This window comes from Mycobacterium toneyamaense (genome assembly GCF_055384815.1).
Window position 1 is genome coordinate 2035885 of sequence record NZ_AP040333.1, and the last position, 56629, is coordinate 2092513.

The window sequence follows — 56629 nt, forward strand, 5'->3', positions numbered from 1 at the left end:
TGGCAACAACTTCGACACCGTCGCGCCAGGGCTGGGGTCGCTCGGACAGCCAGTCGGCGAACGCCTTCTTGGAGCGGCCTTCGACCATGTCGAGCAGCCGGGCAGGGCCGGTCTGGTCGTGGACCGGGGTGAGGTCGATGATCACGGTGACGTACTTGTCGCCGCGACGGGTGTGCCGCCACACGTGCTCATCGACGCCGATCACCCGCACGCCGTTGAAGCGGGCCGGATCGGCGATCAGCACTCGCTGCCCTTCGGCCAGGACGGCGTTGTTGGCGGTGTTCCACGACACCGCCAGCGCTTCGGCGACGCGAGCCACGGTCAGGTGTTGGCAGACAATCGCTTTCAAGGCCCACTGCAACGCACGCCGGGACAGCTTGGCGCGTGGTTCGGCGGCGTTGCCGAGGTCTTGGCGCCACACATGGGCACAGCCGGCGCAGCGGTAGCGGCGGAGGGTGACCAGCAAGGTGGTGGGCCGCCACCCGAATGGTTCGTGGGCAAGCTCGCGTGTCACGCTGTCGCGGCTGACGCCTCGCTCGCCGCAGCGGCGGCACCACGAGTCGTCGTCGCTGACCCGGCATGCCAATACCGCACGATCGGGGTGCAGTTGCTGGCCGGTCACCTCCAACCCGAGGTCGTCGAGGCGGCAGAAAGTAGTCAGGTCAGCGCGGGCGAAGCCCGCCCGACCGGTAGCGTCAGGCACGTCGAGGTCTTTCGGATGAGGCGTGTAGGAACCTTCATCTTCGAGAGACCTCGACCCCTATCCCGGCAACGACGCGCCGATGACCTCTACACCCTCAACTGCGAAGAGCCTGTTTAAGGCGCGCTTGATCGAGAAGTACGACATCGCGGTCGGCAACGCAGCGAATGGATTGGATTTCCCTACGCTTAACACCGACTTGAAGGTGACTTCACTCAAGCAGCCACAATCCTCATCGCCGTTCAAGGCTGCTACCCAAAAGATTTACGGGCTGGGCTATAACCTGCTTGTAATCGTGTATGTCAAGAACGACGACGCCGCCGAGCGGGCTGCATACCTCGATATCCGGCAGAGGAATTGTCAATACCTGTGGATCGGCTTGTTTCAGGCGACCTCCGTTCCAGTTGATTCGGTCGGTGCCGAGTCCGCCGACGGGGTGATGTCGGTGGGTCGCTCGAGCAGTTTGCCTTTGTGGAAGATCGCGCCGGCCCGGACCAGAGCGACCAGGTGCGGTGCGTTGACGGCTCGCCAGCGGGCTTGCGCGGCGTCGATCAGCTTGTAAGCCATGGCCATTCCGGCGACGCGTGAACCCGGCCCCTTGGTCACCTTGGTCCTCAAACGTACCGTGGCAAACGTTGATTCGATCGGGTTGGTAGTGCGCAGATGGACCCAGTGCTCGGCCGGGTACTTATAGAACTCCAGCAGCACATCGGCGTCATCGACGATCTTGGCGACCGCCTTGGGGTACTTGGCGCCGTAGTCCACCTCGAACGCCTTGATCGCCACCTGCGCGTGGTCGATATCCTCGGCGTTGTAGATCTCCCGCATCGCCGCGATCGCCCCCGGATGAGCCGACTTTGGCAGGCAGGCAAGAACATTGGCCTGCTTGTGAAACCAGCACCGCTGCTCGCCGGTGGCCGGGAACACCTCACGCACGGCCTTCCAGAACCCCAGGGCCCCATCGCCGACGGCCAGCACCGGTGCGGTCATCCCGCGACGTCGGCACGACCGCAACAGATCAGCCCACGACTCGGCCGACTCCCGGTACCCGTCGGTGAGCGCGACCAGCTCCTTGCGGCCGTCAGCGCGCACACCGATCATCACCAGCAAACAGAGCTTCTCCTGCTCCAGGCGCACCTTGAGATGGATGCCGTCGACCCACAGGTAGACGTAGTCGGTGCCCGACAGATCACGGGCCTCGAAGGCCTTGGCCTCGTCCTGCCACTGCGTGGTGAGTCGGGTGATCGTCGTGGCCGACAAGCCGGCACCCGAGCCCAGGAACTGCTCCAACGCCGGACCGAAATCACTGGTCGACAAGCCATGCAGATACAGCAACGGCAACACCTCGGTCATCTGCGGCGACTTGCGCACCCACGCCGGCAGGATCGCCGAGGAAAACCGTTGCCGCTCACCAGTGTCCGGGTCAACACGTTTGTCATTGACCCGCGGCGCGGTCACACTCACCGCGCCCGCCGCGGTGAGCACCTCGCGCTCGCGGTGATAGCCATTGCGCACCACCAGCCGGTGCCCGTTCTCATCAAGCTCACCGGCATGAGCCTCGATGTAGGCGGCGACCTCAGCCCGCAACGCTGCGGCCAGCATCTGGCGGGCACCGTCGCGGACAATCTCATCGAGCAACGACCGCGACGAGCCAGCATCCTCGTTGGATGAATCCGCATCGTGAACTACCGTGAGCATGGGCGTACCTTCCCGAACCAGCGCGCCAACGCCGGCTCTTGATCAGACCTTCGACATTCAGATCATCCTCGGGAAGGTGCGCCCTTTCCTACGCCGCCTCGCCGAGGCTCATCCACAGGTTCTGATCATTGCTCTATCCGGCACGTCATCTACATCGACCAGACACGTACCGGGGATGCGACCCTGACTCGCCGCATTCGTGAGCTTGCCGCCGCAGCGCCCAAGACGCCAGCGGGGCGTGAAGTGCTCATCGAGGACCTCGACGCGCTGCTGGAGGACAAGAATGTCCCTCTCGATGAAGTTAGCCGTCGGCAGTTAGCTGAGCGAATTGCCGACGATCTACCGGAGCTAGGCGTGCTTACAATCTCCAATGCCCTGCAATGGCGACTCCAGTATGGGCGAGCCATCGTCGCAGCGAGTGATCAAACCTACGTACCAGAGGTGGTCGACCTTCGTGCCTAACAATGAGTTCGGTGACTTTCAGACCCCACCACAGTTGGCGCAGTTGTGCCTCAAACGTCTCGATATACCCCAGGTCGCGGTTCGGGTGTTGGAGCCGACCTGTGGTCTTGGCTCCTTCCTACACGCGGCATCGCAGGTTGCGCCAGACTCCGAACGCCAAGGGATCGAGATTCAGCGTGAGCATGCCGCAGTTGCTGAAGCCTATGGCCACGTGGTGGTGGACAACATCTTCCACATGCGGCTTGCAGACGATGTCGTTTGGCAGACGGATGGCCCGCTCTTCATTATCGGGAATCCTCCGTGGGTCACATCGTCGGAACTAAATCGGATGGATTCGACGAATCTGCCGACGAAGGAGAATTTCAAAGGTGCGCGGGGATTGGACGCCTTGCTCGGTTCATCGAACTTCGATGTATGCGAGTACATCATCCTCAAGCTGCTCGATGAGTTCCGCAAGGAGCCTTTCACTTTGGGCATGTTGTGCAAGACCCAGGTTGCGCGAAATGTCATCGAGTATGCAGCGTCTGCCGGTTACCCATTGAGTGGGTCTGCGATCTACCGCATCAATGCGATGGAATGGTTCAACGCGGCGGTCGACGCCTGCTGGTTCGTCGTGCATTCGGACCCGGGGTCTGCACACGATTACACGGCGGAGATTCACGACAGTCTTACGGCCACCAGTGTCACGCCGATTCGGTTCGGTGTGGTGGACGGACGCCTAGTGTCCGATGTCGACCGCTACCAGGCCCTGCGTGAGGCAGACGGCAAGAGTCCGTTTGAGTGGCGCTCTGGGCTCAAGCACGACGCGGCTGCTGTGTTCGAGTTGACTGCTAATCCCGCGCCGATGACGAGGGATGGCAGGGCCCTTGATGTCGAGGGCGAGTACTTGTTCCCGTTCCTCAAGAGCACCGATGTGTTCCGAGGGCGGCACACTGCTCTAGCTCGGTGGGTAGTCGTTCCGCAAATGACATTCGGCGAGAACACTGCGCATCTCAAGCACACTGCGCCGAAGCTGTGGGCATACCTTGATTCTCACGGCGATTTGCTTGATAACCGCAAGTCCTCGATCTATCGCAACCGCCCGCGATTTAGCGTCTTTGGTCACGGCGACTACACCTTCGCGCCCTACAAAGTTGTTGTCTCCGGTTTGCACAAAGAGCCGGTATTTCGGCTTGTAGGCCCGATGGACGGCAAGCCTGTGGTGCTTGATGACACTTGCTACTTTTTGCCTTTCCTGGACGGACGTGAAGCTGCTGTCGTTTGGGCTTTACTTAACAGTGAACCGTGCCGAGAGCTGATCGAGTCTCTCGTCTTCTGGGACTCGAAGCGTCCACTAACGAAGAAGCTGCTGGCGCGTATCGACCTCAACCTCCTGCCGGTCGACCGCGAGTCGATCCTCAGCACCGCTCGTGTGGAGGCTGCGCAGCTTGGCATCGATATGAACGAGCTACCGACGGAATCTGCTCTCAAGATACTTAGCGGGGAACCAGCCGCTACGACGTTGTTCTGACTTGTTGGACAGAGGCTCGCCCGGGTGAAAACCGGGGTGCTCACGGCGGTTAGCACCCGGCTCCTGTGGCCAGGTGTCCGTTGACGTGTTGACGTAGGCCAACAGATGGCCCACGCCAGCTCATGTTTCCACATGTCGCGCCGTGTTGACGCATTAATCAAAGGTGCTGGTAATCAACGTTATTCGCGGCTTCAATTCCCGGCAGCTACTGGATCCTCCAATCGTCAGGCTGCCGGTTGGCGGTGTTCCCACTACGCAGGCGCTACGCACAGCACCACTCTGCGTCCACTGGTGGCAGCTTGAGGCGGGCCGAAAAACATGCTCTGAACTGCGTAGTCAATCTGGCGTCCACAACTTGCCACCACTAGCACCAAATTGCGTTGAACTGGGAATATGGCGAAAGACAATTTCCGGCTTACAGGCCAGCTCGTCCGCCCCGCTACTTCTTCACCTTGCGCATCGCGCGGGCCAGCGCCTTGAGCGACGCGTCCAATTGCAGCCGGGCGTACTCGGCGACCTCGGCCTCCTGCTGGTACAGGATGCCGTAGGTGAAGGTGTCCTCGCCCGCGGCATGGGCGGCCTCGGCCTGCTGGACCAGATGTCCGCGGCTGACGTAGCTGTCCTGGTGGTCGCCCAGGAGCGTCTGGATGTCCTTGGCGCAGTCGGCCACCTTCGACTCGCCCATGGCGGCAGCGGTGTAGCGAAGCCGCTTGGCGCCCTTGCGGATTCGGTGCAGCGCTTCCTCGCTGTCCTCGGCGCCCTCGGCTTCCGCCGATTCGGCCCGCCGCACCGACTTGCGGACGCGGCGGTAGGCGCCGCCGACGGTCACCGGCTTGGCGTCCTCGTCGGCGGTGGCCGGCTGGGTGTTGTCGACGACGATCGCGTCGAGCGCGTCGAGCAGCCGGAAGTACCGCTCCGACCGCATGGCCGTCAGCGACCGGCGCAGCCCGGACTGGTAGCGCCGCTGCGAGCCCTCGACGAGGCGCTCGCGCACCTGCCCACGAACCAGCTCCGGCGCCAGCCCCTTCAACGCGTCGTCGTACCGCATGGCGAGCACCTCGGCGTCGCGCGCCGTGCCCAGTACGGCGGCCAGCAGTTTCAGCTCGTCGAGCACCCACTCACGCTCGCCGAGATTCCCGGTCTCCTGCAGCAGGCTGCGGATCTTGCGGATCGTGACCCGCATCTGGTGCACCGAATCGAAGGCGTCGGCGCGGACGGCGCGATCCCAGTCGATCAACTCGGCGATGTGTGCCGCGATGGCGCGGTGCACCTTGTCCGTCGGCTCGGGCGCCGCCTGGGGCGCGTCCCCGCCCCGCGCCGCGGCGAGGACCTTGGCCAGCTTGGACCCGTGCCCGGCCGGCTGCGCGCCCGCGTCGAAGAGGCGGTTGGCCAGCCGGTCGAGCACCTCGGGACCCGAGTCGGCGGCCTCCGAATCCGCGCCGACCAGCTCCAGCTCCCACTCGCGCCAGTTCTGCAGCGACTCGCCCGCCGTGGCGGTGACCCGGTCGTCGCAGAACTCGGCCAGCTCGGTGTCGTCCGGCGTGTAGAGCATCGAGACGGTGCGCTCGGTCTCGATGCGGGCGACGGGCTGCAGTGAGCGGTCGCGCACGATGGCCAGCACGATGTCGCGCAGTTCGTCAGGCACGCTCTCGCGCGCCGCGGTGATCGGCAGCCGCACCTCGGTGCGGGCGTCGGCGCCGGCGGGCAGCTTCAGGTGCCAGCCCGCATCGGTGCCGCCGGTGCGCCGGCGCAGGGTGATCTTGTGCGCCGCCAGGTCATGATCCGGAGTGTCGAAGTACACCGCGTCGAGGTGCGCGACGGGCAGTTGCTCGACCCGGCCGACGGCGGACAATCCGTCGAACGACGGGGACACCGTGCTGTCGACCACCGCGAACTTGCGTTCAATCTCGGTGTGGCGGGACGGTTTACGCTTGCCAGCGGCCATGTTCACCTTCATTTGCGACCCGGGACGGGCAGTACCAACGCTGCCATTAGGGTGCCATATCGCGGCGCGGCACCCGCTGCCGATAACGTCTTGAAGCGTGACCGAATTCGAGACACTGAAGTTCGCCCAGTCCGGTGCCGTCGTGAATATCGTGCTCGACCGGCCCGAGGCGGCCAACGGCATGAACGACGCGCTGACCCGCGACCTCGCGAAGGCTGCCGCGCTGTGCGACACGGCCGGCGTGAAGGTCGTCACCCTCACCGGCGCCGGCCGGTTCTTCTGCGCCGGCGGCGACCTCAAGGCGATGGCTGCCGCCGAGGACCCGGGTGCGTTCGTCAAGGGCATCGCCGACGACCTGCACCGCGCCATGTCGACGTTCGCCCGTATGGACGCCGTGCTGATCACCGCCGTCAACGGCGTCGCCGCCGGGGCGGGCTTCCCGCTGGGCGTATCCGGTGATCTGGTGCTCGCCGCCGAGTCGGCGTCGTTCACCATGGCGTACACCAAGGCCGGCCTGAGCCCCGACGGCGGATCGTCGTATGTGCTGCCGCGGTTGATCGGCCTGCGCCGGACGCAGGAACTCATGATCACCAACCGCGTGCTGAAGGCTGCGGAGGCCGCCGACTGGGGCCTGGTCACGCGCGTCGTGCCGGACGCCGAACTGCCTGCCGCGCTCGACGCGCTGGCCGCCGAGGTCGCGACGCAGCCCGGCGGTTCGAACGCCGCCGTCAAGCAGCTGCTGCTGACCACCTACGGCGCCGACTACGAGACCCAGCTGGAACGCGAGGGCCGGCTGATCGCCAAGTGTGCGTCGTCGGCCGACGGCAAAGAGGGCGTCGGCGCGTTCGTCGGCAAGCGCAAGCCGGAATTCGCGTAGGGATATCTCGCGACAAGACGCAAAACTGCCCTTCTTCTCGAGAAGAAGGGCAGTTTTGCGTCTTGTCGCGGCTGACTCAGTAGGAGTGTTCCTCGGCCGGGAACACGCTGGACGCCACCTCGGCGGCGTATTGCCGTGCAGCACGGCCCAATTCGGCCCCGACGTCGCCGAAACGCTTGACGAACTTGGCGGTCTTGCCCGCCGTCATGCCCGCCATGTCCTGCCACACCAGAACCTGCGCGTCGCAGTTGGCGCCGGCGCCGATGCCGACGGTCGGGATGGTCAGCTTGCCGGTGATCTGGGTGGCCAGCTCTGCCGGCACCATCTCGAGTACGACGGCGATGGCACCGGCCTCGGCGACGGCGATGGCGTCGTGGATGGTCTGGTCGCCGGCCTCACCGCGGCCCTGGACCCGGAAGCCGCCGAGCCCGTTGACGCTCTGCGGGGTGAAACCGATGTGGGCCACGACGGGGATGCCGGCCTGGGTCAGTGCGGCGATCTGCTCGACCATCCGCTCACCGCCCTCCAGCTTGACCGCGTGGGCGCCGGTCTCCTTCATGAAGCGGGTCGCCGTCGCGAGAGCCTGCTGCGGGCTCGCCTCGTAGCTGCCGAACGGCAGATCAGCGACCACCAGCGCGTGCGGGGCACCCTTGACGACCGCGCGGGCCAGGGGGATCAGCTCGTCGATGGTGATGGGCAGCGTGGTGTCGTAGCCGTAGACCACGTTGGCCGCCGAATCGCCGACCAGCAGGACGGGAATCTCGGCGTCGTCGAAAATGCGGGCTGAGGAGTAGTCGTAGGCCGTGAGCATCGCCCACTTGTGGCCTTCGGCCTTCCATTTCGCCAGGTGGTGGGTACGAATCTTGGTGCGCGGGGTCGTACAGACAGACTCCGGGGCAGCGCCGTAAACCTGATCAGACATCGTCGTCCTCAAATGTGTTGGTCGGTACGAACCTCGAGGCCCATATCGGGTCCCCGGGACGTTTGACGCCGTCAAGTCTGCCACCATCGCACCCCCAAGGTGAACGACACATGAAGTGGAATGCCTCACATTGGGTAATCCGGGCCGCCTACGATCACGCCCATGCCCGGATACCAACGGCTCAGCGGACTCGACGCCAGCTTCCTCTATCTGGAGACCGCCGTGCAGCCCCTGCACGTGTGCGCGATGCTGGAACTCGACGCCGCCACCATTCCGGGTGGCTACACGTTCGACAAGATGCGCCAGATGCTCAGCGAGCGCATCGCGGCCATGCCGCAGTTCCGCGAGAAGCTGGCCGACTCGCCGCTGAACCTCGACCACCCCGTGTGGGTCGAGGACCCGGATTTCGACATCGACCGGCACGTCCACCGGATCGGGCTGCCGGCCCCGGGCGGCCGTGTCGAACTGTCGGAGATCTGCGGCCACATCGCCGCGCTGCAACTGGACCGCAGCCGCCCGCTGTGGGAGATGTGGGTGATCGAGAACATCGCCGGCACCGACGCCCACGACGGCGGCCGGCTGGCGGTGATGACCAAGATGCACCACGCCGGCATCGACGGCGTCACCGGCGCCAACCTGATGTCGCAGCTGTGCACCCTCGAGCCGGACGCACCGGCGCCCGAGCCGGTCGCGGCCGCCGGCACCGCCTCCGAACTCGAGATCGCGGTTGGCGGCGCGGTCAAGTACTTCACTCGGCCGCTGAAGCTGGCCAACGTGCTGCCCTCGACGGCTACGACCGTCATCGACACCGTCCGCCGCGCCGCCAAGGGACTCACCATGGCGGCGCCGTTCGCCGCACCCAAGACGGCCTTCAACGTCAACGTCACCGCGCACCGCAACGTCGCCTTCGCGCAGCTGGACCTCGCGGACATCAAGACCGTCAAGAACCACTTCCACGTCAAGGTCAACGACGTGGTGCTGGCGCTGGTGTCGGGCGCGCTGCGGCGCTACCTGGCCGAGCGCGACGCGCTGCCGGAATCGACCCTCGTGGCCATGTGCCCGGTGTCCGTGCGCGACAAATCCGACCGCCCGGGCCGCAATCAGGTATCCGGCATGTTCGCCAAACTCGAAACCACCATCGAAGACCCGGCCGAGCGCCTGTGGGCCATTGCCGACTCGAGCACCGTTGCCAAACAACACAGTTCGGCCATCAGCGCGACGTTGCTGCAGGACTGGTCGCAGTTCGCCGCGCCGTCGGTGTTCGGCGCCGCGATGCGGGTGTTCGCATCGACGGGCCTGGCCGAGGCCAAGCCCGTGCACAACCTCGTCGTCTCGAACGTGCCCGGTCCGCAGGATCCGCTGTACATGCTCGGCGCCGAGGTCAAGGCGATGTACCCGCTGGGCCCGCTGTTCCACGGCTCCGGGCTCAACATCACCGTGATGTCGCTCAACGGCACGCTCGACGTCGGCCTGATCTCCTGCCCGGAACTGGTTCCGGACCTGTGGGACATGGCCGACGAGTTCGCCGCCGCGTTGGATGAACTGGTTGCCGCCGCCACCGTCTGACGGCGCGCGGCAACGCCCTCATCAGGTCAGACCAGCGCACATGGCACCATGGTCGACCATGAACCTCAGACGGGGGAGTCTCGCCGCAGCAATGGTGCTCGTGCTGGCGACAGGCTGCAGCCAGGTGATCGACGGACGCGCCACCCGCGCGGTGCCGAAGCCGGGCGCGCCCCTGCAGTGGTCGCCGTGCCAGACCACATCCCCGGACTCGCAGTCGCGCATCCCAAAGGGCGCCGAGTGCGCGATGCTGTCGGTGCCCGTCGACTACAGCAAGCCCGACGGCGACGTCGCCCAGCTGGCGCTGCTGCGGATCAAGGCGACCGGCGACAAGATCGGTTCGCTGGTGATCAACCCCGGCGGTCCGGGGGAGTCCGGCGTCAGCGCCGCGGTGTCGTTGCTCAACAACATTCCCGACTCGGTACGGCAGCGCTTCGACCTTGTCGGCTTCGATCCCCGCGGCGTCGGGTCCTCCAAGCCCGCGGTGTGGTGCAACTCCGACGCCGACAACGACCGACAGCGCGCCGACCCACAGGTCGACTACTCGCCGGCCGGTGTCGCGCACATCGAGGCCCAGACCAAGGAGTTCGTGCAGCGCTGTGTCGACAAGATGGGCAAGGAGTTCCTCGAGAACGTCGGAACGGCCAACGTCGCCAAGGATTTGGATGCCATCCGGGCCGCCCTCGGCGACGACAAGCTGACCTACCTGGGTTACTCGTACGGCACCCGGATCGGCGCGCAGTACGCCGAGGACTACCCGGACAAGGTGCGCTCGATGATCCTCGACGGCGCCGTCGACCCCAACGCCGATCCGATCGAAGCCGACATCAACCAGGCCGCCGCGTTCCAGACCGCGTTCAACAACTACGCCGCCGACTGCGCCACCAGCCCGGACTGCCCGCTGGGGACCGACCCGGCCAAGGTCAACGACGTCTACCACAGCCTGGTCGACCCGCTGGTCCAAAAGCCTGCTCCCACAAAGGATCCGCGTGGTCTGAGCTACAGCGACGCGTTGGTCGGCACCATCCTGCCGCTGTACTCGCCGGCGATGTGGAAGGACCTCACCGCCGGCCTCACCGAGCTGGCGGGCGGCCACGGCGACATCATGCTGCGGCTCGCCGACGCCTACATGGGTCGCGACCCCGACGGCCACTACGACAACTCGACCGATGCCCGGGTGGCGGTCAACTGTGTCGACGAACCGCCGATCACCGACCGCGCCAAGGTGATTGCCGAGGACAAGCGCACCCGCGAGGTGGCGCCGTTCATGAGCTACGGCCAGTTCACCGGCGACGCACCGCTCGGCACCTGCGCGTTCTGGCCGGTGCCGCCGACGTCGAAGCCGCACGAGATTTCGGTCAAGGGCCTGGCGCCGACGCTGGTGGTGTCGACGGTGCACGACCCGGCCACGCCGTATCAGGCCGGCGTGGACCTGGCCAAGGAACTCGGTGGAAGTCTGCTGACGTTCGACGGCACGCAGCACACCGTGGTGTTCCAGGGCAACAGCTGCGTCGACGACCACGCTGCCGGCTATCTGGTCAACGGGACCGTGCCCGAGGCCGGCGCGAAATGCTGAGTCGCGAATAGCGGCATCGCGAAAAACGCGGTGCCGCCGGGAGATAACCGTTCGGTCACCGTCTGATTGCCGGGTTGTCTCCCTCCGGAACCAGGCTTCGGCTCGGCTGTGCGCCGTGCGACCATGTGTGCCATGTGGCGGGCGGGCAGTCGAGGACGACGGTGTGCGGTAGGGGTCGTCGGATTGCTGGTGGCCATCAGCGCCGCACCGGGATCGGTCGCGCACGCGGCTCCCGAATCTCTGCAGTCCTACTACGAACAGGCACCGGCCTGGGGTGGCTGCGAACCCTTCATCGGTGACACCACGGACCTGCCGACGGCGCGGTGCGCCAACATCAGCGTCCCCGTCGACTACGCGGATCCGCAAGGGCCGCAAGCGAAGCTGGCCGTCATCCGGGTACCGGCATCGGGCCAGCGGCTCGGCGTGCTGCTGGTCAACCCGGGTGGTCCGGGCGCGTCGGCCGTCAACACCGTCGCGGGTATGGGCGCCGTGCTGTCCGACACCGAGATCGGCCGCAGCTTCGATCTCGTCGGCTTCGATCCGCGTGGCGTGGGGCATTCGACGCCGCAGTTGCGGTGCCGCAGCGACGCCGAATTCGACGCGAACCGCCGCGACCCGATGGTCGACTACAGCCCGGCCGGTGTGGCGCACATCGAAGCCGTCAGCCGCCGCACGGCGCAGGACTGCCTGCAACAGATGGGCAGCAGCTTCCTGGCCAACGTCGGAACCGCCTCGGCGGCAAGGGATATGGACGTGGTGCGGGCCGCGCTCGGGGAGTCGCAGATCAACTATCTGGGTTTCTCCTACGGCACCGAACTCGGTGCGGCCTACGCCGAACGGTTCCCCGACCGGGTGCGCGCCATGGTGCTCGACGGCGCCGTCGACCCCAATGCCGATCCGGTCACCGAGAACCTGCTCCAATTGGCCGGATTCCAAACGGCTTTCAACGACTATGCGGCGGACTGCGCGCAGTCGGTCGGCTGCCCGCTGGGGACCGACCCGACGCAGTTCGTGGCGCGGTACCAGCAGTTGGTCAATCCGCTCGCCCTGCGTCCGGGCCTGACGTCCGATCCGCGGGGCCTGAGCTACTCGGACGCGATCACCGGCACCATCAATGCGCTCTATACGAAGAAGTACTGGAAGTTCCTGACCAGCGGGCTGATCGGACTGCAGCGCGGCGGCGACGCCGGCGATCTGCTGCTGCTGGCCGACGATTACCAGCACCGTGATCAGAACGGTCGCTACGCGCCCCTGCAGGACGCGTTCACCGCGATCCGGTGCGTCGACGCGCCGTTCCCGACCGATCCCGCGACCTGGGCGGCCGCCGACCAGCGCGCGCGCCAGCTGGCGCCGTTCATGAGCTACGGCCAGTACACCGGCTACGCACCGCGCGACGTCTGCGCCATGTGGCCGGTGCCCGCGACCTCCCGTCCGCACGCACCGGCGTCGCCCGGCCCGGGCAAGGTCGTCGTCGTCTCCACCACGCACGACCCGGCCACGCCGTACCAGGCCGGGGTGAATCTGGCGCGCGAACTCGGCGCCTCACTGATCAGCTACGAGGGCACCCAGCACACCGTCGTGTTCAACGGCGACCGGTGTGTCGACACGGCTGTGGTGGCGTTCCTGCTCCAGTCCGTGCTGCCTGCGGCGGGATTGCGGTGCTGACCTGAGCGTCTCACCAGCGAAACATGCCGAACAGAGTCCACTTGGTAACACGGATTTAACAGCTACTGCCTACGCTGCGGACATGGATCGCCAGAAGGAATTCGTGCTGCGCACGCTGGAAGAACGCGACATTCGCTTTGTCCGGTTGTGGTTCACCGACGTGCTCGGATACCTCAAGTCCGTGGCGATCGCGCCGGCCGAGCTGGAAGGCGCCTTCGAAGAGGGCATCGGCTTCGACGGATCCGCCATCGAGGGCTTCGCCCGCGTCTCCGAGGCCGACATGGTGGCCCGGCCGGATCCGTCCACGTTCCAGGTGCTGCCGTGGACCACCAAGAGCACCGGCAAGCACTACTCGGCCCGCATGTTCTGCGACATCACCATGCCCGACGGCTCGCCGTCGTGGGCCGACTCGCGGCACGTGCTGCGCCGCCAGCTGGCCAAGGCCAGCGATCTGGGCTTCTCCTGCTACGTGCACCCGGAGATCGAGTTCTTCCTGCTGGAGCCCGGCCCCAACGACGGCTCGGTGCCGGTGCCGGCCGACAACAACGGCTACTTCGACCAGGCCGTGCACGACTCGGCACCGAACTTCCGCCGGCACGCCATCGAGGCCCTCGAGTCGATGGGTATCTCGGTGGAGTTCAGCCACCACGAAGGCGCGCCCGGTCAGCAGGAGATCGACCTGCGTTACGCCGACGCGCTGTCGATGGCCGACAACGTCATGACGTTCCGGTACCTGGTCAAGGAAGTCGCGATCAACGAAGGCGTGCGGGCCACGTTCATGCCCAAGCCCTTCAGCCAGTACCCGGGCTCGGCGATGCACACCCACATGAGCCTGTTCGAGGGCGAGACCAACGCCTTCCACAGCGCCGACGATCCGCTGCAGCTGTCGGACGTCGCCAAGTCCTTCATCGCCGGCATCCTGACGCACGCCAGCGAGATCAGCGCCGTCACCAACCAGTGGGTGAACTCCTACAAGCGGCTGGTGCACGGCGGCGAGGCGCCGACCGCCGCGTCGTGGGGGGCGGCCAACCGCTCCGCCCTGGTCCGGGTCCCGATGTACACGCCACGCAAGGCGTCGTCACGCCGTATCGAGGTCCGCAGCCCCGACTCGGCATGCAACCCGTACCTGGCGTTCGCGGTGCTGCTGGCCGCCGGCCTGCGCGGCATCGAGAAGGGCTACGAGCTGGGGCCGCAGGCCGAGGACAACGTCTGGAACCTGACGCCCGAGGAACGGCTCGCGATGGGTTACAAGGAGCTGCCGTCGAGCCTGGGTGTGGCGCTCGGCGAGATGGAGAAGTCCGAACTCGTCGCCGAGGCGTTGGGGGAGCACGTCTTCGACTACTTCCTGCGCAACAAGCGCACCGAGTGGGAGAACTACCGCAGCCACGTGACACCGTTCGAGCTCAAGGAATACTTGTCGCTGTAATGGCCTAGTGGTGCGCTAACGTCGGGTGGTGCCCACCCCCGCGACGCAGCGCCCCAAGCAGCCCAGCGTCGGCCGGCTCGGGCTGGTTGCGCCCACGGCGCGGGCGGATCTGGACCGGCTCGGCTGGAACACCGACGCGCATGTTGCGCTCTTGTGGTCGCTGTCGCGCGCCCCTGACGCCGACAGCGCGTTGCGCGCCATGGTGCGGATCGCGGACGCCCTCGAAGGCGACTGGGCCGAACTCAGCGCACTGCTGGTGACCGACACGGCCCTGCGCGGTCGGCTGTTCGCCGTGCTGGGCTCGTCGCTGGCCCTGGGCGATCACCTGGTGGCGCACCCGCTGTCCTGGCGACTGCTGCGCGGCGACATCGCGCTGCCGTCCCGCGCCGAGATGCTCGACGACTTCGAGCGGTTGGCGGCCGAAGTCGCCGGTACCCCAACGGCTTCCGCGGTATTGCAGACCTACTACCGCGACCGCATCCTGGTGCTGGCCGCGCTGGACGTCGCGCCGACGGTCGAGAACGAGCCGGTGCTGCCGTACGTCACCGTCGGGGAGCACCTGTCCGATCTGGCCGATGCGGCACTCGGGGCGGCACTTGTCGTCGCGACCCGGACGGTGTGCGGCGACGAACCCGGTCCCCGGCTCGCGGTCATCGCGATGGGTAAATGCGGTGCGCGCGAACTGAATTACGTCAGCGACGTCGACGTCATCTTCGTGGCCGAAGCGGCGGACTCGGTGACCACGCGGGTGGCCGGCGAGATGATGCGGTTCGCCGGCGAGACCTTCTTCGAGGTCGACGCCGCGCTGCGGCCCGAGGGCAAGGCCGGGCAACTGGTCCGCACCCTGGAGTCGCATGTCGCGTACTACCAGCGCTGGGCCAAAACCTGGGAATTCCAGGCACTTTTGAAGGCCCGCGCGGCCGTCGGCGATGCCGAGCTGGGCGAGCAGTACATCGACGCGCTGATGCCGATGGTCTGGACCGCTTGTGACCGTGAGGATTTCGTGCCCGACGTGCAGGCCATGCGCCGCCGCGTCGAGGAACTGGTGCCGGCCGGGGTACGCACGCGGGAACTGAAACTGGGCAAAGGCGGCCTCCGGGACGTAGAGTTCGCGGTCCAGCTGTTGCAGCTCGTGCACGGCCGCAATGACGATTCGCTGCATGTCGCCTCCACGGTCGACGCATTGGCCGCGCTCGGCTCCGGCGGTTACATCGGCCGCGATGACACCGCGAATCTCACGGCGTCCTATGAGTTTCTGCGGCTGCTGGAGCACCGGCTGCAACTGCAGCGACTCAAGCGGACCCACCTGCTGCCCGAGGACGGCGACGACGAGGCGTGGCGCTGGCTGGCGCGGGCGGCGCACATCCGGCCCGACGGCCAGCACGACGCGCTCGGGGTCCTGCGCGAGGACCTGAAGCGGCAGAACATGCGGGTGTCCCGCCTGCACGCCAAGCTCTTCTATCAGCCACTGCTCGAAGTGGGGAACCAGTTCGGTCCGAGCCTGACCACCGCCGCGGCCGAAAGGCAGTTGGCCGCACTGGGTTACGAAGGCCCGCAGAGCGCGCTGACGCACCTGGCCGCGCTGACCAGTGCCAGCGGCCGCCGCGGCACGGTGCAGCAGGTGCTGCTGCCGACGCTGCTGGACTGGCTGTCGGACACCCCGGATCCGGACGCCGGCCTGCTCGCGTACCGGCGGATCAGCGAGGAACTGGGGGACCAGCGGTGGTTCCTGTCCACACTGCGTGACGAGGGCGCCGTCGCCAAGCGGCTGATGCGGGTGCTCGGCACCTCGGCCTATGTGCCGGAGCTGCTGATGCGGGCGCCCGAAGTCCTGCAGCAGTACGCCGACGGTCCGCAGGGGCCGAAACTACTTGAGGTGGAACCAGATGCGGTGTTCCGCGCGCTGGTCGCCTCGGCCGGCCGGCACGCCGACCCGGTGCGGGCCATCGCCGCGGCGCGCACCCTGCGTCGCCGGGAACTGGCCCGGGTGGCGTCGGCGGATCTGCTGGGACTGCTCGAGGTGGTCGATGTCTGCAAGGCGCTGACGTCGGTGTGGGTCGCGGTGCTGCAGGCCGCGCTCGATGCGGTGATCCGGGCGCGCTCCCGAGCCGACGGCCCGCTGGCGCGCATCGCCGTCATCGGCATGGGCCGGCTCGGCGGCGGGGAGCTGGGCTACGGATCGGACGCGGACGTGATGTTCGTCTGCGAACCGGTTGCGGGCGTGGAGGATTCGACTGCCGTGCGCTGGGCGATCGGCGTCGCCGAACAGGTACGGACGCTGTTGGGGCAGCCCAGCAGCGACCCGCCGCTGGAGGTCGACGCCGGGCTGCGGCCGGAGGGCCGAAACGGCTCACTGGTGCGGACGCTGGCGTCGTACGAGTCGTACTACGCGCAGTGGGCCCAGCCGTGGGAGATTCAGGCCCTCCTGCGGGCGCACCGGGTGGCCGGCGACCTGGAACTGGGCGAGCGCTTCCTGCTGATGGCGGACAAGACCCGCTACCCGCCCGGTGGTGTCTCGGCGGATGCGGTACGGGAAATCCGGCGGATCAAGGCGCGGGTCGACGCCGAGCGGTTGCCCCGCGGCGCCGACCCCAACACCCACACCAAGTTGGGCCGCGGTGGCCTGGCCGACGTGGAATGGACCGTGCAGCTGCTCCAATTGCGTTACGCGCACCAGGTTCCCACGCTGCACAACACCTCGACGCTGCAGGCGCTGGACGCCATCGAGGCGGCCCAGCTGATCGAGGGTGACGAGACGGACACCCTGCGGCAGGCCTGGCTGACCGCGACCCGCGCGCGCAACGCCCTGGTGCTGGTCCGCGGCAAGCCGACCGACCAACTGCCCGGACCGGGCCGTCAGCTCAACGCGGTCGCCGTGGCAGCCGGATGGCCGAGCGGCGACGGCGGCGCCTTCCTCGACAACTATCTGCGCGTGACTCGTCGTGCCAAAACCGTGGTGCGCAAGGTGTTCGGGGAGTAGGCGGCGTGAGTGATTTTCCGTTCGACGTGATCAGCGATGCCGAATACGAGCGTCAGCTGGCGGTGTACCGGCCGTTCACCGACGCGGTGCGCCGGCTGATCGACGCCGGCATCCGGACCGGTGTCGACGACGCCACCATCGCCGAGGCGCAGGCCGCGATCGAAGCGGTCACCGAGCGACTGGCCGAGGTGCAAGACAGCAGCACCTCGACGCTGCGCAATGCCGACACCGGACGGCCGCTGGCGTACACGAATCCGGGTGTGGGCGTGCGCAACGCGATCGCCCCGCCGATGGAGATTCACCATGAGGGCGGGGCGGGGGACGGCGGCCGGTGCTGGGCCGAGTTCGAACTCGGCCTGCCCTACGAGGGACCGCCCGGCCTGGTGCACGGCGGTATCTGCGCGCTGGTGCTCGACCATATCCTCGGGGAAGCCGCCAGTGACGGGCTGACCAAACCACATTTCACGGGAACCATCACGCTGCGATACGTGCGGGGGACCAAGCAGGGGCCCGTCCGGGCCGAGGCCTGGATAGACCGAGTCGACGGCATCAAGACGTTCGCCCGCGGCACGCTGTCCGATGCCGAGGGTGTCAGCGTGGAGGCCGACGGCATCTTCATCAAGCCCTCCTGGGCGCGCGAGTGAAGTTCTACGTCTCCCTGGCGTTCCTGGACATCAGTGAACTGACCGAGATCGCCCGGGCCGCAGACGAACTCGGCTACGACGGCATCGCGATCCCGGACCATGTGGTGAACCTGGAGACGCTGAGCACGCCGTACCCGTACACGCCCGACGGACAGCGGCGCTGGCAGCCGTTCACGCACTGGCCGGATCCGTGGGTGCTGGTCGGCGCCCTCGCGCAGGTGACCAGCCGCGTGAAATTCGTGACGACGGTGTACATCCCGGGGATGCGCGACCCGTTCTCGGTCGCGAAGTCGGTCGGGACCGCGGCCTGCCTGTCCGGCGGCCGCGTGGAGTTCGGCGTCGGTGTGGGCTGGTGTGCCGACGAATTCGCCTTGATGGGGCAGACTTTCGAGCGCCGCGGCAAGCGCACCGACGAGATGCTGGAGCTGATCCGGCAGCTGTGGCAGCCCGGCTGGACATCGTTCGACGGCGAGTTCTACCAGGTGCCGCGGCTCGAGATGGAGCCGACGCCGCCTCCGGTGCCCGTCTACGTCGGCGGGCTCAGTGAGATCGCACTGCGCCGCGCCGCGTGCCACGACGGCTGGATCGGCGACTTGATCACCACCGACCAGGCCATCGCCGCGGCGACGCGGGTGCGCGAACTGCGGGTCGAAAACGGTTTACCGCTCGAGGGTTACGAGATCCTGACACCGCTCGCCGACGCCTATCTGCCGGAGCATTTCGAGCGCGCCGCGCGGGCCGGCATCACCGGCAACATCACGATGCCGTGGATGTTCTACAGCGGTCCGACGGCCACGCTGGCCGAGAAGATCGACGGACTCAAGCGGTTTCGCGTGGACCGAGGTCTGTAACTAGCGTTTGCGCAGCGCGTCCAGCGCGATGGCGCCACCGCCGGTGAACACCAGCAGGAACAGCGCGAAGCAGTAGAGGACCGCCGGCTCGCCGCCATTGGCGATGGGCAGCAGGCCCTTCGGCTGGTGCGCCATGAAGTAGGCGAAAGCCATTTCGCCGGAACCGATGAAGGCGGCGATGCGGGTGGCCAGACCGGTGAAGACCAGGATGCCGACGATCAGCTCGATGGCGCCGGCATACCAGCCCGGGAAACTGCCGAAATCCGGTGCGGCCATACCGGGATTGGTGTCGACGGGCCACTTGAAGAGCGTGGTGGCGCCGTGGATCGTGAACAGGAAGCCGATGACCATCCGGAACACGGAGAGCACGATGGGAGCTACAGCGTCGAGCCGGGATTCGATGTCAGTCTGAGCCATGGCGACATCATATGAGGTTCCTGTGACGCGCCAGGTGCTGCGAGATTGCGGAATGGGAGCAAATTCTCGCGATTTGCCTCACAGCGCCGCGGCGACGGGTGATGAGCCACCGGGCTGCCCCTCCCTGGAGGGAGAGACGACCCGGCTACCGGTCATCCGATAGCGGCCCGGCCGTAGTTGTCCGCGTAGGCATTCGCGACTCCGGGCAGGATCTCGACGATGGCGAAATACCGGTCCCACAGCGGTGTTTCGCGCAGCTCTTCGACCGCCAGCTCGTACTCGTGCGGGTCGGCGGCCGTCAGCATCCAGACATCGGTGACCCGGGCGGTGTAGAACTCCGTGTCGTACCACGTGAAGTTGACCGACTTGTGGCGGTCGAGGATCGGCTGCAGATGCAGGGTGAGTTCGTCGAACCGTTTGGCGACCGGGAAACCGAGCCACTCGGGATTCGTCTTGACCAACATGAAAACCGTGAACATGGGTGAACCTCGTTCTCTCGCTTGTGAATAGGGCTGGAGAGAAACGAAAAGGCCAACGAATCTCTCCGTTGACCTGTGAGGTTGTCAGCACCGCGAGCAGCGACGCTCGCGATGGTTAGGCTACCGTACTTGTTCGTGGTGGGCAAGCGGGCACCCCCGACGTCGTCACCCCGATACAGAACTGCCCCTCTCCCGGAGGAGAGGGGCAGTTCGTGTGCTCGCGACTCAGCAGTCGTAGTAGAGCGAGAACTCGTACGGGTGAGGGCGAATCTGCACCGGCAGGATCTCGTTCTCGCGCTTGTACGAGATCCAGGTCTCGATCAGGTCCTCGGTGAACACGCCACCCTCGGTGAGGTAGTCGTGGTCTTCCTCGAGCTTGTCGATGACGCTGGCCAGCGAGGTCGGGGCCTGCGGGATGTTGGCGGCCTCGTCCGGCGGCAGCTCGTAGAGGTCCTTGTCGACCGGGGCCAGCGGCTCGATCTTCTTCTTGATGCCGTCGATACCGGCCATGAGCATCGCCGAGAAGGCCAGGTACGGGTTGCCCGAGCTGTCCGGGCAACGGAACTCGAGGCGCTTGGCCTTCGGGTTGTTGCCGGTGATCGGGATACGCACACACGCCGAGCGGTTGCGCTGGCTGTACACCAGGTTGATCGGGGCCTCGTAGCCCGGCACCAGACGCTTGTAGGAGTTCACCGTCGGGTTGGTGAACGCCAGCAGCGACGGGGCGTGGTGCAGGATGCCGCCGATGTAGTGGCGTGCCATGTCGGACAGGCCCGCGTAGCCGGACTCGTCGTGGAACAGCGGCTTGCCGTCCTTCCACAGCGACTGGTGGGCGTGCATGCCCGAGCCGTTGTCGCCGAACAGCGGCTTCGGCATGAAGGTGACGGTCTTGCCGTTCGCCCACGCGGTGTTCTTGATGATGTACTTGAACAGCAGCACGTCATCGGCCGCGGCGAGCAGCGTGTCGAACTTGTAGTTGATCTCGGCCTGGCCGGCGGTGCCCACCTCGTGGTGGCCGCGCTCCAGGGTGAACCCGGCGTTGATCAGGTTGGTCGACATCTCGTCACGCAGGTCGACGTAGTGGTCGTACGGCGCGACGGGGAAGTAGCCACCCTTGGGGCGGACCTTGTAGCCGCGGTTGGGGGAGCCGTCGGCCTCGTAGGGCTCGCCGCTGTTCCACCAGCCCGACTCGGAGTCGACTTCGTAGAACGTGCCGTTGATCTTCGAGTCGAAGGCGACGGAGTCGAAGATGTAGAACTCGGCCTCGGCACCGAAGTAGGCGGTGTCGGCGATGCCGGTGCTCTTCAGGTAGTTCTCGGCCTTGCGTGCGACGTTGCGCGGGTCACGGGAGTAGGCCTCACGCGTGAACGGGTCGTGCACGAAGAAGTTCAGGTTCAGCGTCTTGGCGGCGCGGAACGGGTCGATGCGCGCGGTATTGGCGTCCGGCAGCAGCATCATGTCGGACTCGTGGATGGACTGGAAGCCGCGCACGGACGAACCGTCGAACGCGAGGCCGTCTTCGAAAACGCTCTCGTCGAAAGCCGAAGCCGGGATCGAGAAGTGCTGGACAACACCAGGCAGATCGCAGAAACGGATGTCGACGTACTCGACGTTCTCGTCCTTGATCAGCTTGAAAATGTCGTCAGACGTCTTTTCTGCCACGTAAGTGATCTCCTTTACTGGTGTTACCCGCGGTTGAACCTAGGGACACGATGTTGCACGCCAATCAACCGTATGTTTCGCGGACGTTACGCGATCGGTGGTTCCTGGAACCGTGGACCACCCGCCGCGCGGTTCGGTTGCATGAGCGCGCACGCCTATCCTGACACCATGGCAGGTGCTGATGAATTCCGGCTCGGTTCGTGGCTGTCCGGGCCCGAATCGCAGCGCCCCGTTGATGACTCCACATACCCGGGTAAAGCCCTCGGCCTGCCGGAAACCGGCCCGGGTTCCCTCGCCCGATTCGGGCGCCGCTTCGCCGCGTTGTTGGTGGACTGGCTGATCTGCTACGGCCTCGGCACCCTGAGTGTGGTGTTCGGCGGATTGAGCGAATACGAATACCAGTACGTCTGGCACGGCACACCCGCGGTGATCGCCTGGGTCGTCGTCGGCACGGTGTCGGTGCGGCTCTTCACCTTCACGCCGGGCCAGTTCGCACTGGGGCTGCGGGTCGTGTCCGTCGGCCGGAGCCAGTACGTCGGCCTCGGCCGCGCCTTCGTCCGCATGCTGCTCGTGCTGCTGGCCGTGCCCGCGCTGTTCACCGATGCCGACGGCCGCGGGCTACAGGACCGGCTGACCAACACCGCCGTCCTGCGCCGCTGACCAAAGCGATTTGTGCACGATTTTCCGCGGTCAGCGCGGTGTTCTGTTTCGGGACATCGCTGACACATGGATGTCTCGGGACATCGCTGACACCTGAGTGAGGTTGTGGACCCATCGTGGTTCATGGCCCAGAAGGTGACGGCGATGGATATTCGTGCCGCGACGGCGTTGGCCGGGCAGGTCGAGAATGTGGCGGCGTTCTGCCGGGATCAGCAGATCAGTCGGCAGACGTTCTACAAGTGGCGAAAACGGTTCGGGCAGCTGGGGCTGGCCGGACTCGAACAGCGGTCACGTCGGCCGATGTCGTGTCCCGGACAGACCGCGGCCGCGGTCGAGGAGCTGGTGCTGCGCCGCCGCAAAGAACTGTTGGAGGCCGGCCGGGATCACGGCGCGCACTCGATCCACTGGACCCTGCAGCGTGAGGGCCATGCTGATGTGCCTGCACCGGCCACGATCTGGCGGATCCTGACTCGCCATGGTGCGATCACCCCGCAGCCGCGTAAACGCCCCAAGTCAGCGACCAAACGGTTTGTCTTCGATCGCCCGAACGACTGCTGGCAATCAGACTGGACCGAATGGGCACTGACCGACGGCACCGCGGTGGCCATTGCGGGCAGCCTTGATGATCATTCTCGCTACCTGGTCGGGTTGGCCGCCGCGGCCGGGCCCGGCACCGGTGAGTTGGTGTGGTCGGTGGTGCTGGCCGGTATCGGTGAGTGTGGGATTCCGTCAATGTCGTTGTCGGACAACGGACTGATGTACACCGGGCGGCGGCTCGGGTTTGAAACGACGTTCGAGGCCAACCTACGCGCCCTGGGAGTCAAAACGATCAACTCCACTCCCTATCACCCGCAGACCTGCGGCAAGATCGAGCGGTTCTGGCAGACCCTCAAAAAGTGGCTCCACGCGCACCCCACCCCGGACACGGTCGCTGATCTCGACGATCTGCTCGAGGCGTTCCGACACTTCTACAACCACCAACGACCACACCGAGCACTCGGCGGAGCCACTCCCGCAGAGGCTTTCGCCGCCACCGAACGCGCCCGCCCCGCCGACCGGCCCTTGCCGGCCCCGGTGTTCGTCACCACCGGCACCGTCAACGACACCACCGGTCGGGTGTTCGTGCCGCCCTACGTCATCAACGTCGGCCGGTACTGGGCTGGGCACCACTGCGACTGCATCCGCGACGGCGACCACATCGCCATCTTCAGCGGCACCACCTTGATCCGCGCACTCACCGCCGACCCAACCCGCCGCTACCAGCCCGGCGACAAAACCACGCGAACCTACCGCACCCGCGCACCCAAACCCGCACACTGACTGTCAGCGATGTCCCGAGACATAAGTGTCAGCGATGTCCCGAGACACCACTCCGCGGTCAGCGCGGAAAATCGTGCACAAATCGCAGGGGGCGGGCTACTTGCGACGCGCGGTGCGCTGCATGCCCTTCATCTTGGCGCCCGCGGGCAGCGGGCCCTTGGGCAGGCCGCCGGGGCCCAGCTTGGTACCGAGGGCGGCCAGACGGGACTCGAGCGCGTCCATCTGCTTGGTGGTGATGTTGGCGGGCAGCTTGGTCAGGTGCCGTTCCAGCTTGGCCAGCGGCACCTGGTCCTCTTCGTTGCCGACCACGATGGTGTAGATCGGCACCTCGCCGACCAGTCGTGCGGTGCGCTTCTTCTCCTGCGCCAGAAGCGGTTTCAGGCGCTGCGGCGAACCCTCGCCGACGAAGATCACACCCGGCCGGCCGACCACGCGGTGCACGGCATCGAAGCTGCCGGTGGCGGCGACGCCCTGCGTGACGCGCCACTGGCCGCGCATGTTGTCCAGTGCCCAGGCCGCCGCGCCGGTCTGGCCGTCAGCCTTGCTGTAGACCGACTTCTGCGCGCGTCGGCCGAAGATGATGAACGCGACCAGCGCGCCGAGCAGCACACCCAGGATGGGCAGCGTGATCCAGCTGAAGATGCCGCCGGAGTACGCGGCCATCGCGACGGCGAGGCCCACGATCAGGACGAACGCGCCGATCATGTACGGCAGCAGCCGCTTGTCCTCTTTGCGCTGAATCTGGAACGCCTGCCAGAGCTGGGCGCGGCGCTGCTTCGAAGCGGCCTTGCGCGCCGCCTTCGCCTCGGCCTTCGCGGCCTTCACAGCGGCAGGATTGGTGGTCTTCGCCATGCCACCAGGATAGATTCAGGAAACCGGTGGCCGTAACCGGGCAGCCTGGGCGTACAGCTTGCCGGCCCGGTAGGACGACCGGACCAGCGGTCCGGCCAGGACACCGGCGAACCCGAGACCCTCGGCGAACTGCTGGTGCTCGACGAATTCCTCCGGTCGCACCCACCGCTCGACGGGGTGGTGCCGCGGCGACGGACGCAGGTACTGCGTGATGGTGACGATGTCGCAGCCCGCGTCGTACAGGTCCTGCAGGGCCACCCGGATTTCCTCGGGCGTCTCACCCATGCCGAGGATCAGGTTGCTCTTGGTCACCAGGCCGTAGTCGCGGGCGGCGGTGATGACGCCGAGGCTGCGCTCGTAGCGGAACGCCGGGCGGATGCGCTTGAAGATGCGCGGCACGGTTTCGACGTTGTGCGCGAACACTTCTGGGCGCGAGTCGAAGACCTCTTCGAGCAGTGCGGGCACACCGTTGAAGTCGGGCGCCAGCAGCTCGACACCGGTGTTCGGGTTGAGCGCGTGGATCTGGCGGACGGTCTCGGCGTACAGCCAGGCGCCGCCGTCGGGCAGGTCGTCGCGGGCCACGCCGGTGATGGTGGAGTACCGCAGGCCCATGGTGTGCACGCTCTCGGCCACCCGGCGCGGCTCGTCCCGGTCCAGTTCGGCGGGCTTGCCGGTGTCGATCTGGCAGAAGTCGCAGCGGCGGGTGCACTGCTCGCCGCCGATCAGGAAGGTGGCCTCGCGGTCCTCCCAGCATTCATAGATGTTGGGGCAGCCGGCCTCTTCGCAGACGGTGTGCAGGCCCTCCCGCTTGACCAGGCTCTTGAGGTCCTTGTACTCGGGGCCCATCTTGAGCTTGGTCTTGATCCACGGCGGCTTGCGCTCGATGGGCGTCTCCGCGTTGCGGACCTCCAGGCGGAGCAGCTTGCGGTTACCGGGATCGACGCTCATGGTGTCGATGTTAGTGCCGCGGCGCCGAGCGCCTTGACGGACGGAGCGCCGAGTACGTCGCACACTGCCTCGGCCACCCGGTCGATGACGTCCTCGGGCGCGATCTCGCGGCCCAACTCCTTCGTCAGCGACGTGACGCCCGCATCGGCGATGCCGCACGGGACGATGCCGCCGAACGCGCTCAGGTCGCAGTTGCAGTTCAGCGAGAAGCCGTGCAGCGTCGTGCCGCGGGCGACGCGGATGCCGATGGCGGCGATCTTGCGTTCGGGCCGCAGGTCGTCGGCCGGCAGCCAGACACCGGACCGGCCGTCCACCCGGATGGTCTGCAGGCCCAGTTCGCCGCACACCGTCATCAGCGCATCCTCGAGCAGCCGAACGAATCTCACGACGTCGAGCGGCTGGGCCAGGCCGATGATCGGGTAGCCCACCAGTTGCCCGGGGCCGTGCCAGGTGATCTTGCCGCCGCGGTCGGTGTCGATGACGGGGGTGCCGTCGATCGGCCGCTCGTGCGGTTCGGTGCGGCGGCCGGCGGTGTAGACGGGCGGATGCTCGAGCAGTAGCAGCGTGTCGTTGCCGCGCTCGTCGGAGCGGGCGGCGGCGAGCTCGCGCTGCAGCTCCCAGGCGTCGTTGTAGTCGATGGTGCCGAGGCGGCGCACGTCGATCGGGCCGCAGGCAGATCGGATCGTCACTGAACTGACGCTACGCCTGCCGGAGTCAGGCCGCGTTGGGGGCGGTGACGTACGACAGCGCCTCGCCGATGGTCCGCTGGTGGAACTCGAAGCCGGCGTCCTCGAGCGCGGCCGGGATGGCCCGCTGGCCGCCGAGCAGTCCCTCCTCGGCGAACTCGCCGAGTGCGGCCCGCAGCGCGAAACCGGGCATCAGCAGCGGGGTGGGGCGGTGCAGCGCGCGTCCCAGCGCCTCGGTGAACTCGCCGTTGGTCACCGGCGCCGGGCCCGTCAGATTCAGCGGGCCGGACAGGTCGTCGTGATTGAGCGCGAACAGCAGGGCCCGCACCTCGTCCTCCAGCGTGATCCACGGCATGTACTGGCGCCCGCTGCCCAGCCGGGCACCCAGGCCGAGTCCGAAGACCGGGCGGAGCCGGGCCAGCATGCCGCCGGCCGGTGCGAGCACGAGGCCGGTGCGCGCGAGCACGACGCGGACGCCGGCGTCGGCGGCCGGCCGGGTTGCGGCCTCCCAGTCCAGACAGAGCCGGGCCAGGAAGCCGGTGCCGGCGGGGGATCGCTCATCGGCGATGCGGTCGCGCGTATCGCCATAGAAACCAACGGCACTGGCGTTGATGAGCACGGGCACCCCGGCGTCGACGACGGCATCGGTCAGCACCTCGGTCGGGACGATCCGGCTGTCACGCAGGCTCTGCTTGAACGCTCCCGACCAGCGGCGCGCCCCGATGCTCACGCCGCACAGGTTGACCACGGCATCGACGTCACGCAGCGTGCGCCAGTCGAAGTCGCCGGCGTCGGGGTTCCAGTACACCTCGTCGGCGTTGGCCGGCTGCCGGCGCACGATGCGCACCACCCGGTGGTCGGTGGCGCGCAGCGCCGACACCAGTGCGGAACCGATGAGTCCCGACGAGCCCGCGATGGCAATGACCGCGTGCGCCATGGGATTACAGCCCCAGGTCGGCCTCGAACGCACCCTCTTCGAGACGACGTTTGATGGTGGTCACGAACCGTCCGGCGTCGGCGCCGTCGATCAGGCGGTGGTCGTAGGTCAGCGGCAGGTAGCAGACCGACCGGACACCGATCGACTCGTTGCCGCTCTCGTCGACGACAACCCGCGGCCGCTTGACGATGGCACCGGTGCCGAGCATGGCCGCCTGCGGCGGAACCAGGATCGGGGTGTCGAACAGGGCGCCCTGGCTGCCGATGTTGGTGATCGTGAAGGTGCCACCGGCCAGCTCGTCGGGCCGCAGGTTGCCCGAGCGGGCGCGGTCGGCGATGTCGACGATCGCCCGCGCGAGGCCACCGAGGGACAGGTCACCGGCGTTGTGCACGACCGGCGACAGCAGGCCCTGCTCGGTGTCCACCGCGAAGCCGAGGTGCTCGGCGTCGTAGTAGGTGATCTCCTTGGTTTCCTCGTTGTAGCTGGCGTTGACGTTCGGGTGGATCTTCAACGCGTCGATCACCGCGCGGGCGATGAACGGCAGGTAGGTCAGGTTCACACCCTCGCGCTCGGCGAACGAGTTCTTGGCGCGCGCCCGCAGCGAGACGATGCGGGTCATGTCGACCTCGTGGGTCTGCGTCAGCTGCGCCGTGGTCTGCAGCGACTCGCGCGTCTTCTTGGCCGTGATCTGCCGGATCCGGGTGGCCTTCTGCGTGGTGCCACGCAGGTGGGCCAGGGCCGGAGCCGGTGCGGTGGCCGGGGCCTTCGCCGCCGGAGCTGCGGGGGCCGGGGCGGACGAAGCGGCGGCAGGTGCGGCCGGGGCCTTGGCGGCCTCCGCCGCGGCGAGCACGTCCTGCTTGCGGATGCGACCACCGACACCGGTGCCCTGCACCGATGCGAGGTCAACGTTGTTCTCGGCAGCCAACTTTCGCACCAGCGGGGTGACGTACGGGCTGGCGTCGTCCGACGACGACGCGGCCGGGGCCGCAGCAGCCGGAGCCGCGGGCGCCGGAGCGGCCGGGGCGGGAGCGGGTGCGGGGGCCGGCGGCGGGGTCGGTGCGGCCGGAGCCGGGGGAGCCGGCGGTGGCGTCGGCGCGGCGGCAGGCTCGGGGGCGGGTGCCGGTGCCGGGGCCTCGGGGGCCGGGGCGGCGGCCGGGGCCGAACCGGCGGCACCGATCTTGGCGAGCTCGCCACCGATGGACACGACGTCGTCCTCGTCGGCGGTGATGGACAGGAGCACGCCGGCGATCGGCGATGGGATTTCGGTGTCGACCTTGTCGGTGGACACCTCGACCAGGGGCTCGTCGACCTCGACGGAGTCGCCGACCTTCTTGAGCCAGCGGGTCACGGTGCCCTCGGTGACGGACTCGCCGAGCGTCGGCATCACGATCGAGGTGGCGTCGGTCGCGTCGGAGGCGGCCGGGGCGGGGGCCGATGCGGGTGCCGGCGCGGGAGTTTCGGCGGCCGGAGCCGGGGCTTCGGCGGCGGGCTCGGGAGCCGGGGTGGGCTCCGGCTCGGGTGCCGCGGCGGGCTCGGGGGCGGACGGAGCCGGGGACTCGCCGGCCTCACCGATGACGGCGAGCTCGCCGCCGATCTCGACCACGTCGTCTTCCTGCGCGACGATCTTGGTCAGGACACCGGCTGCCGGCGACGGGATTTCGGTGTCGACCTTGTCGGTGGACACCTCGAGCAGGGGCTCGTCGACCGCGACGGTGTCGCCCTCCTGCTTGAGCCATCGAGTGACGGTCCCCTCGGTAACGCTCTCACCGAGTGCGGGCATCTGGACGGAGATGGCCATTACGTTGACTCCTCGAAAAGTCGCTCGTCACTTCGAATGTCTACAGGGCCCATCCTGTCATGCTCGCGCAGTCGAGGAGGGGCGGGTCGGGACTTTGTCCCGCTGTGTTGACACCCTCGCTGAGCAGGCTACTGTCGCAATCGAACCAGTACCGGCGGTACGGGATACTTTGAGGTCAGGCGGGTGTGGCGATGCAGTTTGTGGACAGTGCCGACGGGACGCGGATCGCGACCTACGACGAGGGCAACCCCGAGGGCCCGGTGATGGTGCTGGTGCACGGCTGGCCCGACTCGCACGACATGTGGGACGCCACGGTGCCGCACCTCGCCGAGACCTACCGGGTGATCCGCTACGACAACCGCGGCTCGCGCAATTCCGGTGTGCCCAAGAAGGTTTCGTCGTACACCATGGCGCACTACGCCGACGACTTCGCGGCCGTCATCGCCGCCTTGGCGCCCGGTCGGAAGGTCCACGTCCTGGCCCACGACTGGGGCTCGGTCGGTATCTGGGAGTACCTGTCGCGACCGGAGTCGGTGGACCGCGTCGCGTCGTTCACCTCGACCTCGGGGCCGAGCGCCGACCACACCCGGCGCTTCATCATGGAGGGTCTCAAGCGGCCGTATCGGCCGGCGCGGTTCCGGCAATCGGTGTCGCAGTTCCTGCGGCTGACATACCAAGGTTTCTTCTCGATCCCGCTCGTGGCGCGAGTGCTGGTGCGCGCCAGCGTGCCGACCATCATTCCGCTCCTGCTGAAGTGGCTGGATGGCATGTCCGACAACCAGATTCGGCATTCGGACACCTTCGCGACCGACGCCGCGAACAGCCTCAAGGTGTACCCGGCCAACTACTGGCGCACCCTGTTCTCGGGCCGGCGCGACCACTACGTCACGGTGCCCGTGCAGGTGATCGTCAACCGCGGCGACCAGTTCGTGCGCCCGTACCTCTACGACGAGACGCCCCAATGGGTCTCGCAGTTGTGGCGCCGGGACATCGAGTCGGGACACTGGTCGCCGATGTCACATCCGGAGCTGCTCGCCACCGCCGCCCGCGAACTCGCCGAGCATGTCGCCGGCGCCGCGCCCACGCCAGAGCTGCAACTGGCTCAGGTCGGCAGCAAAGCCGGCTAGGGCGGCCTATCGGGGCGGCTCGCCGTTGACGTTGACGTTGTGCGTGACTTCGCCCTCGTGGTTCACGTTCACGTTGACCGTGGGATTGCAGGCCGGGTTCTGGAACGCGACGCTGTCGCACGGCATGCCGTTGTTGTAGAACAGGCCGCCGCCGTTGTTGTCGCCGTTGTTGTATCTGGGGTCGCACTGATCGTCGCCGCCCAGCCGGTCGATCACATTCCGGAAGGGACACAACTGGTCGGCGATGATGTCCTCGTCTTCGGGATCGGCAAGCGCCTGTGTGGCGCCGCTCATCCCGGCTAATTCCATGCCGATAACAGTGGCTGTGACGGCAGCCAGCTGAATGTACTTATTCATGCAGGAACGGTACGCCTCGGACAAGCTCGGCGGTAGAAAAATTCGGTAACTGCCGTCGTCTCAGCTACCGCCGAGCCGTCCTTGTGTGCGTGATCAGCCGTTGGCGGCGATGTCCTCCAGCACGGCGAACATCGTGCGGGTCGGGACGCCGGTGCCACCCTTGCCGGTGTAGCCCCACGGGCCGCCGGTGTTGTATGCCGGGCCGGCGACGTCGAGGTGTGCCCACTGCACGCCGTCGGCGACGAACTCGCGCAGATACACCCCGGCCACCAGCATGCCGGCGTTGCGCGCGCCGCTGACGTTCGCCAGGTCGGCGACCGTCGACTTCAGGTCGTCCTTGAGCTCTTCCGGCAGCGGCATGGCCCACGCGTTCTCGCCGACCTGCTGCGACAGCTTCGCGACCCGGTCGCGGAACTCGTCACTGCCCATCACGCCCGGGGTACGCGTACCGAGCGCGACCAGCTGCGCGCCGGTCAGCGTCGACGTCTCGATCAGGTAGTCGGGGTTGTCCTCGCAGGCGCGGACGATGGCGTCGGCCAGGATGAGCCGGCCCTCGGCATCGGTGTTGAGCACCTCGATGGTGGTGCCGCCGTACTGCGTCAGGACATCGCCGGGCCGCTGCGCCGTCGACGACGGCATGTTCTCGGCCATGGGGACGGTCGCGGTGACGTCGACCGCCAGCTTCTGACGCGCTGCCAGCACGACGGTCGCGATGACGGCCGCGGCACCGCCCATGTCGGAGGTCATGTGGTGCATGTTGGCGGCCGGCTTGATCGAGATGCCGCCGGTGTCGAAGGTGATGCCCTTGCCCACCAGCGCCACCTTCTTGGCGTTCTTCTTGCCGGAACGGTAGGTCAGCCGCACCAGGCGCGGCCCGCGGGACGAACCCTTGCCGACACCCACGATGCCGCCGTAGCCGGCGTCCTCCAGTTCCTTCTTGCCCAGCACCTCGACCTCGAGGCCCGCCGACTTACCCAAAGCCTTTGCGCGCTTGGCGAATTCGCCCGGGTACAGGTGGCTCGGCGGGGTGTTGACGAAGTCGCGGGCCGTCGCCACGGCAGTCGCGACGTCGACGCCGCGGGCCGCTGCGGTCTCGGCGTCGTCCGCAGTGGACAGCACCGTCAGCGCCGTGAGGCCCGTCTCCTTCGGGGCGGTCTTCGCGCTGCGGAATTCGGAGAAGCGGTAGGCGCCGAGGATCAGGCCTTCGACGGCCGCGGCCACGTCCACTTCGGACAGGGTGGTCACGACGGTCTCGGTGCCGTTGAGGGAGCGGGCCGCCACGCCGGCGGCGCGGCGGATGACGTCGGCCGGCCACTCGTCGCGGTCCTTGCCGAGGCCGACGGCCAGCACGCTGGCCACCGGCAGCGACGGCACGAGCACGCGCGTCACCTGCTCGGTCGAGCCCTTCGCGCCCAGGGTCTTCAATGCCACCTCGATCTCGCCGGTGGCTTCGGCGTCCAGGAACGGGTTGGCCAGAACCGTGGCCTCGTCGTTCTCGCCGGTGATGACCGGCACGATCAGCACCGCGGCGTCCAGATCGGACGGCAGGGCGGATGCGACGGTGACGGCGGGGGACTGGTAACCGGGTGCGCTGCTCACCGGTCCCACCCTAGTCATCAGGCCTGCCGGGCCGCCCGCTCAGCCTCCGGGCACAGCTCGAATGCGGTCACCGGGTCGTTGAAGCCCTTGAGCACCAAGGGCTCCCGCGGCGCCACCGGCCATTTGCCCGGCATGTCGTACCACGGCGCGGCCACCAGGATCTGCCCCGGCTCGGCTGCGGCCACCAGGCGGGCCGCCAGATTCACTGGATTGCCGAAGTAATCACCACCGGTGGCCACCACCGAGCCGAAACTCAGACCGGCCCGCACGCTGATGTGGGCCATCTTCGGCCGTGGATGGTGCACCAGGTCCATGGCGACCCGCGCCAGCGACTCGGGTGTGGCGCTGACCCACATCACCGCATCGCCGATGAACTTGACCACCCGGCCGCCGTCGGCGTGCACCACGTCGTTGGTGATGGCGTTGAACTCGTTGAGCAGACTCGTCAGGTCGGCGGGCGTGAGCCGTTGCGTGAGCTGCGTGAAATTGGACAGGTCGGCAAACCCGACACCGCAGTCCACTGTCAATGGCTCGTGGCGGGCGACGGCATCGAAATACGTTCGGGCAGCGAACAAATGGTGGCGGTGAAAAGAGTCGATCATGCCGCCGATGCGCGGAATGAAGGCGGCCGCCGATCGGTAGGCCTGCGCCGTCACGAGTTCGTCGTGGCTGTGGGCCAGGTCGAGCTCCGGCAGACCGGCGCGGCTCATCGACGCCAGCGCCTCGGCCACCCGCGCCACACTGGCGCCGATCACCCGGAGGAAGCCCGTCGCGGCGTCGTCGCCGATCGCCGTCCGCAGGTCGGCCCAGGTGCGCAGCGCCTCGATGTCGTTGTCGGTGAGCGTCGGTGTGTTCGGGTCGGCGACCGTCAGGCCCAGCACCGCCCAGGCCTGCTCAACGTCGGCCAGCGGTAATCCGAGCGCCTCGGCGGCGGCGGTCAGGCTGTGGCTGGGCTGCCCCGACCACTGCACGACGTCGCCGGCCAAGCCGAACAACCGCCCCTGGCGCTCGGCCGCGACCATCTGCTCCGCAGTGAAGCCCAGGCCGTCCAGATACTCGATGAGCGGCGCGCGCCGGCGGGCATCGGCGATGCCCGCGGCTTCCAGGGCGTCGAAATCGACCACGAAACGAGTCTGCCAGCTACCGGGGGACCGGCGGGGCGATCCGCGATCATCGGCTCTGGTAGCCGGAGGGCCGGTGTCATCTAGTCGGGGAGCCGTTCGAGGGCGCGCTTGGCCAGTTTGCGGACCTGCGCGCTGGGGTCGTCGACATAGCGCTCGACACGAGCGCGGACGCCGGTTGCTTTCATCGCTATGAGGGCCTTGATCGCCGACTGCACGTACCTGCCGTCCAGCCAGTTCAATGCAATCTCCTGCGCCTCAGCGGTTTTCACGCGGCCGAGGTATTCGATGAGGGAGCCGCGCGTGAACCTGGGCGGCAGCTCTTCCATGATTGCCGCGATAGCAGGCAAATCTGCTGCAGTCGCGATGCGCGCAAGTGTTGGTTCGGCATCGTCTTGGACTCTTCCGGTCGGCGGCGGCCGGCGCCGGAGTTGATCTACCACCGCATCGATTGCGTCCCGGTTACCCCGGGCGGCCGGGTCGTCCAGCGCGCGGATGAGCCCGATTCGGAGAAGTTCGCGATGTTCGGTTTCGGGCCCGGGGACGCGAACTTCGAGGTGATTGAGCCAGTCGACGAAGATCGGGATACCTTGCGGGACGGTTCGGGCGCGGTCGGCCAGGTCGTTTAGCGTGTAGCACCGGACCCCGACAGCGGCGAGTTCTTTGCAGATGCGGCGGTCGAAGCCTTTGTGTCCGTCGCTATACCTGGCCGGCCGGTTGTCTAACCAGTCGTCGCCTTCTGGCATGCCCTGATACGTGATTGGTGGCCAGGTGCCGTCGGGGTTCTTCTTCGGTTTGGGTCGCCGTTTCGGTACCGTCCGGCGTTTCCTCGCCTCCGGCGATAAGCGTGGGAGGTCGGCACTCGTGGCTTCGATGGCCCCGATCGCCTGCCGCAAATGCGCGATCGTGTCGCTGTGGTCGACCACGACACGAGTCTGCCAGTCACGCGGGTCGTGGGCACGATCCACAACGCCTCGGATCACAGCCACATACCGACTGCGATCCGAGGCGCAAGCACTAGGCTGACTGGCCGTGAGCGAACTGTTGCAGGGCCCGCTGGAAGACCGTCACCGCGAACTCGGGGCGAGTTTCGCCGAATTCGGGGGCTGGTTGATGCCGGTGTCGTACGCCGGCACCGTGGCCGAGCACAACGCCACCCGCGAGACCGTCGGGCTCTTCGACGTCAGCCACCTCGGCAAGGCGCTCGTGCGTGGCCCCGGCGCCGCCGAGTTCGTCAACTCCGCCTTCACCAACGACCTGCGCCGCATCGGCCCCGGCAAGGCGCAATACACGTTGTGCTGCAACGAGTCCGGCGGGGTGATCGACGATCTGATCGCTTACTACGTCTCCGACGACGAGATCTTCCTGGTGCCCAACGCGGCCAACACCGCCGCCGTGGTCGCCGAGCTGCAGCGCGTCGCCCCGCCCGAACTGACCATCACCGACGAGCACCGCTCCTACGCCGTGCTCGCGGTGCAGGGGCCGAAGTCCACCGAGGTGCTCACCGCGCTCGGGCTGCCGACCGACATGGACTACATGGGCTACGCCGACGCCGAGTACAACGGCGTCCCGGTTCGGGTGTGCCGCACCGGCTACACCGGTGAGCACGGCTACGAACTGCTGCCCGAGTGGGACCGCGCGGGCGTGGTCTTCGACGCGCTCGTCGCCGCGGTCAAGGATGCCGGCGGTGAACTCGCCGGGCTGGGCTCGCGCGACACCCTGCGCACCGAGATGGGCTACCCGCTGCACGGACATGAACTGTCGCTGGACATTTCGCCGCTGCAGGCCCGCTGCGGCTGGGCCATCGGCTGGAAGAAGGACGCCTTCTGGGGCCGCGACGCGCTGCTCGCGGAGAAGGAAGCCGGGCCGAAGCGGACGCTGCGCGGCCTGAAGGCTGTCGGACGTGGCGTGCTGCGGGCCGGTTTGACAGTGTTGGACGCCGGGGCGAGCGAAGCGACGGGGGAGGTACCTGCCAAGCCGGTGGGCATCACCACGTCGGGCACCTTCTCGCCGAGCCTCAAGGTCGGCATCGCGCTGGCACTGCTCGACACCGCGGCCGACATCGCCGACGGCGCGCGGGTGACCGTCGACGTCCGCGGCCGGGCGCTCGAATGCGAGGTCGTGGCGCCGCCGTTCGTGGCGGCCAAGACGCGTTAGCCGCGGCGAAAACGCGCTAGCCACGGGCGATACAATCGGCATATGACCGATGGCCCCCTCGAATTCACCGTTTCGCGCGCGAGCAACCCGGCGAGCGATGAGGTAAGGGCTCAGGTTCTGGCCGACCCCGGATTCGGGCGGTTCCACACCGACCACATGGTGGCCATCGACTACACCGTCGACCGTGGCTGGCACGACGCACGGGTCACCGAATACGGGCCCATCGAGCTCGATCCGTCGGCGATCGTCCTGCACTACGCGCAGGAGGTCTTCGAGGGTCTGAAGGCGTACCGCTGGAATGACGGCTCGATCGTGTCGTTCCGTCCGGAGGCCAACGCCGCCCGGCTGCAGTCGTCGTGCCGGCGCCTGGCCATCCCGGAGCTGCCCGGCGACGTCTTCGTCGAGTCACTGCGCCAGCTGATCGCCGTCGACAACGAATGGGTGCCGGCCGCCGGTGGTGAGGCGTCGCTGTACCTGCGCCCGTTCATCATCGCCACCGAGCCCGGCCTGGGTGTGCGCCCCGCCAACGAGTACCGCTATCTGGTGATCGGTTCGCCCGCCGGCGCGTACTTCAAGGGCGGCATCAAGCCGGTGTCGGTCTACCTGTCCACCGAGTACGTGCGGGCCAGCCCGGGCGGCACCGGCGCGGCCAAGTTCGGCGGCAACTACGCCGCGTCGCTGCTGGCGCAGGCGCAGGCCGCCGAGATGGGCTGCGACCAGGTGGTCTGGCTGGACGCCATCGAGCGCCGGTACGTCGAAGAAATGGGTGGCATGAACCTGTTCTTCGTGTTCGGCAGTGGTGGTTCGGCACGACTGGTCACCCCCGAGCTGTCCGGCTCGCTCCTGCCCGGCATCACGCGGGACTCGTTGCTGCAGTTGGCGGTTGACGCCGGCTTCGCCGTCGAGGAACGCAAGATCGACATCGACGAGTGGCAGAAGAAGGCCGCCGCGGGGGAGATCACCGAGGTGTTCGCCTGCGGTACCGCCGCCGTCATCACGCCCGTCGCGCATGTGAAGTACGGGCACGGCGAATCGGCCGGCGAGTTCACCATCGGCGACGGCCAGCCCGGTGAGGTCACCATGGCGCTGCGCGACACCCTGACCGGCATTCAGCGCGGCACCTTCGCCGACACCCACAACTGGATGACCCGCCTGGGCTGATCACGGCCAACGTGAAGAAGATCGCGAGAAATCTCGCGATCTTCTTCACATTCGGCGGCTAGTGGACGGCCAGCCCGAGGGCAGTCAACGTGGTCGTGACTTCGACGGCCGCACCCAGTACGTCGCCGGTGATCCCACCGAACCGGCGGACGCAGTGCGCCACCAGTAGTGCGGTGATTCCCAGCGCGACCAGCACGGCCACCGGACCCTGCCACAGCCGCGGCGTCGCCCACGCGGACGCCGCGGCCACCGCCACCGTCCACGCCGCGACCACCCCCACCGGCTGACTGCCGGCGACCATCGCGCCCAACGTGCTGCCCGGCGCGGCCGGTACCGACGTGCGGCAGGCCGCCAGCGCGGCGACACGGCCCGCGGTGACAGCGACGACGACCGCCACCGGGCTCAGCGCGGCGAACGTCATGCTCTGCGCGCCGATCGCCACCACGATCGCGGCCACCCCGAACGGGCCCGCGGTGCCACCGCGCATGACGGCCAGCGCCCGCTCGGGCGGTCCGTAACAGCCGAGGCCGTCGACGGTGTCGGACAGCCCGTCGATGTGCAGGCCCCGGGTCAGTAGAAGTAGTACCGCCACCGCGAGCAGCCCGGCCAGTGGGCCGGTCACGTACACCTGCCCGGCGCCCCAAACGACGGCCGCGGCGATACCACCGAGAACGATGCCGACCGCTGGAAGCGCAGTCAGTGTGCCCCGCCCGAACGGCCGGTCACTGCGCACCGGCAGGACGGTGCTGAACGCGAAAGCCGAAGCGAGGGAACCGATCACAGTCAGTGTGCGGGCTTGTCGGTGACGTTCGCCTCGCCGAACGTGGCCATCGACGCCAGCGTCGCGACCGCGGCCCGCAGCACGGGCAGCGCCACCGCAGCGCCGCTGCCTTCGCCCAGGCGCATGCCGAGGTCCAGGATCGGCGTCAGTTGCAGGCGCTGCAATGCCACCGCATGCGCGGGTTCGGTCGACAGGTGGCCGGCCTGCCACCACGCCTTCGCGCCGGGGGCCAGCCGGTCGGCGACGAGCGCCGCGGCGGTCACCACCATGCCGTCGAGCAGCACCGGGGTGCGCCGCAGGGCGGCCTGGGCCAGGAAGCCCGCCATGGCGCCCAGATCCGCACCGCCGCAAACGGCAAGCAGCGCAACGGGATCGGCCTTCACCTGACGCGCGCGGAACAGCGCGTCGCGGATGGCCGCCGTCTTGCGGGCCCAGCCCTCGTCGTCGACGCCGGTGCCGCGGCCCACCACGGCGACGGGTTCGGTCGCCGTCAAGGCGGCGACCAGAGTCGTTGCCGGAGTGGTGTTTCCGATGCCCATGTCGCCGGCGATGAGCAGGTCGGCGCCGGCGTCGACCTCCTGATCGGCAATGGTGCGGCCCGCCGCGATCGCCGCGATGGCCTCCTCGGTCGACAGCGCGTCCTCGACAGCGATGTTGCCGCTGCTGCGTCGCACCTTGTGGGCGCCGATCGCGGGGGAGTGGGCCTCGCCGTCGACGGCGATGTCGGCCACGCGCACGGTCGCGCCGGCCACCTCGGCCAGCACGTTGATGGCGGCGCCGCCGGTGTCGAAGTTCGCCACCATCTGCGCGGTGACCTCGGACGGGAATGCCGAAACGCCGGACGCCGTCACGCCGTGGTCGCCGGCGAACACCACGACCCGAGCACGCTCGAATTGCTTTGGCGGACAGGCACCTTGGCACGCCGACACCCAGACCGACAGATCCTCGAGACGTCCCAGGGAGCCCGGCGGCTTGGTCAGGGTCAGCTGGCGCGCGAGGGCGGCCTCCCGCACATCGGCGTCCGGTTTGGTGAGGTCGGGGAACTGGGCGCGGGGATCGCTCATCGGGGCTCCTTGACGGTGAGAGGCTGGCCGGCCACCACCAGCACCACGCGGTCGCAGACGGCGGCCAGGCGCTGGTTGAGCGCGCCCAGCTCGTCGGCGAACCGGCGGCCCGACTCCGTGGCGGGGACGACGGTCAGGCCGACCTCCGGGCTGACCAGGGCCAGTGGCGCGGTGAATTCGTGGACCGCAGAGGTCAATTCGTCGATATCGGTCCGAAGGGAGGCGCCGGACCGAGCCCCTTCCCATGCGCCGCGCCGGTCCATGGCGGCGACCAGCCAGCCGCCGATGTCGTCGACCATGGTGGCGGCAGCCGAGCCACGCAAAGTCGTTGCCACATCGGCGGATTCGACGGTCGACCAGTGTGCCGGCCGGCGGTTCCGGTGTGCCGAAACCCGGGCCGCGAAGTCGGCGTCACCGGCGACGGAACCGGTCGCGACGTAGCGCACCGATCCGCCCGGACCCGCCGCACCGGCGACCCAATCCTCGGCCCACTGCGACTTGCCCGACCGGATGCCGCCGAGCACCAGGGTGCGCACCGGGCTCAGTCGACCTTGTCTCCGCGGTTGACCTGCGGCTTCGGCACGCGCATCCGGCGCAGCTGCGAAGCCCGGCTGGACGCGTAGAAGCCCAGCTTCCAACCGCTTTCGGTGTTGCCCGGGAACTTCGCGTCGACCCGCTTGTTGATGCGCCGGCTCAGCAGCACACCGTCGATGGCCATGATCACCATCAGACCCAGCATCGCGACCGACAGCAGGCCCTGGGTCTGCACGGGCGGCAGCGCCATCATGAAGAACACCAGCACCAGCGCCGACGGCATGAACAGCCCCAGCACGTTGCGCCGGGAATCGACGAGATCGCGGACGTAGCGCTTGACCGGACCCTTGTCGCGGGGCAGCAGGTAGGCCTCGTCGCCGGCCATCATCTTGGCGCGGCGCGCATCCATGTCGGCGCGGCGGGCCACTCGGTCGGCCTTGCGCTCTTCCTTGGTCTTCGAGTTGCGCAGTTCCTTGCGGCGCTTGCGCGCCTCGGCCGTCGTCATCGGCGCCGGTGCGACCGGGCCGCGCTTGCGGTTCGCGCTCTGCTTGGGGGTCGGGCGGCCCTTGGGCGCCGTGGTGCGGGCCCCGGCGTCGTCGCCCGAGTCGACGGTCACGTCGACGTCGTCAGCATTGCCGCTCTCGTCTCCGGAGTCGGCGTTGTCCTTCTTGCGGCCCAGCAGATTCACGGTGTCAGGTTACTTCGGTGGCCGGGCTCGGCCGTCATGCACCCGAGCTGTGGGCGGCTTAACCTGCTCCGATGAGAGTTCTGGTCGCCCCCGACTGTTACGGCGACAGCCTCACCGCGGTCGAGGCCGCGGCGGCGATCGCCGCGGGCTGGGCCGCCGCGCGGCCGGCCGACACGCTGGTGCTCGCCCCGCAGTCCGATGGCGGCCCGGGCTTCGTCGACGTCCTGGCCGAGCGGCTGGGCGGGCTGCAGACCGCGACGGTGCGCGGCCCGCTGGATCGCGACGTCACCGCGCACTGGGTGCTGCACCAGGACACCGCCTACATCGAGTGCGCGCAGGCCTGCGGATTGGCGCTGCTCGGCGGGCCGCCGACGGTGCGGACCGCGCTGGATGCCACCAGCTTCGGCGTAGGCCAGCTTGTCGACGCGGCGCTGACGGCGGGCGCGCAGAAGGTGGTCGTGGGCCTCGGCGGCAGTTCGTGCACCGACGGCGGCCTGGGGCTCGTCGCCGCATTGGGCGGGCTGACGCCGGCATGTCAGAGGCTGGCCGGTGTCGAGGTCATCGTCGCCTCCGACGTCGAACACCCACTTTTGGGGCCGATGGGTGCGGCCGCGGTGTTCGGTCCGCAGAAGGGGGCCGATCCCGCCACGGTGGAGCTGCTGGAGCAGCGGCTCACGGCGTGGGCCCGCGAACTCGAATCGGTGGCCGGCCGGGACGTCGCCGTCGAACCGGGAGCCGGCGCTGCCGGCGGCCTCGGCGCGGCACTGCTGGCGCTGGGCGGCCGGCGCGAGTCGGGCGCGACGGTCATCGCCACACACACCGGGCTGGCCGCGGACCTGGCTGCCGCCGACCTCGTCATCACCGGTGAGGGCCGGTTCGACGACCAGTCGCTGCACGGCAAGGTGATCAGCGCGCTGGTGGGCCAGGCCGCCGGCACGCCTGTGCTGGTGCTGGCCGGGCAGGTGACGCTGGACCCGTCCGCGCTGGCCGCCGCCGGGGTGACGGCCGCGTATTCGATCACCGACCACGCCGGGTCGGTGGAACTGGCCATGAGCGATGCGGCCAACCAGCTGACCGGATTAGCTACGGGCGTAGCCGCTGAACTCGGGAATACCGGCCCGACAAGGTACCGTTGATGGTGCCTGGATAGTGCCAGGCAATCGATGCACCAGGGAGATGCAATGACTGTTGAGGACGCGACCAGCACCGGTACCTCGACCGAGACCCACGGCGTGATCTTGTCGGACGCGGCGGCCGCCAAGGCCAAGGCTCTGCTGGACCAGGAAGGCCGTGACGACCTCGCGCTGCGTATCGCCGTGCAACCGGGCGGCTGCGCCGGCCTGCGTTACAACCTCTTCTTCGATGACCGCACCCTCGATGGTGACCTCACCACCAACGTGGGCGGCGTCAACCTGACCGTCGACCGGATGAGTGCCCCGTACGTCCAGGGCGCCACCATCGACTTCGTCGACACCATCGAGAAGCAGGGCTTCACCATCGACAACCCGAACGCCACCGGCTCCTGCGCCTGCGGCGATTCGTTCAACTGAGATAGCCGACCGTGCTGGTCCGGCGGTCTCCTACAGGGAGTCCGCCGGACGCGGCAGGTACGAGCAGACCAGGGTCTCGCGCGGCTGCACCAGCAGCTGTGCGACAGCCTGCAATTCGTTGTTCTTCGGTCCCGAACCGCGCGGCAGCCGGCCCGACGGCGCCACCTTCATGGTGAACAGCACCTGCGCCTGATTCGGTGACAGCATCACGATCTTGTCGATCGACGTCACATCCGCCTGACCGAACTGCTTGCGGAACGCATCACTGGCCAGATTCGCCACCGTGAAATCCGTGGCGTGATCCTTGATGCCGTCATACAGGCCGCACAGGGCGTGGCGTGCCACCGTCTGCTTGTCCTGCTGCAACAGCGCGTTGAGATAGCCCTGGATGGCGGACTTGGCGGAGGCGTCGGTCAGGCCGCGATCGCTGGTGCTGCGCACCGCGAAGATGATGCCGCCGATGACGGCGACGACCGCAAGCACAGCGCCGACGACCAGCAGGATTCGCTTGGTGTTGTTACCGCCGCCCGACGGGTATTCCACGGCCGGTGGGAGAGTCGTCGGGTACGACGTCGGCGGGCCGCTGTAAGGGGCACCGTAGGTGGAGTTCCCCGGACCCGGCTGCGGGGGGATCGATTCCGGGTACGGATATGCGCCGTCCATGTTGTCCACAGGCTAGCGCACCCGCGCAGGGCAGCCCGGACCTCAGCCTGGGTAAGCTCGCCGAATGACCATTGCCGTGACCGGATCGATCGCGACCGACCATTTGATGCGCTTCCCCGGCCGATTCGCCGAGCAGTTGCTGGCCGAACACCTGCAGAAGGTGTCGCTGAGCTTCTTGGTCGACGACCTGGTGGTGCACCGCGGCGGCGTCGCCGGCAACATCGCCTACGCCATCGGCATCCTGGGCGGTAGCCCGACGCTGGTCGGCGCGGTGGGCAAGGACTTCGACGATTACCGCGGCTGGCTGACGTCGCACGGCGTCGACTGCTCGCAGGTGCTGGTGTCCGACTCCGCCTACACCGCACGATTCGTTTGCACCACCGACGAGGACATGGCGCAGCTGGCGTCGTTCTATCCGGGTGCCATGTCGGAGGCGCGCAACATCAAGCTTGCCGATCTCGTCGCCGCTCAGGGTGAGCCCGAGCTCGTGATCATCGGGGCCAACGACCCCGAGGCCATGTTCCTGCACACCGAGGAATGCCGGAAGCTGGGTCTGTCGTTCGCCGCGGACCCCAGCCAGCAGCTGGCCCGCCTGTCGGGCGAGGAGATCCGTCGCCTCATCGACGGCGCCGCCTACCTGTTCACCAACGACTACGAGTGGGACCTGCTGCTGCAGAAGTCCGGCTGGTCCGAGGCCGAGGTGATGAGCCAGATCGAGCTGCGCGTCACCACGCTGGGGGAGAAGGGCGTCGACATCGTCGGCCGTGACGGCTCGTTCGTCCACGTCGACGTCGTGCCCGAGAACGAGAAGGTCGACCCGACCGGTATCGGTGACGCGTTCCGCGCCGGCTTCCTCACCGGCCGCGGCGCCGGCCTGAGCCTCGAGCGGGCCGCTCAGCTGGCCTCGCTCGTGGCCACCCTGGTGCTCGAGGCCCCGGGTCCGCAGGAGTGGACCTGGGACAAGACGACTGCGCTGCCGCGGCTGTCGGCCGCGTTCGGCGCCGAAGCGGCCGACGAGATCGCCGCAGCGCTCGCATAAGCACTACGCCGAAAGTGCGGGAAACGACCGAATTCAGTGCGAATTCGCGGTCGTTTCCCGCACTTTCGGCGTAGTGGTCAGAGTTCGACGGGGTAGACGGGCTCGCTGATCTGCGGCGTGACGCTGCCCTCGATGAAGATGGCGTGCCACAGCATGAAGATCAGCACCGTCCACAGCCGGCGGCTGTGATCGCTGACGCCGCCCCGGTGCTCCTCGAGCATCTGGCGGACGGCGTCGAGGTCGATGAGATGCCCGGCCTGCGACGCGTCGACCGTCGCGTAGGCCCACTCCAGCAGTTCGCCCGAGCGCAGCCAGTGCCGGATCGGCACCGGGAACCCCAGCTTCGCGCGGTGCAGCACATGCGCCGGGACGATGGGCTCGAGGGCCCGCCGCAGTGCGTACTTGGTCGTGGTGCGGGTGATCTTCTGGTCGTACGGCAGCTTGGACGCGACCGCGAACACCTCGGGATCCAGGAACGGCACCCGCAGTTCCAGGGAATTGGCCATGGTCATCTTGTCGGCCTTGACCAGGATGTCGCCGCGCAGCCAGGTGAACAGGTCCAGATGCTGCATGCGCGCCACGGGGTCCCAGCCCGCGGACTCGGCGTAGATCGGCGCCGTCACGTCGGTGTGGGTCCACTCCGGGTTGAACTGCGCCAGGGTTGCCTGCAGTTGCTCGTCGGAGAAGCTGCGGGCGTTGCCGTAGTAGCGCTCCTCGAGCGTCAGCGACCCGCGGTGCAGCAGGCTCTTGCCGCGCATGCCGTCGGGCAGTGACTTCGAGGCCTTGCCGAGCCCGCGCCGCAGTCCCCGCGGGACACGGTCGAAGGCCTTGAGCGACAACGGTTCCCGGTAGATGGTGTAGCCGCCGAACAGCTCGTCGGCGCCCTCACCGGAGAGCACCACCTTGACGTGCTTGCGGGCCTCGCGGGCGATGAAGAACAAGGGCACCAGCGCCGGGTCGGCCACCGGCTCGTCCAGGTACCAGACGATCTCGGGCAGCGCCGCGACGAACTCGGCCTGGCTGACGACCTTGGTCACGTGCCGCGCCCCGATGGCCTCGGCGGAGGCGACGGCGACGTCGACCTCCGAAAAGCCTTCGCGCTCAAAGCCCGTCGTGAAGGTGATCAGCTTGGGGTTGTGCCGCATCGCCAGCGCGGCGATCGCGGTCGAGTCGATGCCGCCGGACAGGAACGCGCCGACGGTGACGTCGGCCCGCATGTGCTTGGCGACGGAATCCTCCAGGACGGCGGTGATCTCGTCGTACCGGGCCTGCTCCTGCCCTGTGACAAATGGCACAGCGGCGAACTTCGGCTTGAAGTAGCGCGTCACCTCGGGCTGCTGGCCCGGGCGAATCCGGGCATAGCTGCCCGACTCCAGCCGCCGGATCCCGCGCTGCAGGGTCTCGGGTTCGGGCACGTACTGCAGCACCGTGTAGTGCTGGACGGCACGTTCGTCGATGCTCAGGTCGACGCCGGCACGGGCCGCCAGGTCGAGAATGCACTTCTTCTCGCTGCCCACGATGGTGCCGCCCGGGCCCGTCGCCAGATACAGCGGTTTGATACCGAACGGGTCCCGCGCGCAGAACAACTCGCGGGTCTCGGTGTCCCACAGCGCGAAGGCGAACATCCCGCGCAAGCGGTTCAGCGCCGCGGTGCCCCAGTAGTGGTAGGCAGCGACGATCGCCTCGCTGTCGCCCTCGGTGGCGAACTCGGCACCGAACTCGGCGCGCAGTTCCTCGCGCAGCTCGAGGTAGTTGTAGATCTCGCCGTTGAACACCAGCGCGTAGCGATTCGGCGCCTCGGGCGGACCCCAGCGCAGCGGCTGGTGGCTGTGCGCGATGTCGATGATCGACAGTCGGTTGAAGCCGAACACGACGGTGTGATGACCGTCGCTCGGATCGCTGTCGTCGGCCCAGGCGCCCGACTCGTCCGGACCCCGGTGGCGCATCGGATGCGTGGCATCCGAGACCGCGTTCACCAGGTCAGTGGAATGGTCGGCAACAGGGTCGGCCAGGTAGGCCAGCAGTCCGCACACGGCGCCAGTATGCCTGTTCAGGCAGGTGAACTCAGAACCGACGTTGCCGATTGGCCGGTCGCTTCGCTCGGCGCTGCGGGCGTGGTCTACGCTGCGTAGTATTCGACCGGCTTGACCGACTCCTAGGAGGGCCTCAACGTGACCGCTCGCGGGCTCCGTTTGGTGGCGTTGTCCGCCATTCTCGGCGCGTCGACGCTGCTGCTCAGCGGATGCAGCTGGCAAGAAGTCTTCGGCCTGGGTTGGCCGACCGGCATCACGCCAGAAGCGCACGCAAACCGTGACCTCTGGGTGTGGTCGGTTATCGCTTCGTTCGTCGTCGGCGCCATCGTTTGGGCGCTGATCTTCTGGGCGATGGCGTTCCACCGCAAGAAGAAGACGGACACCGAGCTGCCGCGCCAGTTCGGCTACAACATGCCGCTGGAACTGGTGCTGACCGTCGTGCCGTTCCTCATCATCTCGGTGCTCTTCTACTTCACCGTCGTGGTGCAGGAGAAGATGATGGACCACAGCAAGCCCGCTGAGGTCACCATCGACGTCACCGCGTTCCAGTGGAACTGGAAGTTCGGCTACCAGAAGGTCGCCTTCAAGGACAACACCTTCTCTTACGACGGCGCCGACGCGGCCCGTAAGGAAGCCATGAAGTCCAAGCCCGAGGGCAAGGACGAGCACGGCGAGGAGAAGGTCGGCGCGATCCGCGGCGAGAACCCCGAGGACCGCAGCTACCTGAACTTCGACAAGGTCGAGACCATCGGCACCAGCACCGAGATTCCGATCCTGGTCCTGCCGAAGGGCAAGCGCATCGAGTTCCAGATCGCCTCGGCTGACGTCATCCACGGCTTCTGGGTGCCGGAGTTCCTGTTCAAGCGGGACGTCATCCCGAACCCCGAGGCCAACCACTCGGACAACATCTTCCAGGTCAGCGAGATCGAGAAGACCGGTCCGTTCGTGGGCCGCTGCACCGAGATGTGCGGCACGTACCACTCGATGATGAACTTCGAGGTGCGCGTCGTGGAGCCGGAGCAGTTCAAGGCTTACCTGCAGTACCGCATCGACCACCCGAAGGCGACCAACGCCGACGCCCTGGTGTCGATCGGCCTGCCGCCGGTGGCCCAGACGACCCATCCGTTCGACTCTCGCCGCGGCGAGCAGGTCGGTTCGCCGGCTCAGGCGAGCAAGTAGGGGATACGCCATGCATATCGAAGCCCGACTTTTCGAGATTCTGACTGCCTTCTTCGCCTTGGCGACCGTCGGCTACGGCGCGCTGACCGCGCTGTACGCCAACGGTGGCATCGAGTGGGCCGGCACCACCGCGCTGGTGCTGACCACCGGTCTGTCGCTGATCATCGGCACGTTCTTCCGGTTCGTGGCCCGTCGCCTCGACACCCGGCCCGAGGACTACGAAGACGCCGAGGTCTCCGACGGTGCCGGCGAGCTGGGCTTCTTCAGCCCGCACAGCTGGTGGCCGCTGCTGATCGCCCTGTCGGCCTCGACCACCGCGGTCGGTATCGGCCTGTGGCTGCCCTGGCTGATCGTCGCCGGCGTCTGCTTCGTGCTGGCCACCGTCGCCGGCCTGGTTTTCGAGTACTACACCGGTCCCGAGAAGCACTAGACACCTACGGCCCCTGTGACCTGATCGCTCTGCGGTCAGGTCACAACCGTATGTCAGATGGTCCTCTGGCACCGTCCGGTACGGCCATGCCGGGCCCATGTTGGGTAATGTCTGCCAAAGGCTGGACTGTCGCCGCAAGCGGCGTTCACCAGCTACAGCGACACAGTGGTCGAGAGGGATAGGCGTACGTGAGCGGGTCACATTCCCCGGGCTCGGATGATGCGGCCCGGGAGTCATCGGGAGTCGGTGAAGGCACCGGCGAAACCGAGATCTATTCGCAGGCCTACTCTGCGCCCGAGTCCGAGCACTTCACCATCGCGCCGTACGTGCCGCCGGAGCCCGCGCTGTACGACTACGACAGCTACGAGGCCAAGTCCGAAGCCGACGACACCCCGCCGCCGCGGTGGCCGTGGGTTGTCGGCGTCGTGGCGATCATCGCGGCCATCTCGCTGGTGGCGTCCGTCGCCATCCTGGTGACCCGCAACACCGATTCCGAGAATGTGGCGACGCCGTCGACCAGCACCACCTCGGCGCCGCCGTTCCAGGACGAGTTCACCACCACGACCACGCCGCCGCCTCCGCCCACGACAACCGAGGCGCCCCCGCCGCCACCACCTCCGCCGCCCCCGTCGACGGTGACCGTGACGCAGCCGCCGCCACCTCCGCCGTCGGAAGAGCCGCCGCCTCCGCCGCCCAGCTCCGCCGCGGCCGCGCCGCCGGCGACGACGTCCGCGCCGCCGACCGGGCCGCGCTATGTCACGTACCGGATTTGGGGCACGAAAGCGCCGCTGGACCGCATTTCGGTGACGTACACCGACGCCGCGGGACGCCAGCGCACCCAGCAGAACGTCTACATCCCGTGGATGATCACTCTGACACCGATCTCGATGTCCGACGTGGGCTCGGTGCAGGCCTCCAGCCTGCTGCGGTTGAGCCACCTGAACTGTTCGATTGTGACGAGCGACGGCCAGACACTGGCCTCGCAGACCAACGATGATTGGCAGACGAGCTGTTAAATGCCGTACAACGCTGAGACTTCAACCCGGTCGCGAGTGACCGGCGGTAGCCCCGACCAGTTGGACCGTCTTCTGCTCGGCGGCTCGGTGGCCGTGTGGCTCGCGGCCCTGGGCGCCGGCGTGGCCGCCGTCGTCGCGATGGTCGACCTCGGCACCCGGCACCCGTCGGGTGCCGGGTCGTCGCACACGCCGTGGCTGCTGTACTCGGTCATCGCGGTATCCGCGGCGGTGATCGTGGGCGCCATTCCGCTGTTGTTGCGCGCCCGTCGCGGTGGGGCAGCGCCGCTGCCGCTGCTCGGCGGCGGGCCGTCCGAGGCCGACGACCGTCGTCCCGCCGGTGAGCTCCCGCAGAGTGCCCTGCGCTCCTTCGACGATCCGGTCGTGCGCCGCTACTCGGCGTCGCCGGCGACGAGCATGCTGGGCTTTCCGGTGGCGGCGGTGGATCAGCTGTGGCTGCGCTGCACGCTCGGGATCGCCGCGGCCATGGGTGGCGCGACACTGTTCGTCTTCCTGGGCGCGTACATGCTGGCCGACCGCCACGACGAGTTGGCCTGGATCCTGTACGGCCTGGCCCTGATCATCACGGCTGCCATGGTGGCCATTCCGTGGTACTGCCTGCGCAGCCTGCACGCCGTGTTGGAGGCGTCGGCCGAGGACGCCCGCGCGGCTTAGCGTTCCGCGAACGCACGGATGGTGCGCCGCGCGGTCTCACTCAGGTGGTCGGGCGTGATCGCGTCCGCGGTGAAGAGTGCGCGGAAATAGACCGGACCCGCAGCCATCTCCAGCACCGCGCGCGGGTCGGTGCCCGGCGGGATTTCGCCGCGGGTGATCGCGCGGTCGACGACAGCGCCGCTGCGCCGGAAGCGTTCCTCCCAGAACCTGGTCTGCGTGGTTCGCACGTCGTCGCTGTCGTCGGCGCCCGTCAGCGCGGCGTAGAGGACGGCGCGGATGGCCCGGTCGGACAGTGCGGTGACGATGTCCGAGAGCAGCTGCTCGAGGTCTGCCTGCAGTGACCCGGTGTCCGGCGTCGCGACATTGCTCTCCGTGAAGCGCGCCAGCAGGTCGGCGACCAGGGCGGCCTTCGTCGGCCACCGGCGGTAGACGGTCGTCTTGTTCACCTGCGCCCGCTTGGCCACATCGGACAGTTGCAGGTTGTCGTACCCGATCTCGGTCAGGAGTTCGAGGGTCGCCGCGTGGACGGCGGCAACAACACGCGCGGACCGGCCACCTGGTCGCGGCCGGGGGACTGCGGAGTCTTGACTGGGCATCGCACTCCATCATATAAAAGCAACTACAGATGCTTTTAGTGTAGGAGGTGTTCGCATGCCGGACCAGACGCTCACCATCGACGCCGTGATCGGGGGGCGTGCGGTAGCTCGCGACGAGGTGCTCGCCTGGGAGGCCAGGCGCCTGCCGAAGGCCGCCGGCAAGATCGGTCTGCCGGTGCCCGCCGGGGATATCGCCCGGCAGCGAACAGCTTTCGCCGACGCCAAACTGGCTCTGGGCGCCGACGACATCCGTTGTCGCTTGGCGCGTGACATCCGGGCGGCCGGCGTGGTGGCCCGTGGTACGACGCGGTTGTCGTTCGGACGTCGTGCGACGAGTGTGTGCGACCTGTACGTGACCGGCGGCAGCGCCCGCGCGTTCGTGGACTGGTTCACCGACGACGGCCGAGCCGACTACGCGCGCAGCATGATCGCCGCCAACCCCGACCACTTCCTCATCGACACCGCCCCGGACGGCCGGCAGGAGGTCATCGAGACGACCGGCGGAAGTCCATTGGCGACGCGGTTCTTCGTCGACTACGACGACACGTCACCGCTCGTGACGCCCCGTGACCCCGCGTTCCCCGTCGAGGCGGCGGGGGTCGCGCGTACCGAGGGCGGCTTGGCGATCGGCGGCGTCCGGCATGAATTCCGCGACGAAGCGGGCGGCTTCCATGCCCGGCTGTGCGTCGAATTCCCTTGGCTCACCGCGCCGTACCTGATCGCACAGCATCGCTGGCACCTGGCGTGCGAGTTCAGCAACTGGATCGAGGCGGCGTTCGCGGCAACCGGATAGGCGTGGGTCACCGGGGTAGGGGAGTGGACCCGAAAACGACTTCGGCCCGGTCTGGTGAAAAACCAGACCGGGCCGAAACCGTAGATCGAACTAGTGATGCCCGTTGGAACCGTTGGGCGAAATCTCGTCCTGGTATTCCTTGAGGGCGGTGAGTGCCTTGTGCTCGGCGGCGTGTTCGGCGTCGGCCAGGGCAGCCTGCTCGACGGCGGAGTCGGCGAACAGGAAGCTGCCGGTACCGGGCGAGCCGGCAGAGCCGAGCTTGTTCATGCGCTTGGGCAGTGCGGCACCCTGGTACTCCAGCGGGATCGGGTGGCCGTGGTCGTCGACCGGTCCCAGGGGCTGGTGCAGTTCGACGTAGGCGCCGTGCGGCAGTCGCTTGATGATGCCGGTCTCGATACCGTGCTCGAGGACGGCGCGGTCGCTGCGCTGCAGGCCGACACACCAGCGGTAGGTCAGGTAGTAGACCACTGCGGGCAGGACGACCATGCCGATGCGGCCGATCCAGGTGGTGGCGTTCAGGGAGATGTCGAACTTGAGCGCGATGATGTCGTTCATCGCGGCCAGGGTCAGCACCATGTAGAACGCGATGGCCATGGCACCGATGGCGGTGCGGACCGGCACGTCACGCGGACGCTGCAGCAGGTTGTGGTGCGCATCGTCGCCGGTGAACTTCTTCTCCAGGAACGGCCAGGCGATCAGCAGACCGAACACCAGACCCATGATCACGGCGACACCCATGACGGCCGGGATGGTGTGGCCGAACGGGTAGAACTCCCAGGCCGGCCAGATACGCGCCAGGCCTTCGGTCCACATCATGTAGAAGTCGGGCTGGCTACCGGCGGACACCTGCGAGGGCTTGTAGGGGCCCAGCTCCCAGATCGGGTTGATCTGCAGCAGACCACCCATGATGCCCAGGATGCCGGTGACCATGGCGAAGAACGCGCCACCCTTGATCGCGAACACCGGCATGACGCGCACGCCGACGACGTTCTTCTCGGTGCGGCCGGGGCCGGGGAACTGGGTGTGCTTCTGGAACCACACCAGCGCCACGTGAGCGCCGATGAGGGCCAGGATGATGCCCGGGATCAGCAGGATGTGCAGGGCGTACATCCGCGGGATGATGATGTTGCCCGGGAAGTCGCCACCGAACAGGGCCCAGTGCATCCAGGTGCCGATGACCGGGATGCCCAGGGTGATCGACGACAGCGCGGCGCGCAGACCGATACCCGAGAGCAGGTCGTCGGGCAGCGAGTAGCCGAAGTAGCCCTCGAACATCGCGAGGATCAGCAGCACCGAGCCGATCATCCAGTTGGCCTCACGCGGGCGGCGGAACGCACCGGTGAAGAAGATGCGGGCCAGGTGGACCATGATCGACGCGGCGAACATCAGCGCGGCCCAGTGGTGAATCTGGCGGACGAACAGGCCACCGCGGACCTCGAAGGAGATTTCGAGGGCCGATTCGTAGGCGCGCGACATCTGGACGCCACGCAGCGGCTGGTAGACGCCGTTGTAGATGACCTCGGTCATCGACGGGTCGAAGAACAGCGTCAGGTACACGCCGGTGAGCAGCAGCACGAGGAAGCTGTACAGCGCGATCTCACCGAGCATGAAGGACCAGTGCGTCGGGAAGACCTTGTTCAGCTGCCGGCGTACGGCGGCCGACGGGTGGTACCGCGAGTCGATCGCATCGCCTTGTGCGGCAGCGATGTCAGCGAGCTTGGGACTCATGATTTGCGCTCCCAGAATGCCGGTCCGACGGGTTCGATGAAGTCGCCGTTGGCGACCAGGTAGCCCTCTTTGTCAATCGTGATCGGCAGCTGCGCCAGGGCGCGGGCCGCCGGACCGAAGATCGGCCGCGCGAAGTGCAGCGCGTCGAACTGCGACTGATGGCAGGGGCACAGGATGCGGTAGGTCTGCTGCTCGTACAGCGACGAGGGGCAGCCCAGGTGCGAGCACACCTTGGTGTACGCGAAGAAGTCACCGAAGTTGAAGCTCTCCTGGCCCTTGCGCTTGACCACGCGGGACAGGTCCTCGGGCTTGATGCGGATGAGCATCACCGGGTTGCGCACACCGAGTGCGATCTCCGACAGCTTCTCGTGCGACTCGAGGGTGGTGCCGTCGCCGTCGGACTCACGCCACGGGAACACCGTCTCCATGCCGCCCGCGTCGATGTCCTCGGGGCGCATCTTCACGAAGGGGGACTCGCCCGGCAGGCCGGTGGCCCGAGCCAGGTAGATGGTCTCGCCGTGGAAACGCGGGGTCCAGCCGGACGTCCACAGGACGGCCTTCTTGCCCTCGGCGGTCGGGACGACCGGCTTCCACGGGTTCTTGATCAGACCGCCGATGAAGGCGACCGCGGTGCCCAGGCCGAACGCGCCCAGGCCGACGCCGAGCGACAGGCCGATCAGCTTGCGGCGCTTGAGGGTCGAGCCCTCGAGCGCGTCGGTCAGGTTGGCCGCGACGGTGGCGCGGTGGACCTCGGGGGAGGCGCCGTCGTGGCGGTCCTGGATCGAGATTTCCTCGGGGATGAACTTCTTCTGGAAGAGCACCGCACCGATGCCGATCGCCAGGATCGACAGGCCGAAGGTCAGGCCGTACAGCGGGGTCGCCAGCGAGTAGATGAACTCGCCCTCGGACTCGAACGGCTTGTACTCCCACGGCCAGAACAGGAACACCAGCAGCAGGGCCAGGCCGGACAGGCCGCCGAGCAGCAGCCAGGCCGCGACCTGACGCTCGGCGCGCTTCTCCGCCTTGGTGCCCTCGACGGGCCAGCGCGGCTCCTTGAAGACGGTCGTGACGCCGTCGATCTTCCCGCCCAGTTCGACGAGCTCCTCGCGCGACATCTCGCGCAGTTCGTCGTCACTGGGAATGTTCACGTTCTCGCTCATGCGCGAGCTCCGATCCACATAGCCGCGCCGATCACGGCGACCATCCCGATAATCCACATCGCCATGCCCTCGGGCGCGGGGCCGAAGCCACCGAGGCCGTAGCCGCCCTGGCTGCGGGCGTTCGCCGACTCGTGGACGTAGGCGACGATGTCGCGCTTCTCCTCCGGGGTCAGCTGACGATCCGAGAACTTGGGCATGTTCTGCGGGCCGGTGAGCATGGCGGTGTACACCTGCGCCGGCACTTCGGCGGCCTTGCCGAGGTCAGGCGCGTACTTGCCCGACGACAGCGCGCCGCCCTTGCCGGTGAAGTTGTGGCACGACGCGCAGTTCAGACGGAACAGGTCGCCACCGCGGGCGACGTTCTCACCGATGAACGAGTGCTGGTTGATCTGACCGTTGGCGTCACGCGGGACCTGAGGTCCGCCGCCGTTGGCCTGGATGTAGGCACCGAGGGCGTCGATCTGGTGCTCGTCGAACGCCGCGTCCTTACGGGGCGCCTGCGCCTCACCGCGCATGGCGGGCATGCGGCCGGTGGACACCTGGAAGTAGACGGCCGCGTCGCCGACACCGATGAGGCTCGGGCCGCGGTCGGTCACACCCTGCAGGTTGGCGCCGTGGCAGGAGACGCACGACGTTTCGAACAACTGCTTGCCGGTGCGCAGCAGAGCCAGCTGCGACTCGTCTGCCTTCGCGACCTGAGGCCGCGGAGTCAGGGTGGCCGCCAGGCCACCAGCGACTAGAAGTCCGAGCAGCAGCAGCATCGCTGCCGAGAGGCGCCGGTGTAGCCGGCGACGGGACTTGCTGGTCATCGAACCCCTTCTCATAGGAAGCATCGGCGAGCCGATCAGCGAACGAAGTAGATGGTGGCGAACAGGGCGATCCACACGATGTCGACGAAGTGCCAGTAGTAGGACACGACGATGGCAGCGGTGGCCTGGGCCGGCGTGAACTTGCTCATCTTCGTGCGGGCCAGCAGGTACACGAATGCGACCAGACCACCGATGACGTGCAGACCGTGGAAACCGGTCGCCAGGTAGAACACAGACCCGTAGGCACTGCTCGGAATCGTGGTGCCCTCTTCGACGAGCATGAAGTACTCGAACGCCTGGCCACCGACGAAGAACGCGCCCATCAGGAGGGTGATGACGTACCACCGGCGCAGGCCGAAGACGTCACCGCGCTCGGCGGCGAACACGCCCATCTGGCAGGTGAACGACGACGCGATCAGCACCAACGTCACCGGAACGGCCTCGGCCAGGTTCAGGTGCGTGGGGGGAGGCGGCCATACGCCGCCTGCCTGGGCGCGCGCGGTGAAATACATTGCGAACAGTCCAGCAAAGAACATCAGCTCACTGGAAAGCCACACAATGGTGCCGACACTGACCATATTCGGCCGGTTCAGCGAATGCACCCGCGACGTGATCGCGGTTCCGGAGGTACCTACAGCGCTCGTCACAGCGGTAAGTATGACGCTTTGTAGTTGTTGAACTCCACCCGGGTGCCGACATTGGCCATAATCGGGTCCGTGCCAACCACCGATCCTCATCAGGAACCGACCACCGACGGGCCGTTGTGGCCCCAGATCCTGGGCCGGCTGACCACCGGCCAGAACCTTGCCGCGGGTCAGGCGGGGTGGGCAATGGACCAGGTCATGACGGGTACCGCCACGCCGGCGCAGATCGCTGCATTCGCCATTGCGATGAAGATGAAGCGACCCACCTCCGCGGAGGTGTCCGAGCTCGCCGATGTGATGTTGCGACACGCCCGAAAAGTGCCCGCCGACGCGCTCGCCGCGATCGGCAGCGATGTGGTCGACATCGTGGGGACCGGTGGGGACGGCTCCAACACCGTCAACCTCTCCACGATGGCGTCGATCGTCGTCGCCGCGTGCGGGGTGCCGGTGATCAAACACGGGAACCGCGCGGCGTCGTCGTTGTCGGGCGGTGCGGACACCCTGGAGGCGCTGGGCGTCCGGATCGACCTGTCGCCGGGCGACGTGGCCCGCTCGGTCGCCGAGGTGGGGATCGGCTTCGCCTTCGCCCCGCAGTTCCATCAGTCGTACCGGCACGCGTCGTCCGTACGCCGGGAGATCGGGGTGCCGACGGTCTTCAATCTCCTGGGGCCGCTGACGAATCCGGCCATGCCGCGCGCCGGCCTGATCGGCTGCGCGTGGGCAGAGCTGGCCGAGGTGATGGCCGGCGTGTTCGCCGCGCGCGGCTCCAGCGTCCTGGTCGTGCACGGCGACGACGGGCTCGACGAGCTGACCACCACGACGACGAGCACCATCTGGCGGGTGCAGGCGGGCACCGTCGAGCGGCTGACGTTGGACCCGAAGGCATTCGGTTTCGCGCGGGCCGACCTGAGCGAGTTGCGCGGCGGTGACGCCAAGGCCAACGCGGAGTCGGTGCGGGCGGTGTTCGCGGGCCAGAAGGGTCCGGTCCGGGATGCCGTGGTGCTCAACGCCGCAGGGGCCATGGTGGCTCATGCCGGGCTATCCAGCGACGCCCAGTGGGTGCCGGCGTGGGAGCGGGGCCTGGCCCGAGCCACCGAGGCGATCGATTCGGGTGCGGCCGAGCAGCTGCTCGCGCGGTGGGCTCGGTTCACCCAGAAGGTCTGACCGCTCTGCCTGCTGCGCTGCCGCCCGGGCCGACCGGGCGGTGGCGGCCCACTCGGCCCACCGGCCCGCGGCGGTGATCGGCGAGCAGTAGCCGACCTCCGGCCCGGCGCCGGAATCGGTGCGCACGATGCGCACACCGGGCGCGGCGAGCCAGCGCACGATCAGTGCGACCTCCTCGACGGGCGCGCCGCCCAGTGGCCGCTCCGATGTCAGGATCACCTGTGCCGCAGCGGATATCGCGTCGACGACGGGCATCGGGGGGACTCGCCGCGGCGCATTGCCTGCGGCTGCCAACTGGCCGTACCGGACCACGACGAGATGCCAGCCGCCGGCGCCGTCGGGCCGGGCGGCCACGAGTTCGGGGAGCGCCGTCAGGGCGCGCAGGCGCTGGCCGCGCCACAGTCCGTCGATGACGGTTGCGGCGTGGTCCCGGAGCCGCGCCGCGCTCTCGAAACGGCCCTCGGCCGCCAGCTCGTCGATGTGTTTCACTGCCGCGCAGAGCGCGGAATCGTCAACGCCGGCAATGTTTTCCGCGGCCCGGTCGGCGAATTCGGCGTAGGCGCCGGCGGTGATGCCGCGGGGCGCCGGACATGGCGACAGTTCCCGCTCCGGACACTGCGGGCCGTGTTGGGCGGCGCGCGCCAGCCGCGTCGTACAGGTCCGCACGCCCGTGAAGCGCGCCAGCAGCAGCGCGGCGTCGACGGCGTCGGCATGGGCCCGGAACGGGCCGACCGCCCGGTCGTGTCGCGGTGCGCGCACCACGCTGAACCGGGGGAAGGCCTCGTCGGTGAGCACCGCCCACCACCACTTGTGCGGTGCCTTCGAACGCCGGTTGTAGGGCGGCGCGTGCGCGGCGAGCAGCCGCAGTTCGCGCACCCCGGCCTCCAGCTCGTGCGCGCACTCGACGTGGTCGACGCGAATGGCAAGGGACGCCATCTCTTTCATACGGGCGCGGGGGTCGGCGCCGGTGAAGTACTGCCGCACCCGGCGGCGCAGATCGACCGCGGTGCCCACGTACAGCACCTCCTCGGACGGTCCGCGGAACAGATAGACGCCGGGGGAGTTGGGCAGTGCGTCGGCGAGCTTGCGGTTGCGGCGCTGTGCCCTGGTGACGTCCGGGAGATAGCCGCGCAGCTCGGCCACGGTGTGCACGCCCTGATTGCCGATGCGCTCGAGCAGTCCGTGCAGGACGTCGACGGTGGCGCGGGCGTCGTCGAGGGCGCGGTGTGTGGGTGTGGTGGTGGCGCGGAACAACCGGGCCAGCTCCGAGAGCCGAACACTCGGCGCCTCGTCGCGCGTGAGGACCCGGCGGGCCAGCTTGACGGTGCACAACACCGGCGGGTTGGGCCAGGGCAGCTGCGCCCGCTCGGCCGCGGCCCGCAGGAATCCGATGTCGAAGCCCGCGTTGTGGGCGACCAGGACCGCGCCGCGGCAGAACTCCAGGAATGTGGGCAGCACCGATTCGATGCGCGGGGCGTCGCAGACCATGGCCGTGGTGATGCCGGTCAGCTGCACGATCTGCGGCGGGATGGCGCGACCCGGGTCGATCAGGGTGGCCAGTTCGCCGATGATCTCGCCGCCGCGCACCTTGACCGCGCCGATCTCGGTGATGGCGTCCCAGCCGCCTCCGGTGTCGTCCGCCCGGGCGCGGCCACCGGTGGTCTCCAGGTCGACCACCACGAATGTGGTGTCGCGCAGCAACGCCTCGTCGAGGTCGAAAGCCAACTGGTCGGTGGCGCTGCCGGAGCCCATGACGTGACAGTAGGGGCCGGCACCGACAAGAAATCCCATCGATGTCATTCCGTTATCCGGTTGCTGATCACCCGCACTTTTTTGTCGGTGGACGTCGCTAGCGTGCGCCTCAACCGATGAAGGAGTCAGAGATGAAGTTCGACAACGGGCCGGTCAAGATCGACTGCGACGACTGCGCGGTGCGCGGTCCCGGCTGCGGTGACTGCGTGGTCAGTGTTTTGCTGGGCGTGCCCG

Annotated in this window: 53 protein-coding genes and 1 pseudogene (2 of these 54 running past the window's edge); 25 read left to right on the top strand and 29 right to left on the bottom strand. The window is 67.9% G+C overall.

Going from position 1 to position 56629, the window contains the following annotated elements:
* From ACZ5IQ_RS09875 to ACZ5IQ_RS09885, 3 genes are all read right to left on the bottom strand, one after another.
* Positions 1-703 carry the 5' portion of an ISL3 family transposase gene (locus tag ACZ5IQ_RS09875; RefSeq protein ID WP_073698465.1) on the bottom strand. 617 nt of this gene lie to the left of the window's left edge, so the window shows 703 of its 1320 coding nt (coding positions 1-703); the start codon lies at positions 701-703; the stop codon falls past the left edge of the window.
* Positions 704-760: 57 nt separating this feature from the next.
* Positions 761-919, bottom strand: coding sequence for a hypothetical protein (locus tag ACZ5IQ_RS09880; RefSeq protein ID WP_464481175.1), 159 nt, complete (start codon positions 917-919; stop codon positions 761-763).
* A 165-nt stretch (positions 920-1084) separates the two neighbouring features.
* Positions 1085-2398 (bottom strand): IS256 family transposase, encoded by a 1314-nt coding sequence (locus ACZ5IQ_RS09885; protein WP_052536990.1) that lies wholly within the window; start codon positions 2396-2398, stop codon positions 1085-1087.
* 243 nt (positions 2399-2641) lie between these two features.
* Here ACZ5IQ_RS09885 and ACZ5IQ_RS09890 point away from each other — a divergent pair, with 243 nt between their 5' ends.
* Positions 2642-2860 carry a hypothetical protein gene (locus tag ACZ5IQ_RS09890; RefSeq protein WP_464481176.1) on the top strand — a complete coding sequence of 73 codons (219 nt, stop codon included), beginning with the start codon at positions 2642-2644 and terminating at the stop codon, positions 2858-2860.
* Positions 2853-4370 (top strand): DNA methyltransferase family protein, encoded by a 1518-nt coding sequence (locus tag ACZ5IQ_RS09895; protein ID WP_409431423.1) that lies wholly within the window; start codon positions 2853-2855, stop codon positions 4368-4370. The genes ACZ5IQ_RS09890 and ACZ5IQ_RS09895 overlap by 8 nt, the downstream gene beginning before the upstream one ends.
* Before the next feature lie 439 nt (positions 4371-4809).
* On the opposite strand, the gene ACZ5IQ_RS09900 is transcribed toward ACZ5IQ_RS09895, so the two are convergent.
* Positions 4810-6315 carry a CYTH and CHAD domain-containing protein gene (locus tag ACZ5IQ_RS09900; RefSeq protein WP_061009840.1) on the bottom strand — a complete coding sequence of 502 codons (1506 nt, stop codon included), beginning with the start codon at positions 6313-6315 and terminating at the stop codon, positions 4810-4812.
* 97 nt (positions 6316-6412) lie between these two features.
* Between ACZ5IQ_RS09900 and ACZ5IQ_RS09905 the strand changes: the two genes are divergently transcribed.
* Positions 6413-7192, top strand: a complete 780-nt coding sequence (locus ACZ5IQ_RS09905; RefSeq protein ID WP_061009818.1) for an enoyl-CoA hydratase/isomerase family protein — start codon at positions 6413-6415, stop codon at positions 7190-7192.
* Between the two features lie 76 nt (positions 7193-7268).
* Here the strand turns inward: ACZ5IQ_RS09905 and panB are convergent, their stop codons facing one another.
* Entirely contained in the window at positions 7269-8114 is an 846-nt protein-coding gene (gene panB / locus ACZ5IQ_RS09910) for a 3-methyl-2-oxobutanoate hydroxymethyltransferase (RefSeq protein ID WP_061005324.1), read from the bottom strand.
* A gap of 162 nt (positions 8115-8276) precedes the next feature.
* Here panB and ACZ5IQ_RS09915 point away from each other — a divergent pair, with 162 nt between their 5' ends.
* The 7 genes from ACZ5IQ_RS09915 to ACZ5IQ_RS09945 all read left to right on the top strand — a co-directional run bounded on the left by ACZ5IQ_RS09915 (position 8277) and on the right by ACZ5IQ_RS09945 (position 18819).
* Complete coding sequence (locus ACZ5IQ_RS09915; RefSeq protein ID WP_212812125.1) at positions 8277-9680, top strand: WS/DGAT/MGAT family O-acyltransferase; 1404 nt, start codon at positions 8277-8279, stop codon at positions 9678-9680.
* Positions 9681-9738: 58 nt separating this feature from the next.
* Positions 9739-11253, top strand: a complete 1515-nt coding sequence (locus ACZ5IQ_RS09920) for an alpha/beta hydrolase (protein ID WP_064859274.1) — start codon at positions 9739-9741, stop codon at positions 11251-11253.
* Positions 11254-11376: 123 nt separating this feature from the next.
* Positions 11377-12918, top strand: coding sequence for an alpha/beta hydrolase (locus ACZ5IQ_RS09925; RefSeq protein WP_371824565.1), 1542 nt, complete (start codon positions 11377-11379; stop codon positions 12916-12918).
* An 82-nt stretch (positions 12919-13000) separates the two neighbouring features.
* Positions 13001-14344: a type I glutamate--ammonia ligase gene (gene glnA, locus ACZ5IQ_RS09930; RefSeq protein WP_073698185.1), complete on the top strand. Its 1344-nt coding sequence runs from the start codon at positions 13001-13003 to the stop codon at positions 14342-14344.
* Positions 14345-14372: 28 nt separating this feature from the next.
* Entirely contained in the window at positions 14373-17324 is a 2952-nt protein-coding gene (locus tag ACZ5IQ_RS09935; RefSeq protein ID WP_212812124.1) for a bifunctional [glutamine synthetase] adenylyltransferase/[glutamine synthetase]-adenylyl-L-tyrosine phosphorylase, read from the top strand.
* A gap of 5 nt (positions 17325-17329) precedes the next feature.
* A complete protein-coding gene (locus ACZ5IQ_RS09940) occupies positions 17330-17968 on the top strand; it encodes a PaaI family thioesterase (RefSeq protein WP_212812123.1) in 639 nt (212 codons plus the stop codon).
* Positions 17965-18819 carry a TIGR03619 family F420-dependent LLM class oxidoreductase gene (locus ACZ5IQ_RS09945; RefSeq protein ID WP_212812122.1) on the top strand — a complete coding sequence of 285 codons (855 nt, stop codon included), beginning with the start codon at positions 17965-17967 and terminating at the stop codon, positions 18817-18819. The genes ACZ5IQ_RS09940 and ACZ5IQ_RS09945 overlap by 4 nt, the downstream gene beginning before the upstream one ends.
* On the opposite strand, the gene ACZ5IQ_RS09950 is transcribed toward ACZ5IQ_RS09945, so the two are convergent.
* From ACZ5IQ_RS09950 to glnA (ACZ5IQ_RS09960), 3 genes are all read right to left on the bottom strand, one after another.
* Positions 18820-19236: a DoxX family protein gene (locus ACZ5IQ_RS09950; protein ID WP_212812121.1), complete on the bottom strand. Its 417-nt coding sequence runs from the start codon at positions 19234-19236 to the stop codon at positions 18820-18822.
* Positions 19237-19388: 152 nt separating this feature from the next.
* Entirely contained in the window at positions 19389-19715 is a 327-nt protein-coding gene (locus ACZ5IQ_RS09955; protein ID WP_212812120.1) for a darcynin family protein, read from the bottom strand.
* Positions 19716-19940: 225 nt separating this feature from the next.
* Complete coding sequence (glnA, locus tag ACZ5IQ_RS09960; protein ID WP_073698180.1) at positions 19941-21377, bottom strand: type I glutamate--ammonia ligase; 1437 nt, start codon at positions 21375-21377, stop codon at positions 19941-19943.
* A gap of 168 nt (positions 21378-21545) precedes the next feature.
* Here glnA (ACZ5IQ_RS09960) and ACZ5IQ_RS09965 point away from each other — a divergent pair, with 168 nt between their 5' ends.
* On the top strand, positions 21546-22037 hold the full coding sequence (locus tag ACZ5IQ_RS09965; protein ID WP_212812119.1) for an RDD family protein: 492 nt from the start codon (positions 21546-21548) through the stop codon (positions 22035-22037).
* A gap of 123 nt (positions 22038-22160) precedes the next feature.
* Positions 22161-23357, top strand: coding sequence for an integrase core domain-containing protein (locus ACZ5IQ_RS09970; protein ID WP_212814879.1), 1197 nt, complete (start codon positions 22161-22163; stop codon positions 23355-23357).
* 96 nt (positions 23358-23453) lie between these two features.
* On the opposite strand, the gene ACZ5IQ_RS09975 is transcribed toward ACZ5IQ_RS09970, so the two are convergent.
* Genes ACZ5IQ_RS09975 through sucB form a run of 5 tightly spaced genes read right to left on the bottom strand, consistent with a single transcriptional unit; the run spans position 23454 to position 28578 of the window.
* On the bottom strand, positions 23454-24209 hold the full coding sequence (locus tag ACZ5IQ_RS09975; protein ID WP_212812118.1) for a DUF4191 domain-containing protein: 756 nt from the start codon (positions 24207-24209) through the stop codon (positions 23454-23456).
* 15 nt (positions 24210-24224) lie between these two features.
* Positions 24225-25157, bottom strand: a complete 933-nt coding sequence (gene lipA / locus ACZ5IQ_RS09980; RefSeq protein ID WP_318985182.1) for a lipoyl synthase — start codon at positions 25155-25157, stop codon at positions 24225-24227.
* Complete coding sequence (gene lipB / locus ACZ5IQ_RS09985) at positions 25154-25846, bottom strand: lipoyl(octanoyl) transferase LipB (protein ID WP_406784171.1); 693 nt, start codon at positions 25844-25846, stop codon at positions 25154-25156. The genes lipA and lipB overlap by 4 nt, the downstream gene beginning before the upstream one ends.
* Before the next feature lie 25 nt (positions 25847-25871).
* The gene (locus tag ACZ5IQ_RS09990) at positions 25872-26780 is read right to left on the bottom strand and encodes a TIGR01777 family oxidoreductase (RefSeq protein WP_212812116.1); all 909 of its coding nucleotides are present in this window, start codon (positions 26778-26780) and stop codon (positions 25872-25874) included.
* 4 nt (positions 26781-26784) lie between these two features.
* Complete coding sequence (gene sucB / locus ACZ5IQ_RS09995) at positions 26785-28578, bottom strand: 2-oxoglutarate dehydrogenase, E2 component, dihydrolipoamide succinyltransferase (protein WP_464481177.1); 1794 nt, start codon at positions 28576-28578, stop codon at positions 26785-26787.
* Positions 28579-28769: 191 nt separating this feature from the next.
* Between sucB and ACZ5IQ_RS10000 the strand changes: the two genes are divergently transcribed.
* Positions 28770-29705 (top strand): alpha/beta fold hydrolase, encoded by a 936-nt coding sequence (locus tag ACZ5IQ_RS10000; protein ID WP_464481178.1) that lies wholly within the window; start codon positions 28770-28772, stop codon positions 29703-29705.
* A 6-nt stretch (positions 29706-29711) separates the two neighbouring features.
* On the opposite strand, the gene ACZ5IQ_RS10005 is transcribed toward ACZ5IQ_RS10000, so the two are convergent.
* The 4 genes from ACZ5IQ_RS10005 to ACZ5IQ_RS10020 form a co-directional block, all read right to left on the bottom strand.
* Positions 29712-30062, bottom strand: coding sequence for a hypothetical protein (locus ACZ5IQ_RS10005; RefSeq protein ID WP_464481179.1), 351 nt, complete (start codon positions 30060-30062; stop codon positions 29712-29714).
* A gap of 93 nt (positions 30063-30155) precedes the next feature.
* Complete coding sequence (locus tag ACZ5IQ_RS10010) at positions 30156-31679, bottom strand: leucyl aminopeptidase (RefSeq protein ID WP_464481180.1); 1524 nt, start codon at positions 31677-31679, stop codon at positions 30156-30158.
* Positions 31679-32785 (bottom strand): adenylate/guanylate cyclase domain-containing protein, encoded by a 1107-nt coding sequence (locus tag ACZ5IQ_RS10015; protein ID WP_464481181.1) that lies wholly within the window; start codon positions 32783-32785, stop codon positions 31679-31681. Before ACZ5IQ_RS10015 ends, ACZ5IQ_RS10010 begins: the two co-directional genes overlap by 1 nt.
* Positions 32786-32865: 80 nt before the next feature.
* The gene (locus tag ACZ5IQ_RS10020) at positions 32866-33708 is read right to left on the bottom strand and encodes a HEAT repeat domain-containing protein (RefSeq protein WP_464481182.1); all 843 of its coding nucleotides are present in this window, start codon (positions 33706-33708) and stop codon (positions 32866-32868) included.
* Positions 33709-33814: 106 nt separating this feature from the next.
* Between ACZ5IQ_RS10020 and gcvT the strand changes: the two genes are divergently transcribed.
* On the top strand, positions 33815-34939 hold the full coding sequence (gcvT, locus tag ACZ5IQ_RS10025) for a glycine cleavage system aminomethyltransferase GcvT (RefSeq protein ID WP_318985178.1): 1125 nt from the start codon (positions 33815-33817) through the stop codon (positions 34937-34939).
* Between the two features lie 42 nt (positions 34940-34981).
* Positions 34982-36100: a branched-chain amino acid aminotransferase gene (locus ACZ5IQ_RS10030; RefSeq protein WP_020103558.1), complete on the top strand. Its 1119-nt coding sequence runs from the start codon at positions 34982-34984 to the stop codon at positions 36098-36100.
* Positions 36101-36158: 58 nt separating this feature from the next.
* Here the strand turns inward: ACZ5IQ_RS10030 and ACZ5IQ_RS10035 are convergent, their stop codons facing one another.
* Genes ACZ5IQ_RS10035 through ACZ5IQ_RS10050 form a run of 4 tightly spaced genes read right to left on the bottom strand, consistent with a single transcriptional unit; the run spans position 36159 to position 39167 of the window.
* Positions 36159-36881 carry an adenosylcobinamide-GDP ribazoletransferase gene (locus ACZ5IQ_RS10035; protein WP_212812110.1) on the bottom strand — a complete coding sequence of 241 codons (723 nt, stop codon included), beginning with the start codon at positions 36879-36881 and terminating at the stop codon, positions 36159-36161.
* A gap of 2 nt (positions 36882-36883) precedes the next feature.
* On the bottom strand, positions 36884-37945 hold the full coding sequence (gene cobT / locus ACZ5IQ_RS10040) for a nicotinate-nucleotide--dimethylbenzimidazole phosphoribosyltransferase (RefSeq protein WP_212812109.1): 1062 nt from the start codon (positions 37943-37945) through the stop codon (positions 36884-36886).
* Positions 37942-38481: a bifunctional adenosylcobinamide kinase/adenosylcobinamide-phosphate guanylyltransferase gene (locus tag ACZ5IQ_RS10045; protein WP_212812108.1), complete on the bottom strand. Its 540-nt coding sequence runs from the start codon at positions 38479-38481 to the stop codon at positions 37942-37944. Before ACZ5IQ_RS10045 ends, cobT begins: the two co-directional genes overlap by 4 nt.
* A 5-nt stretch (positions 38482-38486) precedes the next feature.
* A complete protein-coding gene (locus ACZ5IQ_RS10050) occupies positions 38487-39167 on the bottom strand; it encodes a DUF3043 domain-containing protein (RefSeq protein ID WP_212812107.1) in 681 nt (226 codons plus the stop codon).
* A 71-nt stretch (positions 39168-39238) separates the two neighbouring features.
* On the opposite strand from ACZ5IQ_RS10050, the gene ACZ5IQ_RS10055 reads away from it, so the two are divergent.
* Positions 39239-40303, top strand: a complete 1065-nt coding sequence (locus tag ACZ5IQ_RS10055; protein WP_318985177.1) for a glycerate kinase family protein — start codon at positions 39239-39241, stop codon at positions 40301-40303.
* Positions 40304-40348: 45 nt separating this feature from the next.
* Positions 40349-40717 (top strand): HesB/IscA family protein, encoded by a 369-nt coding sequence (locus tag ACZ5IQ_RS10060; protein ID WP_020103564.1) that lies wholly within the window; start codon positions 40349-40351, stop codon positions 40715-40717.
* A 30-nt stretch (positions 40718-40747) separates the two neighbouring features.
* Here ACZ5IQ_RS10060 and ACZ5IQ_RS10065 read toward each other — a convergent pair whose 3' ends face one another.
* Complete coding sequence (locus tag ACZ5IQ_RS10065; protein ID WP_212812105.1) at positions 40748-41380, bottom strand: Rv0361 family membrane protein; 633 nt, start codon at positions 41378-41380, stop codon at positions 40748-40750.
* Between the two features lie 64 nt (positions 41381-41444).
* On the opposite strand from ACZ5IQ_RS10065, the gene ACZ5IQ_RS10070 reads away from it, so the two are divergent.
* Complete coding sequence (locus ACZ5IQ_RS10070) at positions 41445-42419, top strand: carbohydrate kinase family protein (protein WP_212812104.1); 975 nt, start codon at positions 41445-41447, stop codon at positions 42417-42419.
* 77 nt (positions 42420-42496) lie between these two features.
* On the opposite strand, the gene asnB is transcribed toward ACZ5IQ_RS10070, so the two are convergent.
* On the bottom strand, positions 42497-44452 hold the full coding sequence (asnB, locus tag ACZ5IQ_RS10075; RefSeq protein WP_212812103.1) for an asparagine synthase (glutamine-hydrolyzing): 1956 nt from the start codon (positions 44450-44452) through the stop codon (positions 42497-42499).
* A 138-nt stretch (positions 44453-44590) separates the two neighbouring features.
* On the opposite strand from asnB, the gene ctaC reads away from it, so the two are divergent.
* The 4 genes from ctaC (at position 44591) to ACZ5IQ_RS10095 (ending at position 47749) form a co-directional block, all read left to right on the top strand.
* Positions 44591-45631: an aa3-type cytochrome oxidase subunit II gene (gene ctaC, locus ACZ5IQ_RS10080; protein ID WP_212812102.1), complete on the top strand. Its 1041-nt coding sequence runs from the start codon at positions 44591-44593 to the stop codon at positions 45629-45631.
* A gap of 10 nt (positions 45632-45641) precedes the next feature.
* Positions 45642-46061 (top strand): cytochrome c oxidase subunit 4, encoded by a 420-nt coding sequence (locus tag ACZ5IQ_RS10085; RefSeq protein WP_020103569.1) that lies wholly within the window; start codon positions 45642-45644, stop codon positions 46059-46061.
* A 188-nt stretch (positions 46062-46249) separates the two neighbouring features.
* Positions 46250-47077: a hypothetical protein gene (locus tag ACZ5IQ_RS10090; protein ID WP_212812101.1), complete on the top strand. Its 828-nt coding sequence runs from the start codon at positions 46250-46252 to the stop codon at positions 47075-47077.
* A gap of 36 nt (positions 47078-47113) precedes the next feature.
* Complete coding sequence (locus ACZ5IQ_RS10095; RefSeq protein WP_244872602.1) at positions 47114-47749, top strand: DUF2561 family protein; 636 nt, start codon at positions 47114-47116, stop codon at positions 47747-47749.
* On the opposite strand, the gene ACZ5IQ_RS10100 is transcribed toward ACZ5IQ_RS10095, so the two are convergent.
* Positions 47746-48345, bottom strand: a complete 600-nt coding sequence (locus ACZ5IQ_RS10100; RefSeq protein WP_212812099.1) for a TetR/AcrR family transcriptional regulator — start codon at positions 48343-48345, stop codon at positions 47746-47748. The genes ACZ5IQ_RS10095 and ACZ5IQ_RS10100 overlap by 4 nt on opposite strands.
* Positions 48346-48400: 55 nt before the next feature.
* Between ACZ5IQ_RS10100 and ACZ5IQ_RS10105 the strand changes: the two genes are divergently transcribed.
* Positions 48401-49138: a hypothetical protein gene (locus ACZ5IQ_RS10105; protein WP_212812098.1), complete on the top strand. Its 738-nt coding sequence runs from the start codon at positions 48401-48403 to the stop codon at positions 49136-49138.
* A gap of 90 nt (positions 49139-49228) precedes the next feature.
* Here ACZ5IQ_RS10105 and qcrB read toward each other — a convergent pair whose 3' ends face one another.
* From qcrB to ctaE, 4 genes are read right to left on the bottom strand one after another with little or no spacing between them, the layout of a single operon-like run.
* Positions 49229-50866 carry a cytochrome bc1 complex cytochrome b subunit gene (gene qcrB, locus ACZ5IQ_RS10110; RefSeq protein ID WP_212812097.1) on the bottom strand — a complete coding sequence of 546 codons (1638 nt, stop codon included), beginning with the start codon at positions 50864-50866 and terminating at the stop codon, positions 49229-49231.
* Positions 50863-52026 (bottom strand): cytochrome bc1 complex Rieske iron-sulfur subunit, encoded by a 1164-nt coding sequence (gene qcrA, locus ACZ5IQ_RS10115; RefSeq protein WP_064985845.1) that lies wholly within the window; start codon positions 52024-52026, stop codon positions 50863-50865. Before qcrA ends, qcrB begins: the two co-directional genes overlap by 4 nt.
* A complete protein-coding gene (gene qcrC / locus ACZ5IQ_RS10120; protein WP_346414655.1) occupies positions 52023-52859 on the bottom strand; it encodes a cytochrome bc1 complex diheme cytochrome c subunit in 837 nt (278 codons plus the stop codon). Before qcrC ends, qcrA begins: the two co-directional genes overlap by 4 nt.
* A gap of 11 nt (positions 52860-52870) precedes the next feature.
* Entirely contained in the window at positions 52871-53482 is a 612-nt protein-coding gene (gene ctaE, locus ACZ5IQ_RS10125) for an aa3-type cytochrome oxidase subunit III (RefSeq protein WP_064985843.1), read from the bottom strand.
* Positions 53483-53533: 51 nt separating this feature from the next.
* On the opposite strand from ctaE, the gene trpD reads away from it, so the two are divergent.
* Complete coding sequence (gene trpD / locus ACZ5IQ_RS10130) at positions 53534-54643, top strand: anthranilate phosphoribosyltransferase (RefSeq protein WP_406775021.1); 1110 nt, start codon at positions 53534-53536, stop codon at positions 54641-54643.
* Here trpD and ACZ5IQ_RS10135 read toward each other — a convergent pair.
* Positions 54581-56443: pseudogene (locus tag ACZ5IQ_RS10135) on the bottom strand (DEDD exonuclease domain-containing protein); the annotation flags it as partial. The gene trpD and the pseudogene ACZ5IQ_RS10135 sit on opposite strands and share 63 nt — an antisense overlap.
* 68 nt (positions 56444-56511) lie before the next feature.
* Here ACZ5IQ_RS10135 and ACZ5IQ_RS10140 point away from each other — a divergent pair.
* Positions 56512-56629 carry the start of a hypothetical protein gene (locus ACZ5IQ_RS10140; RefSeq protein WP_244872601.1) on the top strand. 149 nt of this gene lie beyond the right edge of the window, so the window shows 118 of its 267 coding nt (coding positions 1-118); its start codon is at positions 56512-56514; its stop codon lies beyond the right edge, outside the window.

What these genes read in the sequence shown, in the direction of transcription:
- panB (WP_061005324.1), bottom strand. Translation starts at nt 8,114, where the DNA reads ATGTCTGATCAGGTTTACGGCGCTGCCCCGGAGTCTGTCTGTACGACC.
- ACZ5IQ_RS09965 (WP_212812119.1), top strand. Translation starts at nt 21,546, where the DNA reads ATGGCAGGTGCTGATGAATTCCGGCTCGGTTCGTGGCTGTCCGGGCCC.
- qcrB (WP_212812097.1), bottom strand. Translation starts at nt 50,866, where the DNA reads ATGAGTCCCAAGCTCGCTGACATCGCTGCCGCACAAGGCGATGCGATC.
- ACZ5IQ_RS10100 (WP_212812099.1), bottom strand. Translation starts at nt 48,345, where the DNA reads ATGCCCAGTCAAGACTCCGCAGTCCCCCGGCCGCGACCAGGTGGCCGG.
- ACZ5IQ_RS09975 (WP_212812118.1), bottom strand. Translation starts at nt 24,209, where the DNA reads ATGGCGAAGACCACCAATCCTGCCGCTGTGAAGGCCGCGAAGGCCGAG.
- ACZ5IQ_RS10055 (WP_318985177.1), top strand. Translation starts at nt 39,239, where the DNA reads ATGAGAGTTCTGGTCGCCCCCGACTGTTACGGCGACAGCCTCACCGCG.
- qcrA (WP_064985845.1), bottom strand. Translation starts at nt 52,026, where the DNA reads ATGAGCGAGAACGTGAACATTCCCAGTGACGACGAACTGCGCGAGATG.
- ACZ5IQ_RS10060 (WP_020103564.1), top strand. Translation starts at nt 40,349, where the DNA reads ATGACTGTTGAGGACGCGACCAGCACCGGTACCTCGACCGAGACCCAC.
- ACZ5IQ_RS09925 (WP_371824565.1), top strand. Translation starts at nt 11,377, where the DNA reads ATGTGTGCCATGTGGCGGGCGGGCAGTCGAGGACGACGGTGTGCGGTA.
- ACZ5IQ_RS09950 (WP_212812121.1), bottom strand. Translation starts at nt 19,236, where the DNA reads ATGGCTCAGACTGACATCGAATCCCGGCTCGACGCTGTAGCTCCCATC.
- lipA (WP_318985182.1), bottom strand. Translation starts at nt 25,157, where the DNA reads ATGAGCGTCGATCCCGGTAACCGCAAGCTGCTCCGCCTGGAGGTCCGC.
- ACZ5IQ_RS10085 (WP_020103569.1), top strand. Translation starts at nt 45,642, where the DNA reads ATGCATATCGAAGCCCGACTTTTCGAGATTCTGACTGCCTTCTTCGCC.
- ACZ5IQ_RS10070 (WP_212812104.1), top strand. Translation starts at nt 41,445, where the DNA reads ATGACCATTGCCGTGACCGGATCGATCGCGACCGACCATTTGATGCGC.
- ACZ5IQ_RS10105 (WP_212812098.1), top strand. Translation starts at nt 48,401, where the DNA reads ATGCCGGACCAGACGCTCACCATCGACGCCGTGATCGGGGGGCGTGCG.
- ACZ5IQ_RS09990 (WP_212812116.1), bottom strand. Translation starts at nt 26,780, where the DNA reads ATGGCGCACGCGGTCATTGCCATCGCGGGCTCGTCGGGACTCATCGGT.
- ACZ5IQ_RS10065 (WP_212812105.1), bottom strand. Translation starts at nt 41,380, where the DNA reads ATGGACGGCGCATATCCGTACCCGGAATCGATCCCCCCGCAGCCGGGT.
- ACZ5IQ_RS09885 (WP_052536990.1), bottom strand. Translation starts at nt 2,398, where the DNA reads ATGCTCACGGTAGTTCACGATGCGGATTCATCCAACGAGGATGCTGGC.
- ACZ5IQ_RS09920 (WP_064859274.1), top strand. Translation starts at nt 9,739, where the DNA reads ATGAACCTCAGACGGGGGAGTCTCGCCGCAGCAATGGTGCTCGTGCTG.
- ACZ5IQ_RS09970 (WP_212814879.1), top strand. Translation starts at nt 22,161, where the DNA reads ATGGCCCAGAAGGTGACGGCGATGGATATTCGTGCCGCGACGGCGTTG.
- cobT (WP_212812109.1), bottom strand. Translation starts at nt 37,945, where the DNA reads ATGAGCGATCCCCGCGCCCAGTTCCCCGACCTCACCAAACCGGACGCC.
- glnA (WP_073698185.1), top strand. Translation starts at nt 13,001, where the DNA reads ATGGATCGCCAGAAGGAATTCGTGCTGCGCACGCTGGAAGAACGCGAC.
- sucB (WP_464481177.1), bottom strand. Translation starts at nt 28,578, where the DNA reads ATGGCCATCTCCGTCCAGATGCCCGCACTCGGTGAGAGCGTTACCGAG.
- ACZ5IQ_RS10005 (WP_464481179.1), bottom strand. Translation starts at nt 30,062, where the DNA reads ATGAATAAGTACATTCAGCTGGCTGCCGTCACAGCCACTGTTATCGGC.
- ACZ5IQ_RS10010 (WP_464481180.1), bottom strand. Translation starts at nt 31,679, where the DNA reads ATGACTAGGGTGGGACCGGTGAGCAGCGCACCCGGTTACCAGTCCCCC.
- ACZ5IQ_RS09915 (WP_212812125.1), top strand. Translation starts at nt 8,277, where the DNA reads ATGCCCGGATACCAACGGCTCAGCGGACTCGACGCCAGCTTCCTCTAT.
- ACZ5IQ_RS09955 (WP_212812120.1), bottom strand. Translation starts at nt 19,715, where the DNA reads ATGTTCACGGTTTTCATGTTGGTCAAGACGAATCCCGAGTGGCTCGGT.
- qcrC (WP_346414655.1), bottom strand. Translation starts at nt 52,859, where the DNA reads ATGCTTCCTATGAGAAGGGGTTCGATGACCAGCAAGTCCCGTCGCCGG.
- ACZ5IQ_RS10000 (WP_464481178.1), top strand. Translation starts at nt 28,770, where the DNA reads ATGCAGTTTGTGGACAGTGCCGACGGGACGCGGATCGCGACCTACGAC.
- ACZ5IQ_RS10030 (WP_020103558.1), top strand. Translation starts at nt 34,982, where the DNA reads ATGACCGATGGCCCCCTCGAATTCACCGTTTCGCGCGCGAGCAACCCG.
- ACZ5IQ_RS09900 (WP_061009840.1), bottom strand. Translation starts at nt 6,315, where the DNA reads ATGGCCGCTGGCAAGCGTAAACCGTCCCGCCACACCGAGATTGAACGC.